This is a genomic window from Paucimonas lemoignei, from assembly GCF_004342585.1.
GTDB classification, from domain to species: domain Bacteria; phylum Pseudomonadota; class Gammaproteobacteria; order Burkholderiales; family Burkholderiaceae_D; genus Paucimonas; species Paucimonas lemoignei.
The window spans coordinates 114,914-172,584 of the sequence record NZ_SLZQ01000008.1; the positions used below are offsets into that span (position 1 = coordinate 114,914).

Annotated in this window: 54 protein-coding genes (2 of these 54 running past the window's edge); 19 read left to right on the forward strand and 35 right to left on the reverse strand. The window is 58.6% G+C overall.

Annotation, left to right across the window (positions count from 1 at the left end; genetic code table 11):
- The 3 genes in view from EDC30_RS13180 to EDC30_RS13190 are tightly spaced (at most 49 nt apart) and all read right to left on the reverse strand, a layout consistent with a single transcriptional unit that may run on beyond the window.
- Window positions 1-302, reverse strand: partial view of a GNAT family N-acetyltransferase gene (locus EDC30_RS13180; protein WP_243656780.1) — the 5' portion only. Its footprint begins 235 nt before the window's first position; the window shows 302 of its 537 coding nt (coding positions 1-302); its start codon is at window positions 300-302; its stop codon lies off the left edge, out of view.
- A gap of 49 nt (window positions 303-351) precedes the next feature.
- Window positions 352-1,662, reverse strand: a complete 1,311-nt coding sequence (locus tag EDC30_RS13185; protein ID WP_132259309.1) for a homoserine dehydrogenase — start codon at window positions 1,660-1,662, stop codon at window positions 352-354.
- A 31-nt stretch (window positions 1,663-1,693) separates the two neighbouring features.
- Window positions 1,694-2,917: a pyridoxal phosphate-dependent aminotransferase gene (locus EDC30_RS13190; protein ID WP_132259310.1), complete on the reverse strand. Its 1,224-nt coding sequence runs from the start codon at window positions 2,915-2,917 to the stop codon at window positions 1,694-1,696.
- 290 nt (window positions 2,918-3,207) lie between these two features.
- Between EDC30_RS13190 and EDC30_RS13195 the strand changes: the two genes are divergently transcribed.
- The 4 genes from EDC30_RS13195 (at window position 3,208) to EDC30_RS13210 (ending at window position 8,577) form a co-directional block, all read left to right on the forward strand.
- Window positions 3,208-3,594, forward strand: a complete 387-nt coding sequence (locus EDC30_RS13195) for an Mth938-like domain-containing protein (RefSeq protein ID WP_132259311.1) — start codon at window positions 3,208-3,210, stop codon at window positions 3,592-3,594.
- A 118-nt stretch (window positions 3,595-3,712) separates the two neighbouring features.
- Window positions 3,713-4,189 carry a peroxiredoxin gene (locus EDC30_RS13200; RefSeq protein ID WP_132259381.1) on the forward strand — a complete coding sequence of 159 codons (477 nt, stop codon included), beginning with the start codon at window positions 3,713-3,715 and terminating at the stop codon, window positions 4,187-4,189.
- Window positions 4,190-4,359: 170 nt separating this feature from the next.
- Entirely contained in the window at window positions 4,360-6,024 is a 1,665-nt protein-coding gene (locus EDC30_RS13205) for a PhoH family protein (protein WP_132259312.1), read from the forward strand.
- 165 nt (window positions 6,025-6,189) lie between these two features.
- Window positions 6,190-8,577, forward strand: a complete 2,388-nt coding sequence (locus tag EDC30_RS13210; protein ID WP_132259313.1) for a hybrid sensor histidine kinase/response regulator — start codon at window positions 6,190-6,192, stop codon at window positions 8,575-8,577.
- A 106-nt stretch (window positions 8,578-8,683) separates the two neighbouring features.
- Here EDC30_RS13210 and EDC30_RS13215 read toward each other — a convergent pair whose 3' ends face one another.
- From EDC30_RS13215 to EDC30_RS13225, 3 genes are read right to left on the reverse strand one after another with little or no spacing between them, the layout of a single operon-like run.
- Window positions 8,684-9,691 (reverse strand): inorganic phosphate transporter, encoded by a 1,008-nt coding sequence (locus EDC30_RS13215; protein WP_132259314.1) that lies wholly within the window; start codon window positions 9,689-9,691, stop codon window positions 8,684-8,686.
- A gap of 13 nt (window positions 9,692-9,704) precedes the next feature.
- Window positions 9,705-10,331: a DUF47 domain-containing protein gene (locus EDC30_RS13220; RefSeq protein WP_132259315.1), complete on the reverse strand. Its 627-nt coding sequence runs from the start codon at window positions 10,329-10,331 to the stop codon at window positions 9,705-9,707.
- Between the two features lie 43 nt (window positions 10,332-10,374).
- Window positions 10,375-11,763, reverse strand: coding sequence for a replicative DNA helicase (locus EDC30_RS13225; RefSeq protein ID WP_132259316.1), 1,389 nt, complete (start codon window positions 11,761-11,763; stop codon window positions 10,375-10,377).
- A 184-nt stretch (window positions 11,764-11,947) separates the two neighbouring features.
- On the opposite strand from EDC30_RS13225, the gene EDC30_RS13230 reads away from it, so the two are divergent.
- The 4 genes from EDC30_RS13230 to EDC30_RS13245 are packed head-to-tail and all read left to right on the forward strand — an operon-like array spanning window position 11,948 to window position 16,696.
- On the forward strand, window positions 11,948-12,394 hold the full coding sequence (locus EDC30_RS13230) for a MarR family winged helix-turn-helix transcriptional regulator (protein WP_132259317.1): 447 nt from the start codon (window positions 11,948-11,950) through the stop codon (window positions 12,392-12,394).
- A 21-nt stretch (window positions 12,395-12,415) separates the two neighbouring features.
- Window positions 12,416-13,885, forward strand: a complete 1,470-nt coding sequence (locus EDC30_RS13235; RefSeq protein ID WP_165973821.1) for an efflux transporter outer membrane subunit — start codon at window positions 12,416-12,418, stop codon at window positions 13,883-13,885.
- Between the two features lie 38 nt (window positions 13,886-13,923).
- Window positions 13,924-15,132 (forward strand): HlyD/EmrA/EmrK family protein, encoded by a 1,209-nt coding sequence (locus tag EDC30_RS13240; RefSeq protein WP_132259319.1) that lies wholly within the window; start codon window positions 13,924-13,926, stop codon window positions 15,130-15,132.
- Between the two features lie 7 nt (window positions 15,133-15,139).
- Window positions 15,140-16,696 carry a DHA2 family efflux MFS transporter permease subunit gene (locus EDC30_RS13245; protein ID WP_132259320.1) on the forward strand — a complete coding sequence of 519 codons (1,557 nt, stop codon included), beginning with the start codon at window positions 15,140-15,142 and terminating at the stop codon, window positions 16,694-16,696.
- Window positions 16,697-16,752: 56 nt separating this feature from the next.
- On the opposite strand, the gene EDC30_RS13250 is transcribed toward EDC30_RS13245, so the two are convergent.
- The 9 genes from EDC30_RS13250 to rpsF form a co-directional block, all read right to left on the reverse strand.
- Complete coding sequence (locus EDC30_RS13250) at window positions 16,753-17,904, reverse strand: E22 family MetX-like putative esterase (RefSeq protein WP_165973822.1); 1,152 nt, start codon at window positions 17,902-17,904, stop codon at window positions 16,753-16,755.
- A 56-nt stretch (window positions 17,905-17,960) separates the two neighbouring features.
- Entirely contained in the window at window positions 17,961-19,178 is a 1,218-nt protein-coding gene (locus EDC30_RS13255) for a beta-hydroxybutyrate-binding protein (RefSeq protein ID WP_132259322.1), read from the reverse strand.
- 36 nt (window positions 19,179-19,214) lie between these two features.
- Window positions 19,215-20,861 (reverse strand): acyl-CoA synthetase, encoded by a 1,647-nt coding sequence (locus tag EDC30_RS13260; RefSeq protein ID WP_132259323.1) that lies wholly within the window; start codon window positions 20,859-20,861, stop codon window positions 19,215-19,217.
- Window positions 20,862-21,140: 279 nt separating this feature from the next.
- Window positions 21,141-21,773 (reverse strand): response regulator, encoded by a 633-nt coding sequence (locus EDC30_RS13265; RefSeq protein ID WP_132259324.1) that lies wholly within the window; start codon window positions 21,771-21,773, stop codon window positions 21,141-21,143.
- Window positions 21,770-23,302: a PAS domain-containing sensor histidine kinase gene (locus EDC30_RS13270; protein ID WP_132259325.1), complete on the reverse strand. Its 1,533-nt coding sequence runs from the start codon at window positions 23,300-23,302 to the stop codon at window positions 21,770-21,772. The genes EDC30_RS13265 and EDC30_RS13270 overlap by 4 nt, the downstream gene beginning before the upstream one ends.
- A 49-nt stretch (window positions 23,303-23,351) precedes the next feature.
- The gene (gene rplI / locus EDC30_RS13275; RefSeq protein WP_132259326.1) at window positions 23,352-23,804 is read right to left on the reverse strand and encodes a 50S ribosomal protein L9; all 453 of its coding nucleotides are present in this window, start codon (window positions 23,802-23,804) and stop codon (window positions 23,352-23,354) included.
- 27 nt (window positions 23,805-23,831) lie between these two features.
- Window positions 23,832-24,116, reverse strand: a complete 285-nt coding sequence (rpsR, locus tag EDC30_RS13280) for a 30S ribosomal protein S18 (RefSeq protein WP_132259327.1) — start codon at window positions 24,114-24,116, stop codon at window positions 23,832-23,834.
- Between the two features lie 42 nt (window positions 24,117-24,158).
- The gene (priB, locus tag EDC30_RS13285; protein WP_132259328.1) at window positions 24,159-24,455 is read right to left on the reverse strand and encodes a primosomal replication protein N; all 297 of its coding nucleotides are present in this window, start codon (window positions 24,453-24,455) and stop codon (window positions 24,159-24,161) included.
- A 17-nt stretch (window positions 24,456-24,472) separates the two neighbouring features.
- Complete coding sequence (gene rpsF / locus EDC30_RS13290) at window positions 24,473-24,841, reverse strand: 30S ribosomal protein S6 (RefSeq protein ID WP_132259329.1); 369 nt, start codon at window positions 24,839-24,841, stop codon at window positions 24,473-24,475.
- Between the two features lie 331 nt (window positions 24,842-25,172).
- Between rpsF and lexA the strand changes: the two genes are divergently transcribed.
- Window positions 25,173-25,841, forward strand: a complete 669-nt coding sequence (gene lexA / locus EDC30_RS13295) for a transcriptional repressor LexA (protein ID WP_132259330.1) — start codon at window positions 25,173-25,175, stop codon at window positions 25,839-25,841.
- Between the two features lie 245 nt (window positions 25,842-26,086).
- Here the strand turns inward: lexA and EDC30_RS13300 are convergent, their stop codons facing one another.
- Entirely contained in the window at window positions 26,087-26,872 is a 786-nt protein-coding gene (locus EDC30_RS13300) for an RNA methyltransferase (RefSeq protein ID WP_132259331.1), read from the reverse strand.
- A 117-nt stretch (window positions 26,873-26,989) separates the two neighbouring features.
- On the opposite strand from EDC30_RS13300, the gene EDC30_RS13305 reads away from it, so the two are divergent.
- The 3 genes from EDC30_RS13305 to feoB all read left to right on the forward strand — a co-directional run bounded on the left by EDC30_RS13305 (window position 26,990) and on the right by feoB (window position 30,210).
- The gene (locus EDC30_RS13305) at window positions 26,990-27,781 is read left to right on the forward strand and encodes an inositol monophosphatase family protein (protein WP_132259332.1); all 792 of its coding nucleotides are present in this window, start codon (window positions 26,990-26,992) and stop codon (window positions 27,779-27,781) included.
- A 258-nt stretch (window positions 27,782-28,039) separates the two neighbouring features.
- On the forward strand, window positions 28,040-28,315 hold the full coding sequence (locus tag EDC30_RS13310; RefSeq protein WP_132259333.1) for a FeoA family protein: 276 nt from the start codon (window positions 28,040-28,042) through the stop codon (window positions 28,313-28,315).
- Complete coding sequence (gene feoB, locus EDC30_RS13315; RefSeq protein WP_132259334.1) at window positions 28,312-30,210, forward strand: ferrous iron transporter B; 1,899 nt, start codon at window positions 28,312-28,314, stop codon at window positions 30,208-30,210. Before EDC30_RS13310 ends, feoB begins: the two co-directional genes overlap by 4 nt.
- 286 nt (window positions 30,211-30,496) lie before the next feature.
- Here feoB and EDC30_RS13320 read toward each other — a convergent pair whose 3' ends face one another.
- The 5 genes from EDC30_RS13320 to EDC30_RS13340 all read right to left on the reverse strand — a co-directional run bounded on the left by EDC30_RS13320 (window position 30,497) and on the right by EDC30_RS13340 (window position 35,550).
- Window positions 30,497-31,003 (reverse strand): cytochrome b/b6 domain-containing protein, encoded by a 507-nt coding sequence (locus EDC30_RS13320; protein WP_243656781.1) that lies wholly within the window; start codon window positions 31,001-31,003, stop codon window positions 30,497-30,499.
- Window positions 31,004-31,025: 22 nt separating this feature from the next.
- The gene (locus tag EDC30_RS13325) at window positions 31,026-31,298 is read right to left on the reverse strand and encodes a PepSY domain-containing protein (RefSeq protein ID WP_132259335.1); all 273 of its coding nucleotides are present in this window, start codon (window positions 31,296-31,298) and stop codon (window positions 31,026-31,028) included.
- Window positions 31,299-31,351: 53 nt separating this feature from the next.
- The gene (locus EDC30_RS13330; protein ID WP_132259336.1) at window positions 31,352-32,035 is read right to left on the reverse strand and encodes a Fe2+-dependent dioxygenase; all 684 of its coding nucleotides are present in this window, start codon (window positions 32,033-32,035) and stop codon (window positions 31,352-31,354) included.
- A gap of 15 nt (window positions 32,036-32,050) precedes the next feature.
- Entirely contained in the window at window positions 32,051-33,211 is a 1,161-nt protein-coding gene (locus tag EDC30_RS13335) for an alpha-hydroxy acid oxidase (RefSeq protein ID WP_132259337.1), read from the reverse strand.
- 65 nt (window positions 33,212-33,276) lie between these two features.
- Window positions 33,277-35,550, reverse strand: a complete 2,274-nt coding sequence (locus EDC30_RS13340; RefSeq protein WP_132259338.1) for a TonB-dependent receptor — start codon at window positions 35,548-35,550, stop codon at window positions 33,277-33,279.
- A gap of 491 nt (window positions 35,551-36,041) precedes the next feature.
- On the opposite strand from EDC30_RS13340, the gene EDC30_RS13345 reads away from it, so the two are divergent.
- From EDC30_RS13345 to EDC30_RS13355, 3 genes are all read left to right on the forward strand, one after another.
- The gene (locus EDC30_RS13345) at window positions 36,042-37,457 is read left to right on the forward strand and encodes a DEAD/DEAH box helicase (RefSeq protein WP_132259339.1); all 1,416 of its coding nucleotides are present in this window, start codon (window positions 36,042-36,044) and stop codon (window positions 37,455-37,457) included.
- Between the two features lie 193 nt (window positions 37,458-37,650).
- The gene (gene mutS, locus EDC30_RS13350; protein ID WP_132259383.1) at window positions 37,651-40,305 is read left to right on the forward strand and encodes a DNA mismatch repair protein MutS; all 2,655 of its coding nucleotides are present in this window, start codon (window positions 37,651-37,653) and stop codon (window positions 40,303-40,305) included.
- Window positions 40,302-41,246, forward strand: a complete 945-nt coding sequence (locus tag EDC30_RS13355; RefSeq protein WP_132259340.1) for a hypothetical protein — start codon at window positions 40,302-40,304, stop codon at window positions 41,244-41,246. Before mutS ends, EDC30_RS13355 begins: the two co-directional genes overlap by 4 nt.
- Window positions 41,247-41,274: 28 nt before the next feature.
- On the opposite strand, the gene EDC30_RS13360 is transcribed toward EDC30_RS13355, so the two are convergent.
- Window positions 41,275-41,820 (reverse strand): FKBP-type peptidyl-prolyl cis-trans isomerase, encoded by a 546-nt coding sequence (locus EDC30_RS13360; RefSeq protein WP_132259341.1) that lies wholly within the window; start codon window positions 41,818-41,820, stop codon window positions 41,275-41,277.
- A gap of 138 nt (window positions 41,821-41,958) precedes the next feature.
- Between EDC30_RS13360 and EDC30_RS13365 the strand changes: the two genes are divergently transcribed.
- Together EDC30_RS13365 and EDC30_RS13370 are read left to right on the forward strand one after the other, a co-directional pair.
- Complete coding sequence (locus EDC30_RS13365) at window positions 41,959-43,083, forward strand: cupin domain-containing protein (protein WP_132259342.1); 1,125 nt, start codon at window positions 41,959-41,961, stop codon at window positions 43,081-43,083.
- A gap of 303 nt (window positions 43,084-43,386) precedes the next feature.
- Window positions 43,387-43,590: a hypothetical protein gene (locus EDC30_RS13370; protein ID WP_132259343.1), complete on the forward strand. Its 204-nt coding sequence runs from the start codon at window positions 43,387-43,389 to the stop codon at window positions 43,588-43,590.
- A 165-nt stretch (window positions 43,591-43,755) separates the two neighbouring features.
- On the opposite strand, the gene bamC is transcribed toward EDC30_RS13370, so the two are convergent.
- From bamC to EDC30_RS13435, 13 genes are all read right to left on the reverse strand, one after another.
- Complete coding sequence (bamC, locus tag EDC30_RS13375; protein WP_132259344.1) at window positions 43,756-44,946, reverse strand: outer membrane protein assembly factor BamC; 1,191 nt, start codon at window positions 44,944-44,946, stop codon at window positions 43,756-43,758.
- Window positions 44,947-45,002: 56 nt separating this feature from the next.
- The gene (gene dapA, locus EDC30_RS13380; RefSeq protein WP_132259345.1) at window positions 45,003-45,881 is read right to left on the reverse strand and encodes a 4-hydroxy-tetrahydrodipicolinate synthase; all 879 of its coding nucleotides are present in this window, start codon (window positions 45,879-45,881) and stop codon (window positions 45,003-45,005) included.
- A gap of 84 nt (window positions 45,882-45,965) precedes the next feature.
- Window positions 45,966-46,532: a class I SAM-dependent methyltransferase gene (locus tag EDC30_RS13385; RefSeq protein WP_132259384.1), complete on the reverse strand. Its 567-nt coding sequence runs from the start codon at window positions 46,530-46,532 to the stop codon at window positions 45,966-45,968.
- A 75-nt stretch (window positions 46,533-46,607) separates the two neighbouring features.
- Complete coding sequence (locus tag EDC30_RS13390; protein WP_132259346.1) at window positions 46,608-47,813, reverse strand: tryptophan--tRNA ligase; 1,206 nt, start codon at window positions 47,811-47,813, stop codon at window positions 46,608-46,610.
- Between the two features lie 9 nt (window positions 47,814-47,822).
- Entirely contained in the window at window positions 47,823-48,479 is a 657-nt protein-coding gene (locus tag EDC30_RS13395) for a site-2 protease family protein (RefSeq protein ID WP_132259347.1), read from the reverse strand.
- Window positions 48,480-48,555: 76 nt separating this feature from the next.
- Window positions 48,556-49,179 (reverse strand): L-threonylcarbamoyladenylate synthase, encoded by a 624-nt coding sequence (locus EDC30_RS13400; RefSeq protein ID WP_132259348.1) that lies wholly within the window; start codon window positions 49,177-49,179, stop codon window positions 48,556-48,558.
- A gap of 60 nt (window positions 49,180-49,239) precedes the next feature.
- Complete coding sequence (gene htpX, locus EDC30_RS13405) at window positions 49,240-50,115, reverse strand: protease HtpX (RefSeq protein ID WP_132259349.1); 876 nt, start codon at window positions 50,113-50,115, stop codon at window positions 49,240-49,242.
- Between the two features lie 109 nt (window positions 50,116-50,224).
- Window positions 50,225-51,061 carry a 3',5'-nucleoside bisphosphate phosphatase gene (locus EDC30_RS13410; protein ID WP_132259385.1) on the reverse strand — a complete coding sequence of 279 codons (837 nt, stop codon included), beginning with the start codon at window positions 51,059-51,061 and terminating at the stop codon, window positions 50,225-50,227.
- Window positions 51,062-51,145: 84 nt separating this feature from the next.
- A complete protein-coding gene (locus EDC30_RS13415; RefSeq protein WP_132259350.1) occupies window positions 51,146-52,021 on the reverse strand; it encodes an alpha/beta fold hydrolase in 876 nt (291 codons plus the stop codon).
- Window positions 52,022-52,152: 131 nt separating this feature from the next.
- Window positions 52,153-53,418, reverse strand: coding sequence for a mechanosensitive ion channel family protein (locus EDC30_RS13420; protein WP_243656782.1), 1,266 nt, complete (start codon window positions 53,416-53,418; stop codon window positions 52,153-52,155).
- A 322-nt stretch (window positions 53,419-53,740) separates the two neighbouring features.
- Window positions 53,741-54,766, reverse strand: coding sequence for a patatin-like phospholipase family protein (locus tag EDC30_RS13425; protein WP_132259352.1), 1,026 nt, complete (start codon window positions 54,764-54,766; stop codon window positions 53,741-53,743).
- Between the two features lie 220 nt (window positions 54,767-54,986).
- Window positions 54,987-56,207, reverse strand: coding sequence for a YbfB/YjiJ family MFS transporter (locus EDC30_RS13430; protein WP_132259353.1), 1,221 nt, complete (start codon window positions 56,205-56,207; stop codon window positions 54,987-54,989).
- Window positions 56,204-57,052: a ferritin-like domain-containing protein gene (locus EDC30_RS13435; protein WP_132259354.1), complete on the reverse strand. Its 849-nt coding sequence runs from the start codon at window positions 57,050-57,052 to the stop codon at window positions 56,204-56,206. The genes EDC30_RS13430 and EDC30_RS13435 overlap by 4 nt, the downstream gene beginning before the upstream one ends.
- A gap of 54 nt (window positions 57,053-57,106) precedes the next feature.
- Here EDC30_RS13435 and EDC30_RS13440 point away from each other — a divergent pair, with 54 nt between their 5' ends.
- Together EDC30_RS13440 and hslO are read left to right on the forward strand one after the other, a co-directional pair.
- Window positions 57,107-57,631: a gamma carbonic anhydrase family protein gene (locus EDC30_RS13440; RefSeq protein WP_132259355.1), complete on the forward strand. Its 525-nt coding sequence runs from the start codon at window positions 57,107-57,109 to the stop codon at window positions 57,629-57,631.
- Window positions 57,632-57,654: 23 nt separating this feature from the next.
- Window positions 57,655-57,671: the 5' end (the start) of an Hsp33 family molecular chaperone HslO gene (gene hslO / locus EDC30_RS13445; protein ID WP_132259356.1), read on the forward strand. The gene runs 907 nt beyond the window's last position; only the first 17 of its 924 coding nucleotides appear in the window; its start codon is at window positions 57,655-57,657; its stop codon lies beyond the right edge, outside the window.

Consider the following 57,671-nt stretch of genomic DNA (forward strand, 5'->3'; position numbering starts at 1 on the left):
CCTCTGAATCGTCCGGCGACCGCCAGATCGTGGAAGTACAGGCAATTTGGCGCGGCCGAATTCTCGAAATTGCCACCCAGCCTGGTGATCTTTCCCAGGCTGGAGCGATAAGCAACGAGGTAGGCGGAAATGCCCTCCTCATCCTCGGCGACCCATGCCGTGTCCGGGGCAATTTCATGCCGGCGTCGTATGGTGGATTCATCCTCCACCATGGCCGGCGCATAACATTCGGCCTGGATGCGCAACACGGAAGGAATGTCTTGCGGCCTCATGATCCGCACGGAATAGCGCATACGCGGCATTACGATAACTTCGGCGCGGGCGCAATTGCACGCGCCCCGCGAACCTGGATCAGCTCAGTTCTTCCAGGCGCAGGCGGGTAATGCCGGGCGCCACGGTCTGCAAGGCTTCGATGCGCGCAGTCGCCGCCAGGATATTCTTTTCCTGAGTCTGGTGCGTCAGCAGGATGATATCGGCGCGGGTCTCGCCTTCCGCCGGCTCTTTCTGCAGCATGGCGTCGATCGAAATGCCGGCATCAGCCAGGATGCGGGTGATGTCGGCCAGTACTCCCGGACGGTCCGCCACATTCAGGCGCAGGTAATAGCTGGTCGTGACTTCCTCGATCGGCAGGATCGGCAGATCGGACATGGCGTCCGGCTGGAAGGCCAGGTGCGGCACACGGTTTTCCGGATCGGCGGTGGCCAGGCGGGCGATGTCGACCAGGTCGGCGATCACTGCCGATGCGGTCGGCTCGGAGCCGGCGCCCTTGCCGTAGTACAGGGTCGGGCCGACGGCGTCGCCCTGCACCACCACTGCATTCATCGCCCCTTCGACATTGGCGATCAGGCGCTTGGCCGGGATCAGGGTCGGATGCACGCGCAGCTCCACGCCCATGGGCGTGCGACGGGCGATGCCCAGCAGCTTGATGCGGTAGCCGAGCTGCTCGGCATATTTGATATCGATGGCTTCCAGCTTGGTGATGCCTTCCACGTGCGCCTTGTTGAATTGCACGGGGATGCCGAAAGCGATCGAGGCCATGATGGTCGCCTTGTGGGCGGCGTCGACACCTTCGATGTCGAAGGTCGGGTCGGCTTCGGCATAGCCCAGGCGCTGCGCTTCCTTCAGCACGGTATCGAAGTCCAGGCCCTTGTCGCGCATCTCGGACAGGATGAAGTTGGTGGTGCCGTTGATGATGCCGGCGATCCACTGGATGCGGTTGGCGGTCAAGCCTTCGCGCAAGGCCTTGATGATGGGGATGCCGCCTGCAACAGCTGCCTCGAAGGCCACCATCACATTCTTTTCCTGCGCGGCCTTGAAGATCTCGGTGCCGTGCACGGCCAGCAGGGCCTTGTTGGCGGTGACGACATGCTTGCCGTTGGCGATCGCTTTCAGGACCAGGTCCTTGGCAATGCCGTAGCCGCCGATCAGTTCGATAACGATATCGATCTCGGGATTGTTCACCACCAGGTTGGCGTCATTGACGATTTCCACCGTGCCGCCGGTCAGTTCGCGCGCGCGCTCGGTGTTGAGGTCGGCGACCATGGCGATTTCGATGCTGCGGCCGGCGCGGCGGGCGATCTCTTCCTGGTTGCGTTTCAAGACATTGAACGTGCCCGAGCCGACGGTGCCGATGCCGAGCAGACCTACTTTGATTGGTTTCATATCGTAATTCTTATAAAGGATGGAATGCAGTTTAGCGGATGCGCCGGCGATAGCCGTCGAGGAAACGGGCGATGCGCGACATCGCTTCAGTCAGGTCATCGACGTTCGGCAGGAACACCACGCGGAAATGATCAGGCGTCAGGCAATTGAAGCCGGTGCCCTGCACGATCAGCACGCGCTCTTCGGCCAGCAGCTCATAGGCGAATTGCTGGTCGTCGGTGATCGGGTACATTTTCGGGTCCAGGCGCGGGAACATGTACAAGGCCGACTTCGGCTTGACGCAGGTAACGCCCGGAATATCCGTCAGCATCTTGTGCGCCAGGTCGCGCTGACGCGTCAGGCGTCCATTCGGCGCCACCAGGTCATTGATGCTCTGGTAACCGCCCAATGCGGTCTGAATGGCGTATTGCCCCGGCACGTTGGCGCACAGGCGCATCGACGCCAGCATGTTCAAGCCCTCGATGTAATCCTTCGCGTGGCGCTTCTCGCCGGAGACCACCATCCAGCCGGAACGATAGCCGCAGGAACGGTAGTTCTTGGACAGGCCATTGAGAGTGATGAACAGCACGTCATCAGCCAGCGAAGCGATCGAGGTATGCGTATTGCCGTCGTAAAGGACCTTGTCGTAAATCTCGTCGGCGAACACGATCAGGTTGTGCTGGCGCGCGACTTCGATAATCTGCTGCAGCACTTCGACCGGATACAGCGCGCCGGTCGGATTGTTCGGATTGATGACGACGATGGCCTTGGTATTGCTGGTGATTTTTTTCTTGATGTCTTCGATATCCGGCGTCCAGTCGGCCTGCTCGTCGCAGACATAATGCACCGGCGTGCCGCCGGACAGGCTGACGGCGGCGGTCCACAAGGGATAATCCGGCGCCGGCACCAGCACCTGGTCGCCGCTGTTCAGGAGCGCGTTCATCGCCATGACGATGAGTTCGGACGCGCCATTGCCCAGGTAGATATCGTCGATGGTCACGCCGGCGATTTTCTTTTCCTGCGTGTAGTGCATGACCGACTTGCGCGGGGCAAACAGGCCCTTGGAATCGGTATAGCCGGAGGAGTTGGCTAGGTTGCGGATCATGTCCTGCACGATCTCGTCGGGCGCATCGAAGCCGAACGCCGCGAGATTGCCGATGTTGAGCTTGATAATCTTTTGCCCTTCATCTTCCATTTTCCGGGCTTTTTCCAGCACCGGGCCGCGGATGTCGTAACAGACCTCGTCCAGTTTTTTCGATTTCCGAATCGGTTGCACAGCTGCCATTCCTTTTGAAACTGAAGCATGAAATTTCCCGATGCAGTCCGCTTCCTGACTGGCTGGCATCGGCGCGCGTGTTGCGGCGCGAAAAGCGTCCATTGTGCCGAAAGCGCCCGTATTTATCAATGACAAGCGCGTAACACTCTGGCATGAAGAACGGCATTGGCTCTGCCCATCTTCCTCCAGCCAGACGCGGTACAATGGTCCATCACCGCAATTGCCCGAATGTTAAGCATACTTTGCTGCGTTCGGCATGAAGCATCGCAACCGTTTCTTGCAATTCTGATATGAAACTACACACTACCGACACCCGGCAATACCAGACCGTGACTGCCTATGATGAAAATGGCGTGGAAATCAATGCTGTCTATTTTCGTCACAGCCTGTTCGTGATGCCGGAATCTGAACCGCAGGCATGGCCGGTGACCACCTTCGACGCCCTCACGCCGGAAAATTTTGCCTCGATTAGTGCAGCAGCCCCGGATGTCGTCATTCTGGGTACCGGAAGCAAACAGCGCTTTGTCCATCCCAAGCTGATCGCCTCGCTGACTGCGCGCCAGGTTGGCGTCGAATCGATGGATAACAAGGCGGCATGCCGGACTTACAATATCCTGATGGCAGAAGGCCGCCGGGTAGCGCTGGCGCTCATTCTGGAAGACGGCAAACAAGCATGACAGTATTGAAATACTGAATTTGCATTAAAAGACTTGAAACTTGGAAATTCGTCCCAATCTGTGTAGGCCAGGAATATCCGCCCTACCGGGCACAGACGACCATCACCAGGAGATCCCCGTGGCAGAAAGCCCTCCCGCCCTTAACCAGAGCGTCCCCGAGTTTTCCGCGCCGATGACCGGCGAACAGACATTTACCCTGTCGGATTATCGTGGCAAGACCCTGGTATTGTATTTTTACCCGAAAGACAATACGCCTGGCTGCACTACAGAAAGCCTGCGCTTTCGCGATTTGCATCCAGCCTTCAAAGCCGCGAATGCCGAGATTTTCGGCATCAGTCGCGACAGCATGCGTTCGCACGAGAATTTCAAGGGCAAGTTGGACATGCCTTTCGATCTGATTTCAGATCCGGATGAAAGCCTCTGTTCCCTCTTCAACGTCATGAAACAAAAGATGATGTATGGGAAACAGGTGCGCGGTATTGAACGCAGCACTTTTGTGATTGACGGCAGCGGCAAATTGGTGAAAGAATGGCGTGGAGTGAAAGTCCCGGGACACGTGGACGAAGTACTGGAGTATGTGAAGACGCTTGCCTGAGTTGCCAAGTCTTTGAAATCGAAAATTATTCTACTTTTAAAAAAGCCGTTACCTGCGATGGTGCCAACCATCCGGAACGGCTTTTTTGTTTCACCTTCCGTTTTTTCTGTATGGCTTGTGCCACGCCATGATCCAAGTGGCCTTTCTCCTACGTCTAAAGTGAGGTCTTGATGCCCCTGCCCAAAATGCCGGCCAAACCCGCAACGATCCTGTCTCCGACGGATTACCCGAAACTGGAAAAAGGAAAGCCCGCCAAACCTCTGACCCTGGTAGAAACCCCCGCCGTAGAAACTGCACCGCCTCTCGAGGCGCCCAGCGCCCGCAGCAAACTCCCCTCTTCCGAAGCCAAATCCCGCGGCAGCCGTCAGCAGAAAACCGTCGTGGATTCGCGCATCAAGTCGGCTGCCAGCCGCGTGGGCGACAAGCTCGGCGTGACCAAGCTGTTCGTGCTCGATACCAACGTGCTGATGCATGACCCGACTTCGCTGTTCCGCTTCGAGGAGCACGATGTCTTCCTGCCGATGATGACGCTGGAAGAACTCGACAACCACAAGAAGGGAATGTCGGAAGTGGCCCGCAATGCGCGCCAGGTATCGCGCTATCTGGACGAGCTCGTCAGCGGCACCGGCGAGCAGGAAATCGAGCACGGCATTCCGCTTTCCAAACTGGGAAACAAGGATGCCAAGGGATGCCTGTTCTTCCAGACCAAGCTGCAGGGCGGCACACTGCCCGAAGGCCTTCCCATGGGCAAAGGCGACAACCAGATCCTCGCCGTGGTGCGCGCTCTCGAAACCGAGTACCCCAACCGCCCTATCGTGCTGGTGTCGAAGGACATCAACATGCGCATCAAGGCGCGGGCGATGGGCTTGCCGGCCGAGGAATACTTCAATGATCACGTGCTGGAAGATACCGACCTGCTGTATTCCGGCGTCATGCAATTGCCTGATGATTTCTGGAACAAGCATGGCAAGGGCATGGAATCCTGGCAGGAGAACAAGAACGGCGTCAATGCGATGTTTTACCGCATCACCGGCCCCCTGGTGCCGTCGATGCTGGTAAACCAGTTCGTGTACCTGGAGCCGAAGAACGGTGAAGCGTCCTTCTATGGCCAGGTCAGGCAAATCAACGGCAAGACTGCGGTGATCCAGACGCTGCGCGACTACAGCCACAACAAGAACAATGTCTGGGGCATCACGGCACGCAACCGCGAGCAGAATTACGCCCTCAATATCCTGATGAACCCGGAGTGCGACTTCGTCACGCTGCTGGGCCAGGCGGGTACCGGCAAGACCTTGCTGGCGCTGGCAGCAGGTCTGGCGCAGGTACTGGAAACCAAGCTCTACAATGAAATCATCGTCACCCGCGTCACCGTGCCGGTGGGCGAGGATATCGGTTTCCTGCCGGGCACCGAGGAGGAAAAAATGTCGCCGTGGATGGGCGCCTTCGACGATAACCTCGAAGTGCTCAACAAGTCGGATTCCGATGCCGGCGAATGGGGCCGCGCCGCCACGCAAGACCTGATCCGTTCACGCATCAAGATCAAGTCGATGAGCTTCATGCGCGGCCGCACCTTCGTCAATAAATATCTCATCATCGACGAAGCGCAGAATCTTACGCCCAAGCAGATGAAGACATTGGTGACGCGCGCCGGTCCCGGCACAAAGATCGTTTGCCTGGGCAATATCGCGCAGATCGATACGCCCTACCTCACCGAGGGCTCGAGCGGCCTGACCTACGTGGTCGACCGCTTCAAGGGTTGGCCCCATGGTGGCCACATCACCCTGGCGCGCGGCGAACGCTCGCGCCTAGCGGACTACGCCAGCGACGTGTTGTAAGTCTTGATGCCGGCTGCGCAAGCCGGCAGACGGAGGGAAGCAAAAAGCCTGCTTCATCAAGCAGGCTTTTTTCATGACAAGGAATGTAAACGAGCATGCGGCAAGTCTACTCTCTATATACTGCTTCCTTCTCAATTTTCGCGCTAACCGAAAGGCCATGATCTCATGGATAGCCCTGCTGTATCTGCACTTGCATTCCTAGCCGATGGTGGAGATACCGGCGCCTTGATGCGCAACCATGACTGGTCGACATCGCCTCTCGGCTCACCCGCGTCATGGCCACAATCCTTGCGCTCCATCGTCGGGTTGATACTGAACTCGAAATTTCCCATGTTCGTCGCCTGGGGCTCGGAACTTGGTTTTCTGTATAACGACGCCTACGCGGAAATCCTGGAAGCCAAACATCCCGCAGCGATTGGCCGACGCTTTCAGGATATCTGGGCTGAAATCTGGGATGACATCCATCCCATCATTGCTCAGGCCATGCAAGGCATTTCGACCTACCATCGAAATCTGCCGTTGACCATGAACCGCAACGGGTACGAAGAACAAACCTGGTTCACCTTTTCCTATTCTCCGGTGCGCGAGGAGAGCGGCAAGGTGGCTGGCATGTTTTGCGCCGTTACCGAAACCACGGACCAGATGCTGGCAGAACGCCACCGCGCCGAGGAGCACGAGCGCCTGCGTAACCTGTTCCAGCAGGCGCCCGGTTTTATCGCGGTACTGCGCGGCCCTCTCCACATTTTTGATATCGCCAATGACGCCTATCTCCGCCTCGTCGGACATCGTGACATCCTTGGCAAACCCGTCCGCGAAGCGCTGCCGGAATTGGAGGGCCAACACTTTTTCGAACACCTGGACCAGGTTTATGCCACCGGCGAACCGTTTTTCGGAAAAGAGCTGCCCGCCATGCTGCAGCGCCAGGCAAATGGCCCGCTGGAACAGCGCTTCGTCAGCTTCATTTATCAGCCCACGGTCGACCATCGGGGCATTATTTCCGGCATTTTTGTCGAAGGAAGCGATGTCACGGAAGGCGTACAGGCGCATCGTGCGCTGAAGGAAAGCGAGCAGCGGTTGCGGCAACTCGCCAATACCATTCCACAGCTGGCCTGGATGGCCGATCCTGACGGCAGGGTGCACTGGTACAACGACAGGTGTTACGAATACACCGGACTGCGGCCGGAGGAATTGCGAGGATGGGGCTGGCAGCGGGCCCATCACCCGGACGCCGTGCCGAGCGTGAGCGAGAAATGGAAGAGATCCATCGAAAGCGGCCAGCCGTTCGAGATGTCGTTTCCTCTGCGCGCCGCCAACGGCGAATACCACTCGTTCTTTACCCGCGCCGCGCCGTTGCGTGATGCGGCGGGCAATATTGTCCAGTGGTTCGGCACAAGCACCGACATTACCCCGCTCGAGTTGGCGAAAAATGAACTGAAAGAAGCCAATCGACGCAAGGACGAATTCCTCGCGATGCTGGCGCACGAATTGCGCAATCCCCTGGCCCCCATCTCGACTGCAGCCGAACTTCTCAAGTTGAGCGCGTCCGATGAGGGCCGGGTTCGCAAGACCAGCGATATCATTACCCGGCAAGTCAAGCACATGACCGGCCTGGTCGATGATTTGCTCGACGTTTCCAGGGTGACGCGCGGACTCGTCACCCTGCATGACGAAACGCTCAGCATCAATGGCTTGCTGACGGAAGCCATCGAACAGGTGCATGGCATCATGGAAACGAAACGCCACCATTTCAGTGTCGATTTCCCCGAGGAGCCGGTATTCGTCCGGGGCGACCGTACACGCCTGATCCAGGTCTTCGCCAATATTCTTAACAACGCGGCCAAATACACACCGGCCGAGGGACGCATCACGCTGTACCTCGGCGCCGATGCTGAACACGTTGAAGTTGCGGTAATCGACAACGGCGCAGGGATCGCGCCAACCCTGCTGCCCTACATATTCGAACTGTTTACGCAGGCGGAGAGGTCGGCAGACCGGGCGCAAGGCGGACTGGGCTTGGGCCTAGCGCTGGCCAAAAGCCTGGTGGAACTCCAGGGCGGCACGGTATCGGCGCAAAGCCGCGGATTGGGAAATGGAAGCACGTTTACCGTTCGCTTGCCGCGCGTGAGCCGCCCCGACTCGGACACTGCCCAGCAGAATGTGCGGAGCGGATTGCCGCATCAATCCGGCAAGGCCAAAGTTCTGATCGTCGACGACAACAGGGATGCCGCCGAAATGCTGTCGCTATTGCTCGAATCCCTGGGACACGAAGTGGAAATAGCTTACCGTCCGCACGATGCCTTGTCTGCCGCCCAACGTAGCGCGCCTTCCGCCCTGTTCCTTGACATCGGCTTGCCGGACATGGATGGCTATGAATTGGCGCGGCGGATACGCGCGCTTCCGGAAACGTCAAAGTCACTGATTGTTGCGGTGACCGGGTATGGTCAGCCCAAAGACAGAGAACGCGCGATGCGAGCGGGATTTGACTACCACCTGGTCAAGCCCGCCGCGCTGAACGACGTCCTCGACGTGCTCACGAAGCTCAAGCCTCAATAGTAAGCGCGACAAAATACCCGCTAATAGCCCTGCCAACCAACAAAAAAACCCCTGATTCGATGCCATGGCATACAAAATCAGGGGTTATCGGTTGGGCCGCCAGGAATTACAGGATCAAGGTACCGATCCACCAGGCGATCGCTGCCATGAAAGCCGATGCCGGGATAGTAAAGATCCAGGCCCAGACGATATTACCGGCCACGCCCCAGCGCACCGCCGACATCTTCCTGGCCGAGCCAACCCCGACGATGGCGCCGGTAATGGTATGCGTGGTGGAAACCGGTACGCCCAGCGCTGTTGCCACGAACAGCGTGATGGCGCCGCCGGTCTCGGCGCAGAAGCCGCCAACGGGTTTGAGCTTGGTGATCTTCTGGCCCATGGTCTTGACGATGCGCCAGCCGCCGAACAGCGTGCCCAGGCCGATGGCCATGTAGCAGCAGATGATCACCCACAGCGGCAACGGATCCTTCGCGGTCGTCACGCCGGCGGCGATCAGCAGCATCCAGATGATGCCCATGGTCTTTTGCGCATCATTGCCGCCGTGACCCAGACTATACATCGATGCGGAAATAAGCTGCAGGCGGCGGAACCACTTGTCCACCTTGCCGGGCGTGCTGCGCACAAATAGCCACGACACCAGCACCATCATCATGGTGCCGAAGATGAAGCCCAGCAGCGGCGACAATACGATGAAGCTGATGGTCTTGATGAGGCCCGAGGCAACCAGCGAGCCGGTGCCGGCCTTGGCTACCGCCGCGCCGACCAGGCCGCCGATCAGGGCATGCGAAGACGAGGATGGAATGCCGTAATACCAGGTGATGGCATTCCAGGCAATGGCGCCGACCAGCGCACCGAATACCACGTAATGGTCCACCACGTTCGGATCGATGGTGCCTTTTCCGACCGTCGTCGCTACCTTGAGGTGGAAGATGAAAATCGCGACGAAGTTGAAAAATGCCGCCATCATGACTGCCGTCTGCGGTCGCAGCACGCCGGTGGAAACGACCGTGGCGATGGCATTGGCAGCGTCATGGAAGCCGTTCATGAAATCGAACAGCAACGCCAGCAGGATCAAGAAACCCAGGACGTAAATACTGATTTGTAATGTCTGCATGGATTCCGACCGCTTATGCGTTTTCGACGATAATGGCCTGCAGAATATTGGCAACATCCTCGCAACGGTCCGTCACCGTTTCCAGGATTTCATAGATTGCCTTGTACTTGATGAGGTTGCGCACGTCCGGCTCTTCGCGGAACAGCTTGGACATGGCGGCACGCATGACGTGATCGGCATCGGCCTCGAGACGGTCGATCTCGGTGCAGATTTCCAGGATGCGGCGCGAGTTATCCATATTGTGCAGCAAGCTCACCGCTTCCTTGACCTTCTGGGCGGACGCAAGACACAGTTCCGCCAGGCGCTTGGCTTCCGGCGTGGTATTGGTGATGTCGTACAACGACACGGTTTGCGCACCGTCCTCTAGCAGGTCGAGAATATCATCCATGCGCGTGATCAACTGGTGAATATCTTCACGATCCAGCGGCGTGATGAACGTCTTGTGCAGCATATCGATCGTGGTATGCGTCACCTTGTCAGCCTGCTTTTCGATGCTTTCGATCGCATGCACGCGATTTTCCAGGTCATCGAAATTGGTCATCATGGCGACCATTTCCGCAGCGCCCTTGACGCACAATTCGGCGTGCTCATTGAAATAATCGAAGAATTTGCCTTCCGTGGGCATCAATCGTCCGAACATGGTTTGCTCTCTTCCGAAGTTGTAGTCTTGTCAATAGTGATGGTTATTCGCTGTCCATGAAGGCTGAGCCGGCGCCGGCATAATTCACGAACTTGGTGTACTGGCCGAGGAAGGTCAACCGCACCGTGCCGATCGGACCATTACGCTGTTTGCCGATGATGATCTCGGCCGCATCCTGGTCGGGCGTGTCGGGGTTGTACACCTTGTCTCGGTAAACGAACAAAATGACGTCGGCATCTTGTTCGATAGCACCGGATTCGCGCAAGTCGGACATCACCGGTCGCTTGTTGGGACGCTGTTCCAGCGAACGGTTCAACTGGGACAGTGCAATCACCGGGCAATTCAGTTCCTTGGCCAATCCTTTGAGGCTTCGCGAAATTTCCGAGATTTCGGTGGCGCGGTTTTCACCGGCAGAATTACCGGACATCAGCTGCAGGTAGTCGATGATGATCAAGCCCAGACGGCCGCATTGCCTGGAAAGACGGCGCGCACGGGCACGCAGCTCGATGGGGTTCAATGCCGGTGTTTCATCGATGAAGATCTGGGCATCGTTCAGCTTCTGGATGGCATGCGTCAGGCGCGGCCAATCCTCGTCGATCAGGCGGCCGGTGCGCAGGCGGTGCTGGTCGAGCTTGCCGATCGAGCCCAGCATACGCATGGCCAGCTGGGTGCCGCCCATTTCCATCGAAAAGATCGCCACTGGCAAACCGCTCTCGATGGCGACGTTTTCGCCGATGTTGACAGAAAACGCAGTCTTACCCATCGATGGGCGACCGGCAACAATAATCAGATCGCCCGGCTGCAGGCCGGATGTCATCTTGTCGAGATCGATCAGGCCGGTCGGCACGCCGGTGACATCGCTGGTGTTGTCGCGGTTATATAACTCGTCGATGCGCTCGACCACCTGGGTCAGCAGCGGCTGGATTTCCAGCCAGCCCTGGGCGCCTCGCGCGCCCTCTTCGGCGATGGCGAAGATCTTGGATTCGGCTTCGTCAAGCATTTGCTTGACTTCCTTGCCCTGCGGATTGAAAGCCTGGGTAGAGATTTCGTCGGAAACCGTAATCAATTTACGCAGCACGCCACGGTCGCGCACGATTTCCGCATAGCGGCGGATATTCGCTGCCGACGGTGTGTTTTGCGCCAGAGCATTCAGATAAGTGAGCCCGCCGACTTCCTCGGCCTTGCCGGTTGTGCCCAGCGCTTCGAAAACAGTAATGACGTCCGCCGGCTTGCCCGCACTGATCAGCTTGATAATGTGCTGAAAGATGACACGATGATCATAGCGATAGAAATCTTCCGGCGTGACGGTGTCGGCAATGCGGTCATAAGCCGCATTATCAAGAAGCAAACCGCCTAGAACAGATTGTTCCGCTTCGATGGAGTGAGGCGGGATGCGAAGGGATTCAAGTTGTGGATCGGCGCGATTGTTCATGCCGCGAATTATACCCGCTCGCCTTGCGCGCCCACAGCGACAAATTGCCCAATTTCACTTCCACACAACTTTCATTACCAGACTGATAACAGAGTATTGAATTTAGAACATCAGACACTTCACTGCCTTGACAATTACTGCCTAGGCAGCTAAATTGAAGCCATTCAGTTTTTTATGCCTCATCGTGACCAGTTTTCCTTACAGCCTGAAAAACTACTCGCTTGAAGAGAGCATCGGTTATCTGTTGCGCCGCACCGGCAGTCAATTGACGCAAACGCTGGACCGCGCCCTCGGCGAGTACGACATGACCGCGGCGCAGCTCGGCATCCTCCTTAAACTGGTGCATGGACATGCCAGCACGGCCGCCGACCTGGCGCGCGAGATGATGTGCGATTCCGGCGCCATTACCCGGATCCTCGATCGTCTTGAAGCCAAGGAGTTCATCCAGCGCGTGCGCAGCAATGAAGACCGGCGCGTCATCCTGGTGGAGCTGACCGACAAGGGCAAGCAATTGTCGGAGCAAATGACCCAGGTGACGATCGATGCGCTGAACCACCATCTGCGCGGATTCAGCGCACAGGAAGTGGCGCAGTTAAAAGACTTCCTGCGTCGCATGATTGCCAATTCCTGATTACTTTTAAATATGAACCGAATGAAAACAGCCTCGCTGTTCCAGCTATCCAGCCTGCGCCTGCCCTTGTGCGCAGCAATGACCGCCTTGCTGGGCGCTTGCGCCAGCTATCAGGGCATCGCGCCGGGCGCCAAGGCTATCGAGCAAGTCAATCTGCCGGCGATACAAGCCGCTCAACAGACGCAGGACGCCTGGCCCCATGAAGACTGGTGGCGCGCATTTGGCGACGCGCAGCTGGACCGCCTGATGAACCAGGCGCTGACCAACAGCCCGTCGCTGGCGTTGGCGCAATCGCGCATCGCCCGCGCCCAGGCGGCAAGCTCGCTGGCCAATGCAGGCAGCGGCCCGCAGGCCACGCTGAATACCGACGCCAGCTATGGCCGCCAGTCGGAAAATTACGTCATGCCCAAGCCGCCGCTAGGCAAGGGCGGCGAATATGTCAGCACGGGACGCGCGGCCATCGATTTCGGCCTCGATCTCGATTTATGGGGACGCAATGCCGCCCTGATCCGCGCCGCCAATGCTCAGCTGGATGCCAGCCGCTACGATCACGATGCCGCCCGGCTGGCATTGACCACCTCGATTGCCCGCAGCTATGCGCAGCTTGCCGCGCAATATGAATTACAGGATGTATTGCTGGCCACGCAAAAGCAGCGTCAATCGATCCGTACCCTGACGGATCAGCGCATCAAGAGCGGCCTGGATACCCGCGTGGAACAAAAGCAGGCCGAATCGAGCGAAGCGTCGATCCGCGCCGACCTGGCGCAATTGAATACGTCGATGGAGGCTACGCGCCTGCAACTTGCGGCACTGAGCGGACAGATGCCGACGGCCGCCAGGGAGATCGGCCGCCCCGCCCTGTCGGCGCCTGCCTATGCCGTGCCGCAGAATCTGCCGCTGGATCTGCTGGCGCGTCGTCCCGAACTGGCGGCGCAACGCGCCCGCATCCTGGCGGCACTGGGTGACGCCGATGCCGCCAAGGCGCAGTTTTATCCGAACATTAATCTGACCGCTTTTCTCGGCTTCCAGGCAATCGGCCTGAACAACCTGCTGAGCGCCGGCAGCATGGTATCCGGCATCGGCCCGGCAATTCATCTGCCCCTGTTCGACAGCGGCCACCTGCGGGCGAACTATGCCGGCAAGGTTGCCGATATCGATGGCGCCATTGCGCAATACAACCAGTCAGTACTGACGGCGGCACAGGATGTGGCGGAACAATTGACCCGCATCGCCGCGCTCTCGACGGAAGAAGAGGCAACACAAGCTGCACTGGCCGCATCCGAGGAAGCCTATCGCGTTGCCATGCTGCGCTATCGCGGCGGCTTGTCGCCCTATCTGACGGCGCTGACAGTCGAAACGCAATTGCTGGCGCAGCGTCGTGCCGCAGCGGACTTGCGCGCGCGCCGCCTGGATTTGCAGGTCGCGCTGGTGCGCGCGCTCGGCGGCGGCTTCCATGACAATGCCGCGCCGCTGGCTACCAACAAACATTAATTAGCCGATTCCATCTATACGACATACCCGGAGAAACCATGAGTGATACGCCCAATATGCCAGCCCAGGCGGGCGCCCCTGCCGCTGCAGGCAACGGTTCGCCAAAACGCAAGAAAATCCTGCTGACGATCGCTGCGATCTTCATCCTGGCCGGCATCGGCTGGGGCTTGTACTGGTTCATGTACAGCCGCTTTTATGAAGAAACCGAAAACGCCTACGTGCAAGGCAACGTGGTGCAGGTCACCTCGCAAGTCGCCGGCACGGTCACCAGGATCATGGCCGACGATACCGATATCGTCAAAGGCGGTCAGCAACTGATCAGCCTGGACACCGCCGATGCCGAAGTCGCCATCACCCAGGCCGAAGCCCAGCTGGCGCAGACCGTGCGTGAAGTGCGCACGCTGTATGCATCGCAAGCCCAGTCCCAGGCCAACCTCCGCTTGCGCGAATCCGAGCTGGCGCGCGTCGAAGACGACCTGAAGCGCCGCAAGGACCTGGCTGGTTCCGGTGCGGTATCCGCCGAAGAAATCCGCCATGCCGAACTGGCCGTGAAAACCGCGCAAGCCGCCGTCGCTGCTGCCCGCGAACAGCTGGCTTCGGGCCGCGCGCTGACCGAAGGCACTACGCCTGCCGAGCATCCGAACGTGCAGCGTGCCGCTGCAAGACTGCAGGAAGTCATGCTGGCCAAGGCGCGTTCCACCCTGTATGCGCCGGTTGGCGGCGAGATTGCCAAGCGCAATGCCCAGGTCGGCCAGCGCATCACCCCGGGCACGCCGCTCATGGCCATCGTGCCGCTCGATCAGCTGTGGGTCGATGCCAACCTCAAGGAAGCACAATTGCGCCACGTCCGCATCGGCCAGCCGGTCAAACTGGTAGCCGACCTGTACGGCAGCAAGGTCGAATACGACGGCAAGGTTGCCGGCCTGGCAGCCGGCACCGGCTCGGCTTTTGCCCTGCTGCCGGCACAGAATGCCACCGGCAACTGGATCAAGGTCGTGCAGCGTGTGCCGGTGCGCATCACGCTCGATCCGAAACAGTTGCAGGAACATCCGCTGCGCGTCGGTTTGTCGATGACTGTCGAAATCGATGTGCATGACCAGAGCGGCGAAATCATCGGCAGCAAGAGCAGCCATCGCACCGCGACCTCCGAAGATGGCGTGCTGAAGGCCGCGCCGGCGTTCCTGAATTCGATCGATGCGCTGGCCAAGTCGCGCTCTGCCGCCATCATCGCCGCCAACCTGAAATAAGCCTGTCATGCAAAAACCCGCTTCCGCAGCACCTGTCGCCTTGGCTCCTCTGCAGGGGCCGGCGCTGCTGCTGTTGACCATCGCGACGGCGATATCGACTTTCATGGAAATCCTCGATATCACCATCGCCAATGTGTCGATTCCCACCATTGCCGGTTCGCTGGGCGTCTCGACCACGCAAGGGACCTGGATCATCAGCGCCTATTCGGTGGCGGCGGCGATTGCAGTTCCATTGACCGGATGGCTGGCGCGCCGCGTCGGCGAGGTCAAGCTGTTTACCATGTCGGTCCTGGCTTTCACGGCAATGTCAGCACTGGCGGCTTTCTCGACCAACCTGCCGATGCTGGTCTTCTTCCGCCTGTTGCAGGGCCTGGTCTCGGGGCCGATGGTGCCGCTATCGCAAACCCTGCTGGTGCGTAATTTCCCGCCGGAGAAGCGCGGCGCGGCGCTTGGCCTGTGGGCGATGACCATCATCCTGGCGCCGATCTGCGGACCGCTGCTGGGCGGTTACATCAGCGACAATTATCACTGGTCATGGATTTTCCTCATCAATATCCCGATCGGCCTGTTCGGCAGCATCACGGTCTGGACGCTGATGAAGAAACGCGACTCTGCCATCACTAGGCAACCGCTCGACTTCATCGGTCTCATCCTGCTGATTGTCGGCGTCGGCAGCCTGCAATTGATGCTGGAGATCGGTCGCGAATACGACTGGTTTGCTTCGAGTTTCATCACGACGCTGGCTATCGTGGCTGCCGTGGCGCTGACCTTCTTCATCGCCTGGGCATGGACATCGACACATCCGATCGTCGACTTGCACCTGCTTAGGGATGTCAACTTCCGCTATGGCGTGATCCTGCTGTCCGTCGGCTTCATGACCTATTTCGGTACCGTGGTTGTCTTTCCGCTGTGGCTGCAATCGGTGATGGGCTATACCTCCGCGCAGGCCGGCATGGCAATGGCTCCACTCGGCTTCTTTACGCTGATTCTGTCTCCTATTATTGGCCGCAATATCGCCAAGCTGAACTTGCGCGTCCTGGCGACTTGCGCCTTTATCATCCTGGGCGGCGTATCGTTCTGGAACAGCTTCATGTCGCTCGACGCGGATTTCTGGACCATCGTGTCGCCGCGCCTGGTGCAAGGCATCGGCATGGCCTGCTTCTTCATGCCGGTGCAGTCGCTGATGCTGTCGAATATCACGCCGGACAACATGGCAGCGGCTTCAGGCCTGTCGAACTTCCTGCGTACGCTTGGCGCGGCAATGGGCACCGCCATCAGCGTCACCATGTGGGATCACTTCGCCGTCGATAACCATGCGCGCCTGGTGGAGAACATATCGATATATTCCCCGACCAGCAACAGCTATCTGAACACCTTGCAAGCCGCCGGGCTCACGCTGGAACAGGCATATGCCGCAGTCGAGCGCACCATCACCGCGCAAAGCTACATGATGGCGACCAATGAGTTCTTCGGTTATTGCGCGCTGGCGTTCTTCGCGCTGACGGGATTGGTCTGGCTGACCAAGCCGAAAAAATTGACGGCGCCCTTATCGGGAGGGCATTGAGCGGCGCCGCCGAAAAAGCCGCCCCGACCCTGGGGCGGCCCAAAGGAAGGCTACGTTCAATTTTCCAGGAATTTCCTCAACACCGCGTCCGCCTGTTCGATGATGAGCAAGCCGTCGAAGTGACCGCCCTCTCCCTCCAGCACGGCGTATTCGACGTTTTTTCCTCGTGCACGCAGCACATCGACGGCCTTCTGGGCATATTGCGGCAGCATGAGCAGGTCGGAAGCCGCAGGCATCATCAACACGCGCGCCTGAATGCGGTCAACGGCATCGAGTAGCTTGCCCTCATGACCAAGCGAAAACAATTGGCATGCCTTGGCGGTATATAACAATGAATTGGCATCCAGTGTTGCGACCCTGTCGGTGGTGACTTTATCCAGCACGGCTTCAATCGCATACCTTGCCGAAAGATCCTGCAGCAAATCCCCGCCCTCTTCAGATTTGCGGCCAAACGCGGCATTGGCCCACCCCGGATGGCGGCCGTTCAGCGTGATTGTCTTGAGTGCCATCGCCAGTCCTTTGATGGGACCTTGCGCGCCCTGATAGTCGCCATTGTTCCACGCCGCGTCGAGCAGGATTGGCGCTGTCCACACGTTAAGCATGCCGACCAGGTAAGGATCGGCCTCCAATCCGGCAGGAATCACCGCCACGACCCGTTCGACCATCTCGGGATAAGCCGTGGCCCATTCGATGGCTTGCATCGAGCCCATCGAAGGTCCGGCCATCGCGTGCAGTTTGCGAATGCCGAGCGCATCGACCAGCGCCTTTTGCACGTTGACGAAATCGCGGATTGTCACGACCGGGAAATCCAGGCCATACTGTTTTCCAGTGTCCGGGTTAATGCTGGCCGGACCCGTCGTCACCATGTTCGGATCGCCGGTATTGACGTTGGCGAGCGTGTCGGCGCTGACCACGAAATAACGATCGGTGTCGATCGCCTTGCCCGGACCGATGATGGCATCCCAGTAACCCGGCTCTTCATCGGTGTGCGCATACCGGCCTGCCGCGTGCGACGTGCCGGAAAAATAGTGCGCGATAAAGATGGCATTGTCGCCACGCGCATTGAGCTTGCCATAAGTTTCATAGCCGATACGCACATCGCGGATAGTCTTGCCACCGAGGGTTGTGTACGAAGGCATCGTGAAAACCTTCTTTTCCACCACGCCGACCTCTCCTTTGGCGCGCGTTGTTTCGAACACTCGATCCATTCCACCCATCTTCTTCCCTTTTTCAATAAATGGCCGGCACAGGCCGGCCGATCAGATTATTTTTTCACCAGCGGGCATTCGCTCTTGTCGAGCGGCATAAATGCCTGGTCTGCGGGAATCACGCGGCGAATGTGATAGTAATCCCACGGATACTTCGATTCGTTCGGCGCCTTCACCTGCATCAGGTACATGTCATGCACCATGCGGCCGTCGGCGCGCAACTTGCCATTCCTGGCGAAGAAATCCTTCACCGGCAATTCGCGCATCTTGGCCATCACTGCCTGCGCCTCGTCAGTGCCTGCCGCCTGAATCGCCTTGAAGTAATGCATCATCGATGAATACACGCCTGCATGGACCATGGTCGGCATCTTCTTGTGACGCTCGAAGAACCGCTTAGACCAGGCGCGCGTTTCATTGTCCATGTCCCAGTAAAAGCCTTCGGTCAGGTACAGTCCCTGGGCGCTTTCCAGCCCGAGGCCGTGCACGTCGGTGATGAACATCAAAAGCGAAGCCAGCTTCTGCTTCTTGTTGATGCCGAACTCGCGTGCCTGCTTGATGGCATTGGTCAGGTCGGCACCGGCATTGGCCAGGCCAATCGCCTTGGCGCCGGAACTCTGCGCCGAAATCAGGAAGGAAGAAAAATCCGATGCCGAAAGCGGATGGCGCACCGAACCCAGCACCTTGCCGCCATTGGCCTTCACCACGTTCGCGGTTTCCGTTTCGAGCGAGTGGCCGAACGCATAGTCGGCAGTGACGAAGTACCAGCTATCGTTGCCATCCTTGACCATCGCGTTGCCAGTGCCGTTGGCCAGCGCATAAGTGTCGTACGCCCAATGGATGCCGGTCGGCGAGCAGTTCTTGTTGGTCAGCGCGGTGCTGCCGGCGCCGGAGTTGATGGTGATGCGGTTCTTGTCCCGGGCCACCTGTTGCACCGCCAGGCCGACGGAGGAAGTCACCAGGTCGGTGATCATATCCACCTTGTCGTTGTCAAACCATTCGCGCGCCTTGGAAGCGGCGATGTCCGGCTTGTTCAGGTGATCGATGGATACCAGTTCGACCGGCTTGCCCAGCAGCTTGCCGCCGATATCCTCGATCGCCATCTTCGCCGCCACCACGCTGCCCTGACCGGCCAGGGCGGAATACACACCCGACATATCAGTCATCACGCCGACCTTGACGACGCCATCGGAAATCGCGTCCGCTGCCTGTGCATTCTGTATGGCCAGCGAACCCAGCGCTGCACACATGAACGATGCCAATTTCTTGAGTTTCATATCTTGTCTCCTGGTTTTTAATGGATGTTGCGGGTGTTATTCTTTGTTCAGATTCCTGGCTTGTTCACGCAGCAAATACTTCTGCACCTTGCCGGTGGAAGTCTTGGGAAGCGCGCCGAAAACCACGGTCTTGGGCGCCTTGAAGTGCGCGAGATGGTCGCGGCAGAAGCTGATCAATTCCGCTTCGCTGACTTCGACGCCGGCGCGCAGGGTGATGAAGGCGCATGGCGTCTCGCCCCATTTTTCATCGGGACGCGCCACGACCGCTGCCTCCAGCACGGCAGGATGGCGATACAGCACATCCTCCACTTCGATGGTCGAGATATTTTCACCGCCGGAAATCACGATATCCTTGGAGCGGTCCTTGATCTGCAAGTAGCCATTGGGATGCAGTACGCCAAGATCGCCGGTATGGAACCAGCCGCCCGCGAAAGATTCGGCCGTGGCATCGGGGTTCTTCAGGTATCCCTTCATGACAGCATTGCCCCGCATGAAAACTTCACCGATAGTCTGGCCATCCATCGGACAAGGTTCCAGCGTTTCAGGATTTGCCACCATCAAGTCTTCCTGGATGTGGTAGCACACGCCCTGCTGTGCCTTGATGCGCGCACGCTCGGCGATGGGCAACGCATCCCAGTCGCGATTCCAGGCGCAACTCACCGTCGGGCCATAGACTTCGGTCAGGCCATACACCTGCGTGACATTCATGCCCATCGATTCCAGGCCTTCGATCACCGCGGCCGGTGGCGCCGCCCCGCCAGTCGTGCACTGGATCACGCGGTCCGTCACCCGCACCTTGACGTCTTCCGGCGCGTTGATCATGGCGTTCAGGACGATCGGCGCGCCGGAGAAATGCGTGACGCCATGATTGCGGATCGCGGCGAAGATTGCCTTCGCCTCGACCTTGCGCAGGCAGACATGGGTGCCAGCGATCGCAGCGATCGTCCACGGGAAGCACCAGCCGTTGCAATGGAACATCGGCAGCGTCCACAGGTACACCGGATGCGCCTGCATGTTCCAGGCCAGCACATTACCCATCGCATTCAGGTAGGCGCCACGATGGTGATACACCACGCCCTTCGGATTGCCGGTGGTGCCGGAGGTATAGCTCAGGGTAATCGCCTGCCATTCGTCGGCAGGCAGTGTCCACGCAAATTCCGGATCGCCCTTGGCCAGGAAAGCTTCGTAGTCGATTTCGCCCAACAATTCGCCACCCTGGTATTCGGGATCATCGATATCGATCACGACTGGCTTATGCTCCAGCAGCGCCAGCGCCTTGGCGATCACCGGAGAAAATTCGCGATCGGTAATCAATACCCGGGCTTCGCCATGACGCAGCATGAATGCCAGCGTGTCGGCATCCAGGCGCACATTCAAGGTGTTCAATACCGCGCCGATCATCGGCACTCCGAAATGCGCTTCCATCATGGCCGTGATGTTGGGCGCCATGATCGCCACCGTATCGCCATGACCGATGCCGAGCTGGCTCAATGCCGAAGCCAGCCGGCGGCACCTGGCATAGGTTTCCTTCCAGGTGAAACGGCGCGCGCCATCGATGACCGATGGATAGTCCGGATAGACTTGCGCGCTGCGGCGCAAAAAGGATAGCGGCGACAGCGCCACGTGATTGGCAGGGTTACGCTCCAACCCCAGCTCGTACGGATTGACATCTTCCCGCTGCATTTTCGTCTCCTGGTTATTGTTGTCACACCTGGTCAGGTGAGCATGCAAACGAGGATACAAAACGAGGGGCCGGGAAAATATCGGAAGTGTCTAAAGATCTTGTAGGAAGTGAGACGCGGAGTTTGAAAGAATTTTCCTACACGGAAAAGCAGGCTTGCTGGATCCGGCATGGCAGAACAGCTTCTCGCCTTGCCACCAAACCTGCATCGTGAAGTAACTGAATATGTGTTCGAGCGAGTCGATGGCAGAGCTGTCCAATCGGCGGCTCCGCCGATAAACTCAATCAATTAACCCATGCTGAATAGCATAGTGAATCAGCTCGGCGTTATTCTCCATATTCATCTTCTCCATCACCCGAGTGCGATAGGTACTGACAGTCTTGACCGAGATCGCCATCGCGTCGGCGATCTCGGTCAGCGATTTACCCTGGATGAGCTGCTCGAAGATTTGATACTCGCGTGCGGACAACGCATGGTGTTTCGGGACGTCTCGCTCGCCATCGAGCTCGAACAATAATTTTTCCAGCAGCGCCGGCGTAGCATAGCGTCCACCCTTGACCACTTTACGGATCGCCGCGATCAACTCTTCGGATTCGCTATCCTTGGTCAGATAACCCGCTGCGCCTGCCTTGAGCGCGCGCACCGCATATTGCTCTTCCGGATACATCGACAGAATCAGGATGGGCAGCTTCGGCTTTTCCTGTTTCATTTGCCGCACGATATCCAAGCCGCTCTTGTTGGGCATGTTTATATCCAGCAGGACGACATCCCAGTCTTCGCGCCGCAATTTAGCCAAGGCATCGAAGCCGTCAAAAGCCTCGCCGGCGACCTCGATATCCGAACTTTCCTCGATCAGCCGCTTGACGCCGGCGCGAAAAATCTTGTGGTCGTCTGCAACCAGAACCTTGATCATTTCCCCTCCACTTTTACCGCAAGCGGGTAGCGCAGCAATACGCGCGCCCCCTGCCCGGGCTCGCTGGCAATATCCAGTGTGGCGCCGAACTGCCGCGCACGCTCGGCCATGCCGATCAAACCGTAAGACTTGCTGTCACCTGCCGCCTTCATGTCGAACCCCTGACCGTTGTCCTGCACCGACAAAAGCAGCGTGCCATCGACATGGCCAGCCGCGATCTCGACGCGCGTAGCCTGGGCATGCCTGGCGATATTGGTGAGCGACTCCTGAAAAATACGGAAGATGGCAGTGGCCGCCGCATCCTCGATCTCGACCGGCAGCGACTGCAGCGCTAATTTGCACTCGATTCCCATGCGCGCACGGAAGCGTTCGGCTTCCCACTCAATTGCATCGAACAGGCCGAGGTTATCGAGCACGCCGGGGCGCAATTCTGCCGAGATCTTGCGCACCGTATCGATGGCGTCGCGCACCAGTTCCATCATGGTCTCGGCACGCGCCGCGAGCCGTGTCTCGGTGGTGTTCTTCTTCAGCCAGCCGATATCCATCTTCAGCGCCGTCAGCGTCCCGCCCAGCACGTCATGCAACTCGCGCGCGATCTTGCTGCGCTGCTCTTCGCGCACCGTCAGCAAGTGCTGCGACAGTTCGCGCAGGCGTTCCTGCGAACGGGCGATTTCCTGCTCGCGCAATCTGGCTTCGGTAACATCGATGCCGACACCGATCACCGCCGGCCGTCCGCGGTACTGAAAGCGCGTGCCCTGCACCTCGACATCGACCAGCCTGCCATCCTTGTGCAAGCCCTTGAAGTGATAAAAGATGCTGGAGATTTTTCCGGAAATGCGGCGATCCAGATTGGCCTCGACGGTGCCACGATCCTCCGGCGCGATGAAGTCGGCCACCAGGCGCGGCGCCATTTCTTCCTGCGTGCGGCCGAACATCTCGGCCCAGCGCGGATTCACGTACTGGAACATGCGGTCCTGGATAATGTACAAGCCGACCAGCGATTGCTCCACCAGGCCGCGAAAGGGAATCTCCGGTGCTGCTCCCTCATCCGGATCGTCATATACGCCGACCTGACCGATGATATTGTTGGCGATGTCGCGCAGCGGCGATGTCGACAGGCTCAGACGCAATTCCTGACCTGCCTTCGTGATGCGTTCAATTTCAATGTCGCGTAGAGAATTGCCGGCCACAACGCGCTTGTGGAGTTCGCGGCTGCTTTCTTCGCCGGCCGCCGGAACATGCGGCAGCGGTTTGCCGATGACCTCCTCTTCACGCCAGCCGAAAATGCGCTCGGCGGCATGGTTCCACAGCTTGACGCGGCGTTCGAGATCCAGCGCGACGAATGCCACCGGCGCATCCCGCACAAGGGATTTCAGCATGTCGTTTTCCTCGCGCAAGCGGTGCAACTCGGCTTGCATTTCGGCGGTTGATTGCGGAATGGGAGGCGACATGAATGATTTGGCGAACGGCAATGCAGTGAAGATAACCAAAAGCTGCTGCGCCGTCCATGCCGCCGTTGCAGCGGGCATAAAAAAAGCCGGGCGAACCCGGCTTCTTGCTCAGTGCGGTAAAGCGTAATTAAGCAGCTTCGCCCACAACGGAGATGGTGACGTCGACGACGACGTCGGTGTGCAGTGCCACTGCCACGGCGTGCTCGCCAGTGGTCTTCAGCGGACCTTGCGGCATGCGGATTTGTGCCTTTTCGACCGGGAAGCCTTGCTTGGTCAGGGCTTCAGCGATGTCGTGGTTGGTCACGGAACCGAACAGGCGGCCATCGACGCCGGCTTTCTGGCCGATTTGAACGGTTTGACCGCTCAGCTTCTCGCCTTGAGCCTGGGAGGCAGCCAGCTTTTCAGCTGCGGCTTTTTCCAGTTCGGCGCGCTTGGCTTCGAATTCGGCTACAGCGGTTTCGGTAGCACGACGGGCTTTGCGTTGCGGGATCAGGAAGTTACGGGCGTAACCATCCTTGACCTTGACGACATCGCCGAGGTTGCCCAGGTTGACGACTTTTTCCAACAGAATGACTTGCATGTTTTTCTCCTAGTTCTCGGTCGTCAATTACGCGTTGTGCAGATCGGTGTACGGCAGCAAGGCGAGGTAACGGGCGCGCTTGATGGCGGTGTCAACCTGGCGCTGATAGTGCGCCTTGGTGCCGGTCAGGCGAGCCGGCATGATCTTGCCGTTTTCCTGGACGAAGTCCTTCAGGGTGTCCACATCCTTGTAGTCCACTTGCTCAACGCCGGCGGCGGTGAAGCGGCAGAACTTCTTGCGCTTGAACAGCGGGTTTTGCTGTTTGCGCTTTTCCTTCATCTTGTTCTTGTCAAATTTTTTACCGAATGCCATGTTTGGCTCCTAAATCTGTATTTGTCATATCGCGGCCTGAGATCAACTCTGCGCCGCAGTAATTTCAGTGATATGAAACACGAGGCTTTTGCTATTGCGGTTCTTGCGTGCCAGGAAACCGTGGAACTGAAATATTTCGCCCAGTTCAAGCTGATTGAATCTTCCGGAAATTTCACCAGCGGCTAGCGCGGCAACTTCGAATTCAACCAACCTCTCCACACCCGCTTCCACTACCTTCGATGCATGCTGCAATTTGCCGCTTGCGATCGGGATGCCTGCCGGTGTGTAGCGCATGACGTCGCGCTCGGCAATGCTGGCTTGCAGTGATAACCGGTTCACGCCCCTTGCTTCGTTAATTACGCTGCCGGCGCTTCGCTGCGATGGCTCTTGGCGGCGTCTTCCTTCTGCACGGCCTTCATCATCGGCGACGGCGCGGTTTCAGCCTTCTTCATCTTGACGGTCAGGTGGCGCAACACGGCGTCGTTGAACTTGAAGCCGGTTTCGATTTCAGCCAGGGTTTCGGCGTCGCACTCGATGTTCAGGCAGACGTAGTGAGCCTTGGCCAGCTTGTCGATCATGTAAGCCAGTTGACGGCGACCCCAGTCTTCCACGCGATGGACTTTGCCGCTGCGGGTGGTAACGGTGCCCTTGAGGCGCTCGATCATTGCGGGCACTTGCTCGCTTTGATCAGGATGTACGATAAATACGATTTCATAATGACGCATGTAATCTCCTTGTGGACGGATTAACAAATTGCCCACCCCGGCGTCAGACGAGTGTGGGAAGGGAAAACCCAAGATTGTGCCCTGATTTTCAGGAAAACTCAAGACATTCAATTGCTTACCAGCTTCTTGCCTGGCAGACTTTCAATAATAGCGCTTGCATTCGCCTCGATGCTGTATAAAAATACAGGCTGTTCATGCGCACAGCGTACGATATCCATGAGTCATGCTTTTGGCGCCATCCAGCAAGCAGAAGCGCCAAAGCATGTAGTCGGATAACCGAGCGCCTGTGCATCCGATTTCGCCCAATTGACGCCATCTTCAAATCGCCACCATGCTGAAACTGACTGCTCGCCAGGAACAAATTCTCAACCTGATCCGCGAAGCCATTGAAAATACCGGCTTCCCGCCGACTCGCGCAGAAATCGCCGCCGAACTGGGTTTCCGTTCCGCCAATGCCGCTGAAGAGCATTTGCAGGCTCTCGCGCGCAAGGGTGCCATCGAGATCGCTCCGGGCACGTCGCGCGGCATCCGCTTGCGCGAAGGTGTCGTGCCGGGCAAATCGGTGCGCGGCCGGGCGGCACAGCAAATGGCCCTGCCGCATCCGGCACTGATGCAATTGAGCCTGCCGCTGGTGGGGCGCGTCGCTGCCGGCTCTCCCATTTTGGCGCAGGAACATATCGAAAGCACCTATAACGTCGACCCGGCGCTGTTTGCCTCCAAGCCGGATTACCTGCTGAAGGTACGCGGCATGTCGATGCGCGATATCGGCATCCTCGATGGCGACCTGTTGGCGGTAAAAAAGGCTGATGCCGCCCGCAATGGCCAGATCGTCGTGGCGCGCTTGGGCGACGAAGTGACGGTCAAGCGATACAAGAAATCGGGCTCGCTCATCGAACTCTTGCCGGAAAATCCGGATTTCAAACCGATCGTGGTCGAACAAGACCGCGAAGACTTTGCGCTAGAAGGCTTGGCTGTCGGTTTGTTAAGGTCCTGGAACTAATAAGTTTTAAGCTGGAACTATTGCCGGGATTCAAGTGTCCAAATCGAGCTTGAACATGGTTTTAATGCCGTTCCGGTAATGCAGGTGTCGCGTATCCCCCTCTCACTCCTGATGCGGGATCCTTGTTGATGACATTGTCATCTAAGCCGGAACGGCATGTTTTTATACAAAAAGCCCGAATGGATATATCCATCCGGGCTTTTTTATGCGCGCGTTCAGGCTGATCAGCTTATTTGGGCCTGACTTTATTCGCCGTTTTTTATGCTTTTTGCCAAGGCCAGCATCTGGCGCGCCATGCCGCGCAGGATATTGACCTCTTCCGTCTCCAGCCCTGCACGGGAAAACATGCGCTTGATACGCGGCATCAGCTTTTTCGGGCTTTCCGGATTCAAGAAACCGATCCCGACCAGCGCTTGCTCCAGGTGTGCATACATCCCTTCCACCTGTTCGACACTGGCCGCATCCCCGCGAAAGCCGACTCCAGTCTCGGCAAGTTTGCCCTCGGTCGCCGCCATGCGGCCTTCGTAAGCCAGCACTTGCACCGCCTGCGCCAGATTGAGCGAAGAATAATCAGGATTGGCTGGGATATTGATTAATACATTACATTTTTCCACCACTTCGTTCGGCAAGCCGAAACGCTCGTTGCCGAACAGGAGCGCGGCATGCAGGCCCGCATCCCCCGCCAGTTGCGTAGCCAGGTCACGCGGCGTAATGATCGGCGGCGAATATTCCCGTAAGCGCGCACTTACTGCCGCCGCGAAATTGCACCCCGCAAGGGCTTCACTCACCGAGCCGACAATGCGTGCGCCCTCCAGCACATCCAGGGCGCCGCTGGCGAAGGCGATGGCTTCTTCATGCCGTACGGCGTCCGGATCGCGCGGATTGACCAGCACCAGCTCATGAAATCCCATGGTCTTCATGGCGCGTGCAGCAGCGCCGATGTTTCCGGGGCGGCTGGTTTCAACAAGGATGAAGCGCAGGCGCTGAAACAGGGTAGTTTGCGTAACAGTGTCGGTTTGGTGCGGGTTCATTTAAAATAGCAGCATCCGCGGCAAAGGCACGAGTCGGTTGCCGCATCGTTCATTATTCAATTTACATGGTTCCCTGATTGCGGTTCGCAAGGGAACCGCCATTTTAACGGAACCTGTATGCATCCCATGCTCAATACGGCGGTCAAGGCCGCCCGCCGCGGCGCTTCGGTCATCAACCGCGCCTCTTTCGACATCGACCGCCTGAAAGTCACCGAAAAACAGCAAAACGATTTCGTCACCGAAGTCGACCGTGCCGCCGAGCAGGCGATCATCGAGGTGCTGCAGACCGCTTATCCCGACCATGCCATTCTGGCGGAAGAATCCGGTCCCTCGGCCAATCTGCACGATGAAAATGAAAACGTGTGGATCATCGATCCGCTGGACGGCACCACCAACTTCATTCACGGCTTTCCCCAGTATTGCGTCTCGATCGCGCTGCAGCAGCGCGGCCAGATCACGCAGGCCGTGGTTTACGATCCGACCCGTAACGACCTGTTTACCGCCACCAAGGGCGGCGGCGCCTTCCTGAACGAAAAGCGCATCCGCGTCGCCAAGCGCGACAAGATGGCCGAAGCGCTGATCGGCACAGGCTTTCCCTACCGTGACATGCAAGGCCTGGACGAGTACATCAACATGTTCCGCGTCATGACGCAAAAATGCGCCGGCCTGCGCCGTCCGGGTGCGGCTGCGCTGGATCTCGCCTATGTAGCCTGCGGACGCCTGGATGGCTTCTTTGAAAAAGGCTTGCAGCCTTGGGATGTCGCCGCAGGCTCGCTGCTGGTCACCGAAGCGGGTGGCATCGTCGGCGACTTCAAGGGCGAATCCGAATATATCTACAAAGGTGACGTGTTGGCTGGTTCGCCAAGGATTTTCGGTCAACTGGTGGCTCTGCTCTCCCCTTACGCATAAACCTCCCCATCTAGCACGGCAGGACTTGGTTCTTGCCGTGCCGGCGACCGGGTCCTCCGGTGCGCCAGACAATCTTCTTTCTACTTTTCAAATTCCCTACAGAATTATCTTCCTGCTTCCAGTTGCGCACCGGTCTGGCATTCTATTTATCGGTACCGCGAAAATGCTAATGATTCTCATTAAAATTTGATGTTATGATGGAGCCTGACTTGCCTTTTGGTCCCTATTGCCACGTATCGTTGCTGGCGAATATCGATTATGAAACAAACAGATTTCACCTTAACGCTGGAACACATGCCGCTGCGCAAACCTTGTTTTGTACAAGCGGTACAGGCGCCATCCCATTCACCCGAATGGCTGCGCTGGCTTGAGGAAATCGGTTTTATTGCGGGCGAACAAGTCATGCTGGTGGCGCGTGGCATGCCGGGCAGCGACCCGCTAGTGGTGCGCGTCGGCACCTCGACGTTTGCCTTGCGCCGGGCGGAAGCCGCATGCGTGAAAGTCAGCATGGCGCCCCCCGGAGTGACGCAATGAAGGCGGCGGTCCAGGAAGCGGTCGTCCACCTTCACCCAGCCGCCCCGCTGATCGCACTGGTCGGCAACCCTAATTGCGGCAAGACCGCCCTTTTCAATCGCCTCACCGGCAGCCGCCAGAAAGTCGCCAACTACGCCGGCGTCACGGTCGAGCGCAAGGAGGGGCGCATGCAAACTGCGGCGGGCAAGACCTTGCGCGTGCTCGATCTGCCCGGCGCCTATAGTCTCTATCCGCGTTCGCCCGATGAGCGCGTCACCTGCGATGTGCTGTACGGCCGAGCCGTCGGCGAGAAGCGCCCCGACCTGGTGGTGTGCGTGGTGGATGCGACCAACTTGCGCCGCAACCTGCGCCTGGTCCTGGCGGTCAAGCGTTTGGGCATCCCTTGTGTGGTGGCGATGAACATGTCGGACCTGGCAGAAAAAGCCGGAAGACCGGTCGATGCCGATGCGCTGGCACGCGAACTCGGCGTGCCGGTAGTGGCGACGGTAGGTGTTGCCAGCGGGGGCGAACAGTCGCTGCGCACGCTGCTGGACAATCCGGAATTGTGGCGACGCAGTGGGCCGGCACTGGCGCCGGTGCAGGATGAAAACGCCAGTATCGCCGGCGACCACGAGGAAGTGCGCCGCATCCTGCAGCGACTCGGCCTCGATCAGATCGTGCCGCACAGCGCCACGGAGCGCATCGACAGCGTGGTGCTGCATCCGGTCGCCGGTCCTGTCCTGCTGGCCGTCGTGCTGTTCCTGATATTCCAGGCCGTATTCGCCTGGGCAGAAACGCCGATGGGCTGGATCGAGCAACTGACCGCCTGGACCGGAGACGCGGTGGGCGCGCTGCTGCCGGATGGCTGGATCAAGAGCCTGCTGGTGGATGGCGTGATCGCCGGCGCCGGCGGCGTGGTGGTATTCCTGCCGCAGATCGTGATCCTGTTTTTCTTCATTTTGATACTTGAAGAATCCGGGTATCTGCCGCGTGCCGCCTTCCTGCTCGACCGCCTGATGGGCAGCGTCGGGCTTTCCGGCCGCTCCTTCATTCCCTTGCTGTCGAGCTTTGCCTGCGCCATTCCGGGCATCATGGCGACACGTTCCATTTCCAACCCGCGCGACCGCCTGGTCACGATCATGATTGCGCCGCTGATGACTTGTTCGGCGCGCCTTCCAGTGTATGCGCTGCTGATCGGCGCGTTCATTCCCCAGCGCGAGGTCTGGGGCGTGCTGGAACTGCAGGGGCTGGTATTGTTCGGCTTGTATGCAGCCGGCATTGCCGGCGCGCTGGCGGTCGCCTGGGTGCTGAAACGCTTCACCAGCGGCGGCCGCATGGTGCGCCCCCTGATGATGGAATTGCCCAATTATCACTGGCCCAGCCCCGCGAATATCCTGCTCGGTCTTTGGCAGCGGGTGCGCATCTTCATGCGGCGCGTTGGCGGCATCATCCTTGGCCTGACCATCCTGATGTGGTTCCTGGCCAGCTTCCCGGCACCTCCTGCAGGCGCTACCGGCCCTGCAATCGAATACAGCCTGGCCGGCATGCTGGGACAATTGCTGGCGGTGGTGTTCGAGCCGATCGGCTTCAACTGGCAGATCAGCATCGCGCTGGTGCCCGGCCTGGCGGCGCGCGAAGTGCTGGTCAGCTCGCTGGGTACCGTGTATGCCATGTCGGGTTCGGGCGATGCGGCTGCCGCAGCCCTGTCGGGCATCATCAGCCAGCAATGGAGCCTGGCGACCGCGTTTTCCCTGCTGGCCTGGTTCGTCTTCGCGCCGCAATGCCTCTCCACCCTGGCGACCGTGCGGCGGGAAACCGGCGGCTGGAAAATGACAATCATTATGGCGGGCTACCTGTTTGCACTTGCCTATTTGGCGTCCTTCGTCACTTATCGCATTGCGCTGGCGTTGACTTAAGCAGCCTCGCAGGCAAGCATACGTTTCAGCGCTCGCATACCTAGGCTAGCGCTTCGGACAAAATAGAAACCGGCGTAACAGGGTCTGCTGTTACACCGGTTTTTTGCATTGCAGTGTCTGAGGAAGGCTTGATCCTTATTTCATATTCAGACTGCCCAGGTCGGGCACATCGGCATGCGCCAGTGCACAAGGCGCCGGCGCAAGTCGTCAGCACAATAACTGAACGCTGGCCAATTTCAAGATACCGAGATTTTCGATCCTCGACGCTATTATGACTTTTGCCTGACTAAGAAATATCGTCTGCCTCAGGCGGCATTTTTTTACCGCTGAACATGGCGGCGACAAGGTTTTCGCGATGCTGGAAGCTTGTAAACACCACTCCGGCCACATGGAAGGCAATCAGGATGAGCAACAGCCAGCCAAGCCAGCCATGAAGACTGGCGAGCCAGCCATACCCCCAGAACATGTCCGTGGTGTATAACCATCCCGTAAACACCAACGCGCCGACACAGGACAGCAGCGCCACCACCATCCATCCGCCCAGCGGATTATGGCCAAGGTAGCGCGGCGCCTTTCCGGCAGCGACCTCGCGCAAGTAACGCCAGGTCGGGCCGGGAGAACGCACGAATTGCGAAAAGCGGGCGTAGGCGCTGCCGGCAAAACCCCAGATGAATCGCGTAAGAGCCGCGGCTCCTGCACCATAACCCAAATATTCATGCAGAGGACTGATGCGGTCGCTGGTAATCCATGCCGCAGCGACCGTTATCACCAGTGTCCAGTGCAACAAGCGCACTGGAAGGTCCCAGATCCTGATCTTATTTTTCTTCAACGCGTTCAAAAGTCTTAGGGTCGAAAAATGCCTCTACGCGCTTGCCCTGCGGGTCCTTGGCATACACTTCATAGCAGGTCTTGGTGACTTCCATGCGGCGCACTTGCCAGCCTTCGCTCTGCAACTTGCGGTAAAGCTCGTTGTGATCCCGCCATTCCGACTTCGGATGCTGCGGGCACTGCACATCGCCATGCGCCCATGCGCCAGCCGCGGCGAATGCCAGAACCAGGGGTGCGAACTTTACGAGTTTCGATTTCATCAATCGCTCCTTTTCAGTAAATGAATATAACAATACAGCGCTGCATGCTGACCTCAAGTCTTCGCCCAGCGCCGCAGCAGGTTGTGGTAAATGCCGGTCAAGGCCAGGAGATTCGCATCGCCCGCTTGCATCGAGGGCGTGAGCTTTTGAATCGCCTGATCCAGATCGAACAGCATGGTGCGCTCAGCGTCGTCGCCCACCAGGCTTTCGATCCAGAAGAACGACGCCACCCTTGCCCCTTCGGTGACGGGAGTCACGCGATGCAGGCTGGATGACGGGTACAGCACCATGTCGCCTGCCTCCAGCTTGACTGCCTGGACGCCAAACGCGGTTTCGATTTCCAGCTCGCCGCCGGCATACTCCTCCGGCTCCGACAGGAACAGGGTCGCCGACAAATCGGTGCGCATGCTGAGATGGCTGCAGGGGATCTGCATCACTGCGCTATCGACATGGACGCCGTAGTTTCCGCCATGCGCGTAGCGATTGAATTTTGGCGGATAAATCGTGCGCGGCAATGCGGCGGATATGAACAAGGGATTGGCGCCAAGCTTGCGCAAGATAACATTGCCAAGTTCCGCCGTGAGCGGCGCATTGTCGTCGAGCTGCTGATTTTGCTTGGCGCTGACGGCCAGCGTCCCGGCGGTTTTCGCGCCATCCTGCCAGTCGGCCTGCGCCAGGCGGTCGCGGAACTGCCGCACTTCATCCTTGCTCAAGACCTGCTCGATAGTCATCAACATGATGAACGCTTCCTTTCAGGGTAATTCAAGGTTGCCGGCACTTCCCGGCTTTGCCGCAGCAGTCGCCGCCACGGTGGCGCGATCGATCTCTGTGACAGTCACGCAACCCGCTTGCGCCATGCAGACTTCCAGCTCTTCCTGCAAGAGCCTGATCATGTGGGCAACGCCCAATGCGCCTGCCACGCTCAGGGCATACATTTGCAGCCGTCCGATCATGACCGCATTGGCGCCCAATGCCAGTGCCTTGAAAATATCCAGGCCGGAGCGAATACCGCTATCGAATAGCAGCGGAAAATCTTCGCCGACCGCCGCGCGTATTGCCGGTAAAACCTGCAAGCTGGCCGGCGCGCCATCGAGGCTGCGCCCGCCATGATTCGACACCACAATCCCCGCCACGCCCCTGCTCTGCAATGCACAGGCATCTTGCGGATGCAACACACCCTTGACCCAGATCGGCAAGGCGGTCTGGGTCATCAACCACTCCAGGTCGCGCCACGTCGGCGCGGTGCGCATGACTCCCTGAAATATCCTGCTGTCGCCTGCCACTGTTTCCTTCACTTCAGGAGCGGCATGATCGCGCAGGTTCGCAGCAATGCAATCCGGCGGCATCTGAAAATTCGCCCGCAAGGCGCGCAGGCTGGCGACCTGGATCGATGCATCCAGCGTCACCATGATCGCTCCGTAGCCGGCACCTTCCGCGCGCCTGAGCAGATCCAGCGTTCCCTCGCGCGTGGGTTGAAAGTAAAGCTGGAACCAGCGCGGAAAAGCTCCCGCAGCGGCGATTTCCTCCAGCGTATAAGAAGCCAGCGTGCTGCTGACCATGCAGGTTTGCAGTGCCGCTGCCGCTCGCGCGGTTTCCAGTTCGCCCCTGGGATGCGCCAGCTTCTGGAACGCCACCGGTGCCAGCATGATCGGATGCGACAGCTCCTGGCCTCCGATTGTGACTCGCGCATGTGCACCGCTAACGTCGCGCAACAGGCGGGGATAGACTGCCCACGAGTCGAATGCCGCCCGGTTAGCTTCCACGGTCGCATCCCTGCCGCTTCCGCCAGCCACGTAGGCATAGCTTGCCGGCGCCATGAAACGCTGCGCCAGCAATTCATAGTCTTGCGCACAACGAATTTCAGCGGGAATGCTGTCCATCGGCTGCTGCAAGGGGAGAAAGGATTCGCTCATGGTAAAGGTCAATGCCGGGCAAGGACCCGGCATTTGATCACACTACAATGCTTACAGCAACGCCATTACATTTCATAGTTCAAGGTCAGCCGAATCGCACGGCCATCGCCCTTGTACAGGAATGCGCCGCTGCGGTACACCGCCGTGTAGTAATCCTTGTCAGTGACGTTGAGAATATTCAGGCGAAGATCGGCTTTCTTGTTGATGCGATACGAGCCGAACAAGTCGTACACCGTGAACGATGGGACAGGCTGCAAGCACTGGCCCTGGGTATTGAACCCGGCTCCGGTATCTGGCTGGCCGCCGCAGCGCGAACTTTCGTACCGCGCAATCCCACCGAACGAGAAGGCATTGGTGAACTGATATTTGGCCTGGACGGAAGCGCTGCGATCTGCAAAATTGCTGAGCGGGTTGCCGACATTAATCGGGTTTGCCGACTTCAGCACCCTGGATTTCATGAATGCCGCGCCAGCTTGCACGGTCAGCTTGTCGGTCAGATTACCAGTCAAGCCGAATTCGATGCCACGCACGCGATTGCTGCCGGTGTTGAAAGTGCCGATAGCGTCATAATCCGCGCCTTCCATGACATCGGTTTTCTTGGTCTGGAAGATAGCAGCAGTCAACAAAGCCTTGTCGTCAAACAGATTCCACTTAGTGCCCACTTCGACGTTTTGTGACGTTTCTGGCTTGGCACCGGCGATACTTCCCCGGTACAGCACCGCCCCGCCATAGCCACTGCTCGTGCCAGCGTCCGCTTCGCCACCGTTGATATCCTGCGCGGTGGCATAACTGGCGTAGACCATGCCCATCGGGTTGATTTTATAGCTAAGACCAAAGTGACCATTGACCAAAGTGTCGTTGTAACCGTAATTGCCTGCTGTCGGCCCTGAGAACCTGAGCAGCTTGAGATCGAAGTTGTCGGCACGCAAGCCACCGAACGCGGTGAACTTGTCCGTCAAATCAATCGTATCCATGGCGCTCAGCGAGAACGTTTTTACATGCCAGTCCTGCACCGGTCCAAGGCGCGAGTAGGTACGGCCCGAAAGATTGGCCAAGTCAGCGACAGGATTTCCATTCGCATCGGTGAAGCAATAAGAGCCCGCTCCAGCTGCGGTAGTACAGTTTGGTGCACCATTACTGGTAACGGCGTAGTTACCCGAAACAACCTTGTGATCGGTGTATTCGACACCAAAGATGAATTCGTTCTTTTTACCGAATAAATTCGTATCCCATCGTAAGTTGGATTGATGCGCCAAGTAATCCACTTCCTGCCATCCGGTATGACCGCCATCCAGAGCGCCGGTCGTATAACTGGTTGCGCCGTTGAAGCGCGTCTGACTCGATGCACCAGTCGTCGCATAGGCATTGCTCGCCGTACCGTAACGGGTCAAACTGGTAAGGTTCAGATTGGGAGCAAATCGATACTTGACACGCGCCGTCAGCGTATCAGTATCCGACTCAAGGAAGTCGTTTGCCTGCGCGTAGACCGGCACATTCCTCGCCGGCACGCGATTGGGTACGGTGCCGACCAGGAAGCTGCCCAGATCGGGAAAATCGTCCTTGGCGCGCAAGCCATAGTAATCCAGGGTTAACGACAGATCCGGATTTACTTCCCACAAACCGGACAGCGCCAGGCCCTTGCGATTGCGTTGGGACGGTGAACGATCCGGCACGTCTTCCTTGCCGTACAGCGCATTGACGCGCAGCGCGAACTGGTCCGTGAAGACCTTGTTGGCGTCGGCCGTGGCGCGCACATGGCTATCGGTACCGAGACCCAGAGAAAAACGGGTGAAATCGATATCGGTCGTGGCTTGCTTGGTGATGGCATTGATCGCGCCGCCGGCAGTGCCGCGTCCGGCAAAGCTCGAATTCGGTCCCTTCGAGATTTCCAGCTGCTCGATGGCGAAGCTCTCGCGGGTGCTCATGCCGGGATCGCGCAAGCCATCGACGAACACATCACTGCGCGCCTCTTGCCCACGAATGATGTAACGGTCGCCGAAGGCATTGCCGTTTTCACCAGTGCCCAGCGTAATGCCTGGCTGGGTGGCGAGGATCTGTTTCAGGTCGGTCTGGCCAGAGTCGTCGATTGCCGTTTTAGTGATAACGGAAATGGTTTGCGGCGTCTCCGCCAGCGGGCGGGTATGACGCGAGTCACCTGAAGTCTTTGCCTTGTAAGGCACACCGACTTCGGCGTTAGGATTGGGATCGATCGCCGTGCTCTGCACCACCACGGTAGGCAAGGTTGCTTCGGTAGCAGGCGGCGTTGCCGTTTGCGCCATCGACGTCAAAGGCATCAGCATCGCGGTGGAAATCCCCAGCGCGATGCTATTTTTTGTCATTGATGTGGCTGGTGTATCTTTATTGAGACGAAGACTTTTCGGTTTTCGTAAAGCTTCTTTTTTCATTACGTTGTTTCCCTTAGATATTTTTATTAATGCAATAAATATAAAAAACAGAATCATTCAAGAGCCTTGCAAAAGCCGTCGAACGACACGTGTTTCTTATGTTACCTTGAACCTAATTGATAATCATTCTCATTATCAGTTGAGAATGACACGAGGTCAATACATTTAAAAAAATATTTGGGGATCGACAAAGGCAAGTTGCTTTCGACCTGAACAACAGCGCTCGCAATGCAGTCTTCAGCACCGAAGAGGAAGCACTGTTATACTTCCCCCCTTTCGCGGCGATCTTCCAGTCCTGTTGCCGTGGTCAATGAAGAATTCCTTCCCTCCTTCGCTATGAAATGCAGCGGAGGTCAGTGTCAATTCATGTGCCTGAGACTGGCTAATTGGTAATTCAGCAGGCCATACCCTTATAGAAAATACGTATGTCTTTTTCCCAGCTCGGCTTGTCCGATGCCATTGTTCGCGCCGTTACCGAATGCGGCTATTCCACTCCCACGCCAATCCAGCAGCAAGCCATCCCCGCCGTTCTCGGCGGCGGTGACCTATTGGCCGGCGCGCAGACCGGGACCGGCAAGACAGCCGGCTTTACGCTGCCGCTCCTGCAACGCCTGTCCGCCATGCCCCGTTCGGGTGGCGCCCATCGCCCCGTGCGCGCGCTGGTGCTCACTCCCACGCGCGAACTCGCTGCACAGATCGGTGACAGCGTCAAAGCCTACGGCAAATATGTAAAGCTCAATTCCGCCGTCATCTTTGGCGGGGTTAACATCAATCCGCAAATCACGCTGCTCAAGCAAGGCGTGGATATTCTCGTCGCGACTCCCGGCCGCCTGCTTGACCATTTACAGCAAGGCACAATGAAACTCGACCAGGTGGAAATCCTGGTGCTGGATGAAGCCGACCGCATGCTCGACATGGGCTTTATCCATGACATCAAGCGCGTGCTTGCGCTCTTGCCGAAGAAGCGTCAGAACCTGCTGTTCTCGGCAACGTTCTCCGACGAGATCAAGGCGCTGGCCGACCGCCTGCTGGACAGCCCTGCCATGATCGAAGTCGCACGCCGCAATGCGACCGCCGACATCGTCACGCAAAAGATTCATCCGGTGGACCGCAATCGCAAGCACGCCTTGCTGGCGCACCTGATCAAGGAAAAGAACTGGTTCCAGGTGCTGGTATTCACCCGCACCAAGCACGGCGCCAACAAGCTGGTGGAACAACTCGGCAAGGAAGATATTTCCGCCCTGGCGATCCATGGCAATAAGAGCCAGGCGGCGCGCACCCGAGCCCTGTCCGAATTCAAGAGCGGCAAGTTGCAGGCGCTGGTTGCCACCGACATCGCCGCGCGCGGCATCGATATCGACCAGTTGCCGCATGTCGTCAATTACGATCTACCCAACGTGCCGGAAGATTACGTCCATCGCATCGGCCGTACCGGTCGTGCCGGCGCTTCGGGCGAGGCAGTGTCGCTGGTCTGCGTGGATGAACACGACATGCTGAAGGGGATTGAAAAGCTCATCAAGCAAACCCTGCCGCGTGAAGTGGTTGCGGGCTTCGAACCGGATCCGAATGCCAAGCCCCAGCCGATTCAACTGCGCAGCGAAGATCATATGCGCGGCGGCGGGCGCGGGCGCGGTAACCAGGGACGCAGCGGTCAGCGCAATAATGGCAATAACGCGCAAAACAAGACTGCCACTGCCAAGCCAGCCGGCAAGCCGCGCAATCCGCAGCCTGCCCCGGCGGGACAGAAGCAAGGCATCAACAAGCCGCGCACCGGACAAGGACAGAATTCGGGCGGAGGACGCCCGGCGCCCGCGCATCGCAGCGGAGGCCGCGGTCATTGACCGGCCATGTCATCACATGCAACAAGGCTCCGCAAGGAGCCTTTTGTTTTGCCGCCTGGCTGAAAGGCCGGCATTCCAGCGTGATAAAATGCGCGCTCGAAAAGAGGGCGTAAACGTGGTGGACTTGCAGCGAAAAGACAAGAATGTGACAGACGCTTCGGCAATCGAGGATCATTTGAAGGGCCACACGCCGATGATGCAGCAATTCCTGCGCATCAAAGCGAGCCATCCGAACACTCTGCTGTTTTATCGCATGGGTGACTTTTACGAGCTGTTCTTCGACGATGCGGAAAAAGCCGCGCGCCTGCTCGGCATCACGCTCACCCAGCGCGGCAATTCCAACGGCCTGCCAGTCAAGATGGCGGGCGTCCCCTTCCATTCTTGCGAACAATATCTGGCGCGCCTGATCAAGCAAGGCGAATCAGTCGCCATCTGCGAACAGATAGGCGACCCCGCCACCAGCAAAGGCCCGGTCGAGCGCAAGGTCATCCGCGTTGTTACTCCCGGCACGCTGACCGATGCCGATCTCCTGCCCGAAAAATCCGAGCGCCCGCTGATGGCGCTGTGCCAGCTTACCCAGCGCAAGCAGGTCACGGTTGGCCTGGCCTGGCTATCGCTGGCCAGCGGCGCGCTGAAGATGATGGAATTCTCTTGCGAGCAGAAAGTGCTCGATGCGCGCCTGCGCCAGGAACTGGAACGCATCGGCCCGGCCGAGGTGCTCGTGGCCGACGATGCCCAGGATGAGCTGTTTCCTGCCAACGGCGCCATACCGGCCGCGCGTACCGGCGTGCCAGCCTGGCATTTCGATCAGACTGCCGGCCGCAAAGCGCTGCTGGACCAGCTCGAAGTCGGCACCCTTGCCGGCTTCGATGCCGAGCATCTCGGTGTCGCCATTGGTGCCGCCGGTGCATTGCTGCGCTATGCCCAGTCGACTCAAGGACGCGGGCTTCACCATGTCAGAAGCCTTGCCGTCGAATCGGAAAGCGAATTCATCGGCCTGGATGCCGCCACGCGCCGCAACCTGGAGCTGACTGAAACGCTGCGCGGCCAGGATGGTTCCGGCTCTGCTCCGACGCTCTTTTCGACGCTTGACCATTGCCGCACCTCGATGGGTTCGCGCCTGCTACGCTACTGGACCCATCATGCGCGCCGCGACCAGCAAGTCGCCCGCGCGCGTCATGCCGCCATCAACGCGCTCATGCGCAACGATGCCTGCTCTGGGCTGGCGTCGGCACTGGCGGCGATTCCCGATATCGAGCGCATCACCACACGTGTAGCCCTCCTTTCTGCGCGTCCGCGCGATCTGGCGGGACTGCGCGCCGGCCTGCAAAACCTGCCGGCCCTGCGCGACTATGTAGGCATGTGCACGCGCGACGCCGATGCTCCGCTTTTGCAATCGATCCAGGCCGACTTGGCCGACCCAACGGAATGCCTGGACCTGCTCGTTCGCGCCATCGCGCTGGAGCCGGCGGCATTGGTACGCGACGGCGGCGTGATCGCGCGCGGCTTCGATGCCGATCTCGACGAACTGCGCGGTCTGTCGGAAAACGCCGGCCAGTTCCTGGTGGACCTCGAAGCGCGGGAACGCGCTCGCACCGGCATTGCCAACCTGCGCGTCGAATACAACAAGGTGCATGGCTTTTACATCGAAGTCACGCACGGCCAGACCGACAAGGTGCCGGACGACTACCGCCGCCGCCAGACCTTGAAGAATGCCGAACGCTACATCACGCCGGAATTGAAAGCATTCGAGGACAAGGCGCTGTCCGCCCAGGAACGCGCGCTGGCTCGTGAAAAATTCCTGTACGAGCAAATCCTGCAAAACCTTGCTCCGCACATCCCCAGGCTGCAAGCCATTTCCTGCGCCGTCGCGCAACTCGACGCGCTGGCATCGCTGGCCGTACATGCGCTGGCTCACAACTGGTGTGCACCGCTGCTGGTGGATGAACCAATAATTTCGATCGGCCAAGGCCGTCACCCGGTGGTGGAAAACCAGATCGAGCGTTTCATCGCCAACGATTGCGAGCTGGCTGCCGAACGCAAGCTGCTGTTGATCACCGGCCCGAACATGGGTGGTAAGTCGACGTACATGCGCCAGGTGGCGTTGATCACCCTGCTCGCCTACATGGGCAGCTTCGTGCCGGCCAGCCATGCCACCATCGGCCCGATCGACCGCATCTTCACCCGCATCGGCGCCGCCGATGATCTGGCCGGCGGCCGCTCCACCTTCATGGTGGAGATGACCGAATCGGCAGCGATCCTGAACGGCGCCACCGAGCATTCGCTGGTGCTGATGGATGAAGTCGGCCGCGGCACGTCGACCTTCGACGGCCTCGCGCTGGCGTGGGCCATCGCGCGTCACCTCATCGAGACGACGAAGAGCTTCACGCTGTTCGCCACCCATTATTTCGAGCTGACGCAATTGCCGGAAACGCATCCGACCTGTGCCAACGTGCACCTGTCGGCAGTCGAACACAAGGACAGCATCGTATTCCTGCATGCCGTGCAGCCCGGCCCCGCCTCGCAAAGCTACGGTCTGCAGGTGGCGCAACTGGCCGGGGTGCCGCCTGCAGTGATCCGCGCCGCGCGCAAGCATCTGGCGGCGCTGGAATCGCACTCGCTGCAGCCGACGCCGCAATTCGACCTGTTTGCCGGCGCCATGACGGGCGACGATGCGACCGAGGACGAAGTTGCTGCAAATTCCGACCCGGCTCATGCGGCCAATGAACAGGCCGGCGCCCTGCTTGCCGCGCTGGCCGACATCGACCCTGATGCCATGTCGCCGCGCGAAGCGCTGGAAGCGCTTTACCGCCTGAAGCAACTGGAGACGGAAGGCACACGCTCATGAAGCGCTTGCTGATTGCCGGCATGCTAGCCTGTGCGGCGCTGGCCGGTTCGGCAGCCTTTGGTGCCGATAACCGCTTCAGTTTCGGCTATATCGCCCATCCATTCGGCGATGCGCTCACCGATGAATCAGGCTTGAAGGATTCACTGGCTGCAGCTGGACAGGCCAACCTGGCATTCGTCGTCATCGGCGGCATCAAATCGGGCATTGAGCCCTGTAGTGACGAGCTTTACGAACAGCGCCGGTCCATGCTGAACCAGTCGCGCCATGGCCTGGTGGTGTCGGTATCGGAAAGCGACTGGAGCGATTGCCGCTATCGTGACGGCCGGCCGGCGGCGCTGGAGCGGCTGCACCGCATCCGCGAGCTTTACTTTGCCGACGATTTTTCTTTGGGTGCCAGCCGCATTCCCCTCACGCGGCAGTCGGCCAATCCAAAGTTCCGGGATTATGCGGAAAATTCCCGCTGGGAGATCGGCGGCATCATGTTTGCCACGATTAATCTGCCGGCCAATAACAATCGCTACCTGGATGCAGCCGGACGCAACAGTGAATTTGAAGATCGCCTGGTCGCCAATCACGACTGGCTGCAACGTGTCGTGATGCACGCAAAGCGCAAGCAATATGCGGGAATCGTTTTTTTCTGCGATGGCGACCCACTTTATGCAGGCAAGGAAGACGGTGTGAAACGCGACGGCTTTCGTGAAACGCGCCGCCAGATCATTACGCTCGCGGCAAGCTACCCGGGCAAGATATTAATAATCCACAATCAGCCGGCAAACGGCGACAAACACAAACCACACAAATCGCCCACTATCCGCTGGAAAGGCAACCTGGGGGATTTAGCCGTGGCATCTGACTGGACGATGCTGCTGGTCACGCCCTCGCGTCCTTCCGTCTTTACCGTCGCCTCGGGAAAGGATGCTGGCGCGACAGATCGAAAATAACGCCGGGGAAGCAACCCCGGCGTGACGATTACTGGATGGGCACGGTGCGGAACTGGTCGCCCTCATCGCCTTCATCATCGTCGTGACCATGGTGGTGGCCATGTTCGCCATGCACATGGCCATGCGCCACTTCCTCGTCGCTGGCAGCGCGCACGCCGACCACGTTCAAACCGAAACGCAGGGCAATGCCGGCCAGCGGATGGTTACCATCCAGGACTACCTTGTCATCGGCGATATCCGTCACGGTAAAGATCAGCGACTCCTGGCGCTCATCGCCATCTTCAGGCGAACCTTCAAACTGCATGCCCACTTCCAGCTGAGCCGGCAAACGGTTGCGCTCTTCCATGCGGACCAGGGCCGGATCATATTCGCCAAAGGCATCTTCCGGCTCGACTTGGATCGTCGTTGTATAACCGGCTTCCTTGCCGTCTAGGGCTTCCTCGATTTTCGGCAAGGTATTGTGATAACCGCCATGCAGGTAAACCATGGGCTCACGGCTTTCCTCGATCAGATTGCCTTGCGCATCTGACAGGGTGTAGTGAAGAGTCACTACAGAATTTTTGGCAATCTTCATGGCAGGGCTTCCTTTCAGTGGTTAATGGATGAAATTATACCAACCTGTCACCAAGCCGCCGATTTGCGGCCGATGAAATATTCAATGGATCGTGCCCAGGCGGAAAAGCCCTGACATGAGCGGCGATATAATGACGGCATGAATAATAAACTGACTCTCTTGGGCGGCATGACGCCCGCACGTTTTCTCCGTGACTACTGGCACAAAAAGCCGCTGCTGGTGCGGCAAGCCATTCCTGGTTTTAAACCAGTGCTCAAGCGCGATGCACTATTCGCCCTGGCGCAGCAGGATGATGTCGAATCCCGACTGATCACGCATTTCGACCAGCATTGGGAAATGTCGCATGGGCCGATCGCCGACACGCCGGCCATTTCGCGAAACGACTGGACGATGCTGGTACAAGGCGTCAATCTGCATGTGGATGCGGCCGACCGGCTGCTGCGGCAATTTAATTTCATTCCCGATGCCCGCCTGGACGACCTGATGATCAGCTATGCCACCGAAGGCGGCGGCGTCGGTCCGCATTTCGATTCCTATGACGTCTTTCTATTGCAGGCACATGGCCAACGGCGCTGGCGCATCGGCCCGCAGCAGGATCTCTCCCTCATCGAAGGCATGCCGCTGAAAATTCTCAAGCACTTCACACCCGAGGAAGAATTCGTTCTGGAACCGGGCGACATGCTGTATCTGCCACCGCATTATGCGCATGACGGCATTGCAGTCGGCGAATGCATGACCTACTCGATCGGGTTTCGCGCGCCGTCCTACCAGGAGCTTGCCGAAGGGTTCCTGCAATTCATGGCTGAGACAGTTGATATGCCCGGCCGCTACGCCGATCCTGACCTTGCGCCTGCTCGGGCGCCGGCGGAAATCAGTACGGCCATGCTGCAAAAGGTACGCAATGAATTGCAGAAGATTAGCTTTGACGAGGAAGATATTGCGATCTTTTTGGGCGAATACTTATCGGAGCCCAAACCGAATGTCTACTTCCGCCCCCCGGCGCGTCCGCTCAGTATGGCGCGCTTCGTTGAAGCTGCCGGCAAGCGCGGCATCAAGCTTTCGCGCAAGACTTATATGCTTTATCGTGGCAAGCACATCTTTATCAATGGCGAATCCTTCAGCGCCAGCCGCGCTGATAAAACGCCATTGCTTTCTCTGGCAAATGACAGGAACCTCCCTGGTTCTGCATTGAACGATGCATCGACGGATGTCATGGAAACCCTGCATCAGTGGTATTCGGACGGCTGGATAGAGCTGGCTTAATCAAGGAAGTTAAAAGCAGAACGATGCAGTTTATTGATGTTTCTCAGCTTTTTGAATGAAAAATTTCCATGCAGACATTAATTAAATGCGACAGAGCAAGGTCTGTTGTTTGACTACAAAATTACGTTACTTTCAGGCATTCGTTTTTGTCATTCCATAGAAAAACCCGCTATAATAATGAGTTAGGAAGGTTTCGCATTATCGCAGTGCACCATTTGCCGATATCATGCGAAAGCGCCCTAACGAGCGATAATTACCGGTAATTATTCATCGCAAAACCTGTTTAAATTTCGAAGGAAAATCATGAAAAAGACTCTGCTGATCGCCTCCCTGTTTGCTATCGCCCTGGCTGCTTGCGGCAAGAAGGAAGAAGCTGCTGCTCCAGTTGAAACCACCACCACCGCTGCAGAAACCACCACCACCACTGCTGAAGAAACCACCACCACCGCTGGCGGCGAAACCACCACCACCGCTGCTGAAGCCACCACCACCACCCTGGCTAAGTAATCAGCACTCGGTTGTAGTGAACAAGCCGGCCTCAGGGCCGGTTTTTTTTCGCCCATTGTTTTCATCCCTGCGTGGCATGCTTGCCCGGGGCCGCCATATCAGAATCGACGCATAAAAAAAGCCGCCCGCAACGCGGACGGCCCAGATACAGCACGAAACGCTGGATTACTTCAGCTGGTCATTCAACAGCGAGAGAATCCTGCCGGCAGTGGCCGACATATCCGGACGGCCTTCGCCATCGAGGACTTGAATGCGGCTGCTACCGGCGCTTTCCTTGACGGAGATGCGGTAACGCTGAGCCAACTTCGGATCATCCTTGGAAGAGCCGAAAGTGAACAGCTTGGCGAGGAAGCCCTTATTTGCCTTGTCTTTCGCATCCTTGTCTTGATCGACGTAGCGCACGAAATACAAGCCTTGCGAGCGATCTCGGTCTTCCACGGTGAAACCTACACGGTCGAGCGCCAAGCCGACTCGGCGCCAGGCACGGTCAAAACTTTCGTTATCCTCGACGTACGAACCACCCTCGGCCTTGACCAGCTTGGAACGCTGCTGTAGCGGAGACGCGTTGGCGACGATGGTCTTGGCTTTCACTTCTTCGTTGCCCAGTCTTGCCATCAACTGGCTCAACATTTGGGCTTCCAGTTCGGGATCGGAGGCGCGACCGACCCACGAAGTTGATTGTAGGCCGCTCCTGGCGTTTTCGCTGCCAATAATCACCTCTTCAGCTCCGCGATGACTGATATAAACCTCGGTGCTGCCATCCGGCGCGCGCTCAAGGCGGGTGCGGAATTTGTCGCGGAGGCCGCTATCGTAAACGGAATCCAGCGTCTTGCTGAGGAAACCACGGACCGTACCCTGCGGAATATTCAAGCGCTTTTCCGCCCAATCGGTTTCCATGACGCCGGCTTCCGGCATTTCGATATTGATCAGGAAGCCCGAATCCTGCCAAAAGTCTTTGATCTGCGGCCACAGGACTTCCGGCGCTTTCTTGATAACGAGCCAGCGCTGGTTGCCGGCACGCTCAATGCGCATATCGGCAACCGCGACCGGCGCGATCACCGCATTGGAAGCGCTAGGCGCACTTGTCTGCTGCTGCATGTTGTAGCCGGTTGCCGTCGCAACGCCGCGATTATCCTGCACCGCATAGCGGTTATCGCGCTGAAGCTGAGTGAGATTCGGCGGAATCTCGAGTGTTCTAGCAGGTGCTTTGCTTGCGCTTTTGTAGTCGACCCGTTCCGGCTCCAGCATCGAGCTAAGCGAACTGCAGCCGACCATACCGGTAAGGATGGCCGCGCCCAGCGTAGTGCGCGTGACATGAGTAACGTGGAGCGAAAATTTGTTCTTGCAAATAGTCATAAAAATACGGGTTAAGAGCCGGACAAGATCAACAGCGCGCCAAGCGCCATAAGCGTTTATTGTAATACAGCAGCTTCGCGCAATGCCTTGCGGACAGTTTCCTGGTATTCCTGAGCTAGCGGAACGAGTGGAAGACGGATGCCAGAAGGAATCTTGCCCATCTCTGCCATGGCCCATTTCACCGGCACCGGGTTCGGTTCGACGAAGAGCTTGTTATGCAGCGGCAGCAAGCGGTTATTGATTTCGACTGCCTTGGCGGTTTCGCCCTGCATGGCGGCGACACACAATTCATGCATCGCGCGCGGCGCAACGTTCGCCGTGACGGAGATATTACCCTTGGCGCCGCAGAACATCAGCGCCATTGCCGTGGCATCGTCACCGGAATACACGGCAAAGGATTTCGGCGCCAGACGCAGCAACTCGGTGCCGCGGGCGATATTGCCGGTCGCATCTTTCACGCCAATGATGCCCGGCACTTGCGCCAGGCGCAGGATGGTTTCATTGGACATGTCGGCCACGGTGCGGCCCGGCACGTTATACAGGATCACCGGCAGGTCGACTGCCTCGGCGATCTTCTTGAAGTGCTGGTACATGCCTTCCTGGGTCGGCCGGTTATAGTAAGGCACGACCTGCAGCGACGCATCGGCGCCAGCCTTCTTGGCGAAACGGGTCAACTCGATGGCTTCCTCGGTCGAATTGCCGCCGGTGCCGGCGATGACCGGGATGCGCTTGGCGGTATGTTCGACCGCCACCTTGATCAGTTCGCAATGTTCCTCGACGGAGACCGTCGGCGATTCGCCGGTAGTGCCGACGATGACGATGCCATCGGTGCCTTCAGCGATGTGCCAGTCGATCAGATTGCGCAAGCCCGGCAAGTCCAGGCTACCATCCGCATGCATGGGGGTGACGATTGCAACTATGCTGCCCTGAATCATGGTGTTTAGGAAACGGAAAGATGGAAAGCTACGATTGTAGCGGATCGTTTGCCGATGTGGGGAAGTTCGGCAAGGCAAATCCGATTAAAAAATCCGCGGAAAACCGGGTCTTACCTCGGCATCCTGAGCCTCGGCAGCCTTGACGGCGCATATCCGCTGCAGCATGGCGGGCTTAGGCATATCGGCATAACCATCTTCGAAAGCAACCACCTGCCAGATGCCACGAAGCGGATCACGGACAACATCCAGCAATTCCCCCGGGCGCAGCAGAAAATCCGGATTCGAGGGCTTGCCATAGCGCTCATTGCCCAAGGCGAAAGTCTCGTAAATCAGGATGCCGCCCGGCTTGACGCTCGCCAGCATGGCGGGAAACAGCGGACGATGAAGATAATTCGTCACCACGATGCCGGCAAAGCGTGCCGGGGCAAAGGGCCAAGGCGTGCCATTTTCGAGGTCGAACTGCATGGTCGAGATGCCGGCGCCAGCCGCGCTGCGCAAGGCATCCGCATCACGATCCAGCGCGCAGACTCGGTATCCCATTTCAGCCAGAAGACGGCTATGGCGACCGCTGCCGCAAGCCAGGTCGAGCACTTCGCCGCCTGGGATCAGCGGAGCGAAGCGTTTCACCCATGGCGCGGGTTCAGGCGCCATGCCCGCGCCATGAGGTGCCGACACATGGGCCTGCACAGGCGGCAGCGACTCGCCATTGGCCGGCACGACTGCCCCTTAGCTGGTGTAGCCGAGGCCCATTGCCTCGCGCACGTCGCGCATGGTTTCCTCGGCCTGCGCGCGCGCCTTGCTACAGCCTGCGAAGACGATCTCACGCACAAGCTTGGGATTATCCAGGTAACGCTGCGCACGCTCGCGCATCGGCTCCTGTTCCTTCAGCACGGCTTCGATCACCGGCTGCTTGCACTCGATACAACCGATGCCTGCCGAGGTACAGCCCTTCACCACCCAATCCTTGGTCTGCTCATCCGAATATACCTTGTGCAGCTGCCAGACCGGGCATTTTTCCGGGTCGCCTGGGTCGGTGCGGCGTACGCGTGCCGGATCGGTCGGCATGGTGCGCATTTTCTTGACCACGGTTTCCTTGTCTTCGCGCAGGGCGATGGCATTGCCATAGCTCTTCGACATCTTCTGTCCATCCAGGCCCGGCAAGCGCGATGCTTCGGTCAGGCGCACCTGCGGTTCCGGCAGGATGATCTTGCGGCTGCCCGCGATATTGCCGAACAGGCGCTCGCGGTCGGCAACGCTGATGCTCTGCGCTGCGTCGAGCAGTGTCTTGGCCTGATCGAGCGCGTCGTGCTTGCCCTGCTCCTGGTAAGCGGTGCGCAAGGCTTCGTATTGCTTGCCCTGCTTGCCGCCCAGCTTCTTCAGAGCTTCCTGCACCTTTTCCGCGAAGCCTGGCTCCTTGCCGTACATGTGATTGAACCGGCGCGCGATTTCACGCGTGATCTCGACGTGCGGAATCTGGTCTTCGCCGACCGGCACCATGGTGGCGCGGTACAGCAGCACGTCGGCCGACATCAGCAGCGGATAACCGAGAAAGCCGTAAGTCGACAGATCACGGTCGGCCAGTTTTTGCTGCTGGTCCTTGTAGGTCGGCACGCGCTCGAGCCAGCCCAGCGGCGTCATCATCGACAGCAGCAGGTGCAGCTCCGCGTGCTGCGGCACCTTCGACTGGATGAAGATCGTCGCCTTTTCAGGATCGACGCCGGCGGCCAGCCAGTCGATCACCATGTCCCAGGTGCTGGCTTCGATTCCGGCGGGATCTTCGTAATGAGTGGTCAGGGCGTGCCAGTCGGCGACGAAGAACAGGCATGGCAATTCATCCTGCATCTTGACCCAGTTTTTCAGGGCGCCATGGTAATGACCGAGATGGAGGGCACCCGTGGGGCGCATGCCGGAAACGACGCGATCGGGGAACATGGTAATGGATTAGCTTAGTAAAAAGGTAAAAGGGGTTGCCAGCAACTTCACGACCAGGCTAGCAGCAGTCATGACGGGCACCATCCAGAATTTTAATACTTGCAAAAACAATAGCGCCAGCACGATGAAGAAACCATAGGGCTCCAGCCGGCCATATTTATAAGCAAGCCGATTGGGCAGCAAGCTGAACATGACGCGTCCGCCATCCAGCGGCGGCACCGGAAAAAGATTAAAGGCAAAAATCACCAGGTTGACCACCACTCCGGCCTGCGCCATCTTGTAAAAGAAGACTTCATTGACCTGCAGTGCTCCCAGTACGAGCGCAAACAGCATCCACAGCAGCGCCATGAACAGATTGGCACCCGGGCCGGCCAGCGCCACCCAGGCCATGTCGCGCTTCGGATTACGCAGCTTTCCCCAGTCGACAGGCACCGGCTTGGCATAGCCGAACAGGAAGGGACTACCGGAAAAATACAGCACGATGGGAATCAGCAGCGTACCGATCGGATCGATATGGCGAATCGGATTGAGGCTCATGCGCCCCTGCATGTAAGCGGTGGAATCGCCGAAGTACTTGGCCGCGTAGGCATGGGCGGCTTCGTGCAGAGTGATGGAAAAAAGGATGGGCAGTACGTATACCGCGAAATTCTGGATAAGCTCGTTCATCAGCGGATTTTATCAGACGGTTGCCACATGGAGAGAAGCACGACTCTTCCTCTCTCTCCACGCGATAGCAATCTGACTACAATCCGAACATCGATGCATCGCCGCGGCCCTGGCGCACCAGCACAGGCTCCCCACCGGTCAGGTCGATCACGGTGGTCATTTCCAGGCCGCAGGCGCCGCCGTCGATCACCAGCTCAATCTGACGCTCCAGCTTTTCGCGCACGAGGTCCGGGTCGGTCAGCGGCAGTTCGTCGTCAGGCAGGATCAGGGTCGAGCTCAGCAAAGGCTCGCCCAGTTCTTCCAGCAAGGCCAGCGCAACCTGGTTTTCCGGCACCCGCAAGCCAATCGTCTTGCGCGACGGATGGCTCACCCGGCGCGGCACTTCGCGCGATGCTTCGAGGATGAATGTATAGGGCCCAGGCGTGGCAGCCTTCAGCATCCGGTACTGGGTGTTATCGACTTTGGCATATTGCGAAATCTCGCTCAGGTCGCGGCACAGCAAGGCCAGGTGGTGTTTTTCGTCAATGCCGCGAATGCGCCTCAGCTTGGTTACCGCATCCTTGTCATCGAGTTGGCAACACAATGCATAGCAGGAATCGGTCGGCAAGGCGATGACGCCGCCGGCACGCACGATTTGCACTGCCTGCTTGATCAGGCGCAGTTGCGGGTTGTCGGGATGAATTTGAAAAAACTGGCTCATAAAAAGTTACGGCGGCAGCTTGCGCCACCGCCGTCCATTAATCAGGCTATCCACCGCCTGTCAGCGTGCTCCCTGCAGGGCAGCGATGCGTTGTTCAATCGGCGGGTGACTGGAAAACAGTGCCAGGAAACCTGATTTTTCACTGCTGATACCCATGGACCCCAGCGATTGCGGCAGATTGCTCGGCTCCAGGCCACCCAGACGCGCCAGCGCGCGAATCATCGGCTGCGGCGTACCCAGAAGCTTCACAGCACCCGCGTCGGCACGGAATTCGCGATAGCGCGAGAACCAGGCAACGATCATCGAGGCGGCGATGCCGAATACGATCTGGCACACCATCACGGTCACCATGTAGCCGACGCCCGGACCTTCATTGTCGTTACGGGACAGCGCGCGATCCACTGCATAACCTACCACGCGCGACAGGAATACCACGAAAGTATTCACCACGCCTTGGATCAGCGTCATGGTGACCATGTCACCGTTGGCAACGTGAGCGACTTCATGCCCGAGCACCGCTTCGACTTCCTCACGCGTCATCGATTCCAGCAAGCCGGTCGATACCGCCACCAACGCAGAATTCTTGAAAGCACCGGTTGCGAAGGCATTCGGCTCGCCTTGGTAAATCGCCACCTCGGGCATGCCGATGCCGGCTTTCTGCGCCAGCTTGGCAACGGTGTCGACCAACCAGAATTCAGTCGAGTTGGACGGCGACTCGATCACGTGCGCACCGGTGGACCACTTGGCCATCGGCTTGCTGATCAGCAGCGAGATGATGGAACCGGTGAAGCCGACGATCAATGAAAACACCATCAGCATCGGCAGGTTGAGGCCATTCGCCGTCAGGAAGCGGTCCACGCCGAGCACCGACAACACTATCGTCATGACGGCGATGACGGCAATGTTTGTGGCGATGAACAACAATATTCTTTTCATTTGAAATTCCCTTATATAAAACCGAGACTAATGTAGGAATTCTTCCACAGAATTCAAGTAGACGGGCCGCTTTATTCTCAGGTTTTACGGAATTATATTTGCGATTTATTCAGATATTCCAGTCGTGCCAGACAGGCGTGACGGAACGCGGCAGCGGCGGCAAGGCGCCCAATTCGACATGAGATTCTTCAGGCCCGTGAAAATCGGATCCGCGCGACGCCAGCAAGCCATATTTGGCAGCAACCTTGGCATACACTTCGTACTGGTCCGGTGTATGGCTGCCCGTGACCACTTCGATCCCGACGCCGCCGGCATGCTTGAATTCGCTCAGCAAGGCATGCTGCTGCAATTCGGTGAAACGGTAACGCCCCGGATGGGCGACGATGGCAATGCCGCCGGCGCTCCTTATCCAGCGCACCGCATCCTGCAATGTCGCCCAGCGATGCGGCACGTAACCAGGCTTGCCTTCAGTCAGATAATTGCGGAACACATCCTTGACATCGGCACAGACGCCGATTTCAACCAGGTAACGGGCGAAATGGGTGCGCGAGATCAGGTCGGGATTGCCGACGAATTTGATGGCGCCTTCGAAGGCGTGGGGAATCCCTGCCTCAGCAAGCTGTGCCGCCATTTCTTCCGCGCGCCGGGCGCGGCCACCCCGGGTAGCCGCCAATCCGTGCACGAGATCCGGGTTGGTTTCATCGATGCGCAAGCCGACGATATGCACCGTCTCGCCAGCCCAGGTTACCGAAATTTCCACGCCAGCCACATGCCGCATACCGAGCGCGGCCGCCGCTTCCCTGGCTTCGGGAATGCCGCCGAGCTCGTCATGATCGGTCAGGGCCCAGACATCCACGCCCTGCGCTTTCGCACGCGCCGCCACCTCTGCCGGCGCAAGCAAGCCGTCAGAAACGTTGGAATGGCAATGGAGATCGACGTTCAGCATGGTGGATTGCAAATTACGCATGCTTGCATTGTACGCGGCTTGCGCCGAGGCCGCAGGCGTCTATCTTGATGGCGAACAGCAAACTTATGCCAAGAAGTTTTCGATATGCCGGGCCAACAGTTCAGGCTGATCGTGATGCAGCATGTGGCCGGCGTCCGGGATGGAAACCGTCGTCACATTCCGGATGCAATTCTTGCGGCGGTCCACTTCGGCGCGCCCCTGCTCTTTCGGCCCGATCCAGCGCCAGATATCGGTTTCTTCGGCTTCGACCCACAACACTGGTGCCGTGATCGCCTGCCAGCAGGCCAGCGCTTCTTCCACATGATAGAGAACCGGGCTGATCAGCTTATGCGCGGGGTCGCCAAGGATTTCCCAGCGCCCTTCCGCATTCTGCGCGGCCCAGTGCTGGGCCAGAAAAGCAGCGCGCTCATCGGACAGGCGCGGATTGGTTTTCTGCAAGCGTCCCATCACTTGCTGGAGCGAGGCGTAGCTGCGCAACTCCGGCGCATCCCGCAAGCCGTCCAGCCATTGCACATAGCGGCCCGGGGCCTGCTCCGGCCGCGTCGGCGGCATGCCGAAACCTTCGAGGTTGATCAGCTTGCCGATTCGTTCCGTGCGCACGCCGGCATACATGCAGGCGACATTGCCGCCCATGCTATGGCCGAGCAGATTCACCTGCTCGCCGGGCGCGTAATGATCGAGGATCGCATCGAGGTCGCCCAGGTAATCGGCAAACCAGTAGCTGTCGCCGCCGGAACGCTGCGACAGCCCGTAACCGCGCCAGTCGGGAGCGATCACGTGCCAGTCGTTCTTCAGGCTATCGACCACGAATTGAAACGACGCCGACATATCCATCCAGCCATGCAGCATGAACAGGCGTGGCGCGCTTTCGCTGCCCCAGTGGCGAATGTGGTAGCGCAAGCCGCGCACCGGAAGAAATTCGGACCTCGATGGTTTCATGTATGGCCATTTCAATAAATAGAACGACCGTACGATTATATCGGAGGTTCGGCATGTGCGGTTGACTGATGCCAACAGGCTTTGCCGGCAATCAGTCAACCTGCAATCGCGCCGCCAATCAGAGGCTGGCTTCAGGCCCTGGCCAGGTCTTGCGCACCGCCCCACAATCCGAGGCGGATATCATTGCCGGACGGGTGCTGATACAGCTTCAATCCAAACTCCGGCAAAATGGCCAGAAGATGGTCAAAGATATCGCCCTGGATACCCTCATAGATTGCCCAGGCCGTGGTGGCGGTAAAACAGTACAGTTCCAGGGGAATCCCTTCGGAAGTCGGTTCCAGCGTACGCACCATCAGGGTCATGTCCTGCCGAATGTTGGCATTGGCTTTCAGGTAAGCGCCGACATAGGCGCGGAAGGTACCGATATTGGTCAGCCTGCGCAGGTTGGCCGGCTCGGCGGATTGATCGCCCAGCTTGCGGCGCAGGCCAGCGTTAGTCTGCGTCAGATGCAGCATTTTTTCTTCGAGATAGGGCCGCAGGAGTTCGATCCGCGCCAGGCGGCGGATTTCGCTATCGTCCAGAAAATGCACCGATGCGACATCCAGGCGCAGCGAACGCTTGATGCGGCGGCCGCCCGACTGCGACATGCCGCGCCAGTTCTTGTAGCTTTCGGACATGAGCCGCCAGGTCGGGATTGACGTAATGGTCATATCCCAGTTCTGCACCTTCACGGTATGCAAGGCAATATCGATGACGCTGCCATCGGCCCCCACCTGCGGCATCTCGATCCAGTCCCCCACGCGCAACAGATCATTCGATGTGAGCTGCACGCCGGCGGTAAATGACAGAATGGTGTCCTTAAACACCAGCATCAGCACGGCAGACATCGCGCCCAGGCCGGACAGCAGGATCAGCGGAGAACGGTCAATCAGCGCGGCAACGATGACGATGCCGCCCAACAGTCCCAGCAGCAGCTTGCCAAGCTGGATGAAGCTCTTGACCGAGCGGCGCTGTCCGCCTTGTGAATTATCCGTGGATTCATAGCCATCCCGGACCGCGTCGAGCACGGCATACAGCACGCGCAAGAGATGCAGCACGGTCAGCGCCACCGCCACGTTACGAATCACGGTAACCGCATTTTGCGGCAGATAGGGCACGGCAACGATGCCGACCTGCACCACGAGAGAGGGCACCACCTGCGCCAGGCGCTGTGGCAAGCGATTATTCAACAGCATGCCAACCCAGCCGGTTTGCAAGCGGACAGCAAGGCGGGTGAATACGCGCGTCAGCAATCCCTGCAGGATAAGACGGGCGCTAAATGCCAGTACGGCCAGCAGCAACAATCCAAGAGTGGCTTGAGCCCACGGTTCCAGGTCGGCGAGAAATGGGAAAGTCACTAGTCTGAACTCCTTTTTAAACATCGTTCGGGTAACCCAAACAAGTTGAAGCGGCGTATGCCATTGCCGACGAAGCGACGGTTGGCAGTACGGGACAGTTATCCTGGCAAACAGATATGCGCCGGGATCCAATTAAAGTAGCCGCGATGGCTCGAGAAGAAGCGGCTGAGCGGCTCATGTGCCAGTCAGTGCTTCAGAACGCAAAGGCAAGTTTGCGCCCTACCCTCGCCGAAGAGCACGACGAAGGGGGAACTGCCGATTTTTGGATTTTATCAGCGGAAAATTAAGGCAGGCTGATGACATCAACCTGACGGCAGGCTTCCTAGCGCAGAAACTGGGCCAGATTAAACGACGACCGCACGCCGATATGATGAAAGTGTTGTTTTAACCAGGCCTCGGCTTGGGCGCGCCCTTCGCTGCGCAAAGCCTGCAAAAACGGTGCCTTTGTATTCAATCTGCTCAGCGTGGGCAGCTGTCCCATCAGCTCGCGCGATGCGATGGAATGAATGTGCAGGTTGCGCAGGCGCCGCTCCAGCTGGCCAAAGGCAAACAGACTGCGCCTGGCTTCGCGCTGCGCCAGGGCGATGGCTTGCAATTCCGTGGAGATGGCGGCATTGAAGCCGATTTCGGTCAGGCGCGTGTGAATCTCGTTGACAGTCTTGGGTATCGCAGTCGCGATGGCCGAGTGCAGCAGCACGACCATGATATCGCGCGCCTGGCATTGGTGCAGCAAGGGAAAGAGCGGCGGATTCGCAGTGAAACCACCGTCCCAATATGCCTCGCCATCGATTTCGACAGCATGATGCAGCGAGGGCAGGCAAGCCGATGCCAACAACATATCGAGCGTCAATTGGTGCGTGCGGAACAGCTTGAGCGTGCCGCTGCCGACATGGGTCGCGGCGATAAAGAGTCTTAGCGGGCATTCCTTGCGCAGGCGCTCAAAATCGACTTGCGCCGCAAGTATGTCGCGCAAGGGATTGATATCGAACGGGTTCCATTGGTAAGGCGACAAAAATCGGGTGAGGGCGAGCAAGGCATTGATGCCAGGAGAAGGATGAGCATGCGCGGCCAGGCTCTCGGCCGTGTATTCTGCGTCGGATTGCAGATTGAAAGGCTTGCTGACGGCGACGCTTTCCCAGAAATCCTTCAGTGCCTGGCGCGCGCCCTCCCGTCCGCCAATGGTCCAGCCATACGCCATCGTCACCGCATTCATCGCGCCGGCACTGGCGCCGCTGATGCCTTCGATGTCGATACGTTCATCCTCCAGCAAACGCTCCAGCACACCCCAGGTAAAGGCCCCGTGCGAACCACCACCCTGCAGAGCTAGCGTCAGCGTTTTTTTCGGCATGCACGATCCTTTTCTCAGAAACCTTCCAGCGGACCGGAATGGGTGGCCGCTTCACATTCCCGAATGCTACTGAATACATTACCCGGAGAGTTTAGCTGCATCAAGCTATCGCCGGGAACGATTCGGCTTGCAGACAACTGCGCGGATTCGCTCTGATCGATGCCGCAATATGACAGCATCGTGCGAAGACATGAGAGATAGGCGAAGCGAAAATACAACATCATTTTCCATTTGAAGGATGCAGGCTGCGCTGTTGCGAAGCCAGGGCTGCACCGGCAAACAATGCGAGTGCGGAAAACACCAAGCCGCGCTCAAGGCCGCCGCCGCTGTCGGCAATCCATCCGGCCACGCTCGGGCCGACGATCTGGCCGAATGCAAACACGGTCGTGAACGCGCTGATGCCGGCGGACCAGGATTGCGGTTGCAGGTTGTGCCGCACGAGCGCGGTGGTGGAGGCGACGACCGAAAGAAACACCGCGCCGAACACGATGCCGGACAAGAATACGAGTAAAGGCGCCGACGTCAGCGCGGGGATGATCGTGGCAATGCCAAGCAAGGCATTCAAGATCGCCAGCGACTCCCCTCCCCTGAACCGATCCAGCATGCCGGCCCAGATGCGCGAGGACGCCACCACGGCCAGGCCGAGCAAGGCGTAGAAAATCGTGATCATTGGCGGCGCCATGCCCTGCTGCTTGAGCAGCGCCACGACAAACGTCATGTAACCGATGTAGCCGACGCCGAACATGAAATAGCCGAGCAAGCCGAATGCGAATGCGCGCACCTGAAACGGACGATGCTCGCCACTCTGGCGCGCCGTGTCGGGAATCGTGCGGATCGGCGCAGCCATGGCCGCGGTGGCGGCGAAACAGAGCAAACCTAGCGCCAGCCATGGCCAATGCCAGCCGTGCGCTACGCCATTCGATGCCGCCGCCGCGAGCGTGGCCGGCACCAGCAGCGCGGACGCCGCAATGCCGAATCCCGTCCCGCCGTAATACAGGCCCAGCAACAGCCCGGAACGCTGCGGATGCAAGGCGCCCAGGCGCGCGGCCAGGATGCCGCCGGCGATGAAAATGAACGCGCTCGATATACCCGCCAGTATGCGCTGCATCAGCAAGACACCGGTATCCGTGACGAGGCCTGACACCATCATGAATATGCCCGTGAGAATGGCGCCGGCCAGCAGCAAGCGCTGCGGCGAGAGCCGGCGCATCAGCCACGGCGTCACCAATGCGCCAAGTAGATAGCCAAGCGCATTCGCCGTATTCATGGCGCCAGCCAGGAAATATGACCAGTCGAGATCGGCGCGCATGGCAGGCAGCAGCAAGCCATACGAAAAGCGCGAGATGCCCAATGCGATGGCCGCGCCCAGCGACAAGGCCAGTGCGGTCAGCAAAGGCCGCTTAAGCGCCAATGCTTCCACGCCTTCAATCTGTTTCGTCATGGCGTCAGCAGCGCCAGTTCGCGCTCGGAGAATCCGGCGCGACGGCGCGCATCCAGATTGAATGGGCCGCGCAAGGGCGGCGCCTTGTAGATCGCCGACAGTTCCGCATAGGCCGCAACCGGATCGAGGTTGCGCGCACTACACAGCCAGCCGTACCAGCGGTTACCAATGGCGACATGGCCGATCTCGTCACGCAGGATGATATCGAGGATTTCGGCGGCCGCCTGATCACCGGCCTGCGCCAGCTTGGCGCGCACCGCCGGCGTCGCATCCAGTCCCCGCGCTTCCAGCGTGCGCGGCACCAGCGCCATACGCGCAAGCAGATCACCCTCGGTTTTTTGCGCCATTTCCCACAGACTGTTATGCGCGGGGAAGTGGCCATAGGAGAATCCCAGCGTTTGCAGATGCGCCGACAGCAGGGAAAAATGCAGCGACTCTTCCGCGGCCACCTGCAGCCAGTCGCCGTAATAATCTTTCGGCATGCCCGCATAGCGCCACACTGCATCCAGCGCCAGGTTGATGGCATTGAATTCGATGTGTGCCAAGGCATGAATGAGTGCCGCCCTGCCCTCGACTGTTCCCATGGATCGATGCTTGACCGCAAGCGGAGGGACTAATTCCGGTCGTGCAGGCCGTCCCGGAATGTGTTGGCGAGGCCGTAGATGCGCTTCCGCATCCAGCTCTAGTTGATTGCCAATCCAGGCTTTGTACAGAGCAGTCACGCCCGCAGCTTTGCTAGCCGGATCTGGCTCCGCAAGCCAGTGCAATGCTGCTGCACGCAACTCCTGCCAATCTGGCAATTCTGTTGAACGTTGAACAAATTGGGAAGGATTCGGTGCAGTCATGCTGGGAACGGTAAAATGGCGGACATCATCAACTCGAGCATTCTACGGAATTCCATGGCCATCTACCAATTGGGCGAGCACATCCCGCAAATCGATGCCACAGCCTACATTACCGATTCCGCCAATATCATCGGCAAGGCGCGCATCGAAGCCAATGCCAGCATCTGGTTCGATGTCACGATTCGCGGCGATAATGAATTGATCACGGTGGGAGAAAACAGCAACGTGCAGGAAGGCTGCGTGCTGCATACCGATCCCGGCAAGCCGCTCACCATCGGCAAGAATGTCACGGTGGGCCACCAAGCCATGCTGCATGGCTGCACCATCGGCGACGGCAGCCTGGTCGGTATCCAGGCGGTGATCCTGAATGGCGCCAGGATCGGCAAAAATTGCCTGGTCGGCGCCGGCGCGCTTATCACCGAAGGCAAGGAATTTCCCGACAATAGCCTCATCATCGGCTCGCCGGCCAAAGCGGTGCGCACGCTGTCAGAAGAAGATATCGCGCGAATGCACGGCAATACCCGCAACTATGTCGAACGCGGTCGGTATTTCAAGGACAACCTCAAGCGCATCGGTTAAGCCGGCACCAACAGGAAGTATTTATGGACAAGCTGCAAAA

Coding starts and splice junctions, on each gene's coding strand:
- EDC30_RS13325 (WP_132259335.1), bottom strand. CDS start 31,298: ATGAAATCGAAACTCGTAAAGTTCGCACCCCTGGTTCTGGCATTCGCC.
- EDC30_RS13360 (WP_132259341.1), bottom strand. CDS start 41,820: ATGAAGATTGCCAAAAATTCTGTAGTGACTCTTCACTACACCCTGTCA.
- EDC30_RS13330 (WP_132259336.1), bottom strand. CDS start 32,035: ATGTTGATGACTATCGAGCAGGTCTTGAGCAAGGATGAAGTGCGGCAG.
- htpX (WP_132259349.1), bottom strand. CDS start 50,115: ATGAAAAGAATATTGTTGTTCATCGCCACAAACATTGCCGTCATCGCC.
- dapA (WP_132259345.1), bottom strand. CDS start 45,881: ATGATTCAGGGCAGCATAGTTGCAATCGTCACCCCCATGCATGCGGAT.
- EDC30_RS13185 (WP_132259309.1), bottom strand. CDS start 1,662: ATGAAACCAATCAAAGTAGGTCTGCTCGGCATCGGCACCGTCGGCTCG.
- bamC (WP_132259344.1), bottom strand. CDS start 44,946: ATGACTATTTGCAAGAACAAATTTTCGCTCCACGTTACTCATGTCACG.
- EDC30_RS13240 (WP_132259319.1), top strand. CDS start 13,924: ATGAGTGATACGCCCAATATGCCAGCCCAGGCGGGCGCCCCTGCCGCT.
- EDC30_RS13365 (WP_132259342.1), top strand. CDS start 41,959: ATGAATAATAAACTGACTCTCTTGGGCGGCATGACGCCCGCACGTTTT.
- EDC30_RS13400 (WP_132259348.1), bottom strand. CDS start 49,179: ATGAGCCAGTTTTTTCAAATTCATCCCGACAACCCGCAACTGCGCCTG.
- EDC30_RS13310 (WP_132259333.1), top strand. CDS start 28,040: ATGAAACAAACAGATTTCACCTTAACGCTGGAACACATGCCGCTGCGC.
- EDC30_RS13340 (WP_132259338.1), bottom strand. CDS start 35,550: ATGACAAAAAATAGCATCGCGCTGGGGATTTCCACCGCGATGCTGATG.
- EDC30_RS13265 (WP_132259324.1), bottom strand. CDS start 21,773: ATGATCAAGGTTCTGGTTGCAGACGACCACAAGATTTTTCGCGCCGGC.
- EDC30_RS13385 (WP_132259384.1), bottom strand. CDS start 46,532: ATGGCGCCTGAACCCGCGCCATGGGTGAAACGCTTCGCTCCGCTGATC.
- EDC30_RS13195 (WP_132259311.1), top strand. CDS start 3,208: ATGAAACTACACACTACCGACACCCGGCAATACCAGACCGTGACTGCC.
- EDC30_RS13345 (WP_132259339.1), top strand. CDS start 36,042: ATGTCTTTTTCCCAGCTCGGCTTGTCCGATGCCATTGTTCGCGCCGTT.
- EDC30_RS13235 (WP_165973821.1), top strand. CDS start 12,416: ATGAAAACAGCCTCGCTGTTCCAGCTATCCAGCCTGCGCCTGCCCTTG.
- rplI (WP_132259326.1), bottom strand. CDS start 23,804: ATGCAAGTCATTCTGTTGGAAAAAGTCGTCAACCTGGGCAACCTCGGC.
- EDC30_RS13430 (WP_132259353.1), bottom strand. CDS start 56,207: ATGACGAAACAGATTGAAGGCGTGGAAGCATTGGCGCTTAAGCGGCCT.
- EDC30_RS13300 (WP_132259331.1), bottom strand. CDS start 26,872: ATGAACCCGCACCAAACCGACACTGTTACGCAAACTACCCTGTTTCAG.
- EDC30_RS13210 (WP_132259313.1), top strand. CDS start 6,190: ATGGATAGCCCTGCTGTATCTGCACTTGCATTCCTAGCCGATGGTGGA.
- feoB (WP_132259334.1), top strand. CDS start 28,312: ATGAAGGCGGCGGTCCAGGAAGCGGTCGTCCACCTTCACCCAGCCGCC.
- EDC30_RS13205 (WP_132259312.1), top strand. CDS start 4,360: ATGCCCCTGCCCAAAATGCCGGCCAAACCCGCAACGATCCTGTCTCCG.
- EDC30_RS13305 (WP_132259332.1), top strand. CDS start 26,990: ATGCATCCCATGCTCAATACGGCGGTCAAGGCCGCCCGCCGCGGCGCT.
- EDC30_RS13250 (WP_165973822.1), bottom strand. CDS start 17,904: ATGGATCGAGTGTTCGAAACAACGCGCGCCAAAGGAGAGGTCGGCGTG.
- EDC30_RS13270 (WP_132259325.1), bottom strand. CDS start 23,302: ATGCCCGCTGCAACGGCGGCATGGACGGCGCAGCAGCTTTTGGTTATC.
- EDC30_RS13410 (WP_132259385.1), bottom strand. CDS start 51,061: ATGCTGAACGTCGATCTCCATTGCCATTCCAACGTTTCTGACGGCTTG.
- rpsF (WP_132259329.1), bottom strand. CDS start 24,841: ATGCGTCATTATGAAATCGTATTTATCGTACATCCTGATCAAAGCGAG.
- EDC30_RS13255 (WP_132259322.1), bottom strand. CDS start 19,178: ATGAAACTCAAGAAATTGGCATCGTTCATGTGTGCAGCGCTGGGTTCG.
- EDC30_RS13220 (WP_132259315.1), bottom strand. CDS start 10,331: ATGTTCGGACGATTGATGCCCACGGAAGGCAAATTCTTCGATTATTTC.
- EDC30_RS13355 (WP_132259340.1), top strand. CDS start 40,302: ATGAAGCGCTTGCTGATTGCCGGCATGCTAGCCTGTGCGGCGCTGGCC.
- EDC30_RS13435 (WP_132259354.1), bottom strand. CDS start 57,052: ATGACTGCACCGAATCCTTCCCAATTTGTTCAACGTTCAACAGAATTG.
- EDC30_RS13260 (WP_132259323.1), bottom strand. CDS start 20,861: ATGCAGCGGGAAGATGTCAATCCGTACGAGCTGGGGTTGGAGCGTAAC.
- lexA (WP_132259330.1), top strand. CDS start 25,173: ATGCTGAAACTGACTGCTCGCCAGGAACAAATTCTCAACCTGATCCGC.
- rpsR (WP_132259327.1), bottom strand. CDS start 24,116: ATGGCATTCGGTAAAAAATTTGACAAGAACAAGATGAAGGAAAAGCGC.
- EDC30_RS13225 (WP_132259316.1), bottom strand. CDS start 11,763: ATGAACAATCGCGCCGATCCACAACTTGAATCCCTTCGCATCCCGCCT.
- mutS (WP_132259383.1), top strand. CDS start 37,651: ATGATGCAGCAATTCCTGCGCATCAAAGCGAGCCATCCGAACACTCTG.
- EDC30_RS13370 (WP_132259343.1), top strand. CDS start 43,387: ATGAAAAAGACTCTGCTGATCGCCTCCCTGTTTGCTATCGCCCTGGCT.
- EDC30_RS13390 (WP_132259346.1), bottom strand. CDS start 47,813: ATGTTCCCCGATCGCGTCGTTTCCGGCATGCGCCCCACGGGTGCCCTC.
- EDC30_RS13245 (WP_132259320.1), top strand. CDS start 15,140: ATGCAAAAACCCGCTTCCGCAGCACCTGTCGCCTTGGCTCCTCTGCAG.
- EDC30_RS13440 (WP_132259355.1), top strand. CDS start 57,107: ATGGCCATCTACCAATTGGGCGAGCACATCCCGCAAATCGATGCCACA.
- EDC30_RS13215 (WP_132259314.1), bottom strand. CDS start 9,691: ATGCAGACATTACAAATCAGTATTTACGTCCTGGGTTTCTTGATCCTG.
- EDC30_RS13395 (WP_132259347.1), bottom strand. CDS start 48,479: ATGAACGAGCTTATCCAGAATTTCGCGGTATACGTACTGCCCATCCTT.
- EDC30_RS13335 (WP_132259337.1), bottom strand. CDS start 33,211: ATGAGCGAATCCTTTCTCCCCTTGCAGCAGCCGATGGACAGCATTCCC.
- EDC30_RS13425 (WP_132259352.1), bottom strand. CDS start 54,766: ATGCCGAAAAAAACGCTGACGCTAGCTCTGCAGGGTGGTGGTTCGCAC.
- EDC30_RS13415 (WP_132259350.1), bottom strand. CDS start 52,021: ATGAAACCATCGAGGTCCGAATTTCTTCCGGTGCGCGGCTTGCGCTAC.